Origin of the sequence: Lentzea terrae (assembly GCF_003265345.1) — a bacterium.
GTDB classification, from domain to species: Bacteria; Actinomycetota; Actinomycetes; order Mycobacteriales; family Pseudonocardiaceae; genus Lentzea; species Lentzea terrae.
In genome coordinates this window covers 56,806-111,907 of the sequence record NZ_QFWW01000002.1, presented here as the reverse complement: position 1 = coordinate 111,907, position 55,102 = coordinate 56,806, and the positions used below count along the sequence as shown (strand labels likewise).

Genomic DNA, 55,102 nt, shown 5'->3' with positions numbered 1-55,102 from the left:
TGCCAACGCAGATCCGACCAGCTGGTCCCAGCCGGGTCGAGTCACGACGTCCGACGGTCCTGACGGTGGAGCAGCAGCTCCTCGGCAGGTGCGGGCGGCGGCATCGGCACCAGGGCCCCGAGCCACCCGGCTCGGAGCGTCAACCGAACGACGCCCACCAAAGCGTCCTACAGATGAGGTGCGAACCGGCCATGGCCGTCGTAACCATGAAGCAGCTGCTCGACAGCGGCGTGCACTTCGGGCACCAGACCCGGCGCTGGAACCCGAAGATGAAGCGCTACATCTTCACCGAGCGCAACGGCATCTACATCATCGACCTGCAGCAGACGCTGACCTACATCGACCGGGCTTTCGAGTTCGTCAAGGAGACGGTCGCGCACGGCGGGTCGATCCTGTTCATCGGCACCAAGAAGCAGGCGCAGGAGGCCATCGCCAACGAGGCGCTCCGCGTCGGCATGCCCTACGTGAACCAGCGCTGGCTGGGCGGCATGCTCACCAACTTCTCGACGGTCCACAAGAGGCTTCAGCGGCTCAAGGAGCTGGAGTCGATGGAGCAGACCGGCGGCTTCCAGGGTTTCACCAAGAAGGAAATCCTGATGATGAACCGCGAGAAGGACAAGCTGGAGCGCACGCTCGGCGGTATCCGCGACATGTCCAAGGTGCCCAGCGCCGTGTGGATCGTGGACACCAAGAAGGAGCACATCGCGGTCGGTGAGGCTCGCAAGCTGAACATCCCGATCGTGGCGATCCTCGACACGAACTGCGACCCGGACGAGGTCGACTACCCGATTCCGGGCAACGACGACGCGATCCGTTCCGCCGCCCTGCTGACCAAGGTCGTGGCCGAGGCCGCCGCCGCCGGTCTCATGCAGCGCTCCGGTGCCCGCCGCGACGCCGCCGAGGGCCAGGACAAGCCCGAGGTCGCCGCTGACGAGCCGCTGGCGGAGTGGGAGCAGGAGCTCCTGACCAACACCACGGCCGAGGCCCCGGCCGAGCAGCCCGTCCAGTCCTGATTTCCCCCACGCGGCGCCCGCACACCAGCGGGCGCCGCGTGACTCAAGCGCGTACATCGCAGAAGGAAAACGATGGCGAACTACACCACCGCGGACGTCAAGAAGCTCCGCGAGCTGACCGCCGCCGGCATGATGGACTGCAAGAAGGCGCTGGACGAGGCTGACGGCGACTTCGACAAGGCCGTCGAGATCCTGCGCATCAAGGGCGCCAAGGACGTCGGCAAGCGCGCCGAGCGCACCACGTCCAACGGCCTGGTCGCCGTCAAGGACGGCGCGATGGTCGAGCTGCGCTGCGAGACGGACTTCGTGGCCAAGAACGCCGACTTCATCGCCCTCGCGGACGAGATCGTCGCGATCGCCAAGGCCAACAAGGTCGCCGACGTCGACGCCCTCAAGGCCGTCGAGGTCGACGGCAAGTCGGTCGACGCGCTGGTCCAGGAGTTCTCCGCCAAGATCGGCGAGAAGCTCGAGCTGGCCAAGGCCGTCGACTTCGACGGCACCGTCTCGGTCTACCTGCACAAGCGTGCCGCCGACCTGCCGCCGGCCGTCGGCGTGCTGGTCGAGTACACCGGTGACAACGCCGAGGTCGCCAAGGGTGCCGCGATGCAGATCGCCGCGATGCGCCCGAAGTTCGTCACCCGTGACGAGGTTCCCGAGGAGCTCGTCGCCAACGAGCGCCGCATCGCCGAGGAGACCGCTCGCGAGGAGGGCAAGCCGGAAGGCGCGCTGCCCAAGATCGTCGAGGGTCGCGTCAACGGCTTCTTCAAGGACGTCGTGCTCCTCGAGCAGGCTTCCGTGACGGACAGCAAGAAGACGGTCAAGGCTCTTCTGGACGAGGCCGGCGTGACGGTCACCCGTTTCGCTCGGTTCGAGGTCGGCCAGAGCTGATTCGCATGAGGGCGGGGTTGCAGGTACCAGCGACCCCGCCCTTGGTGTGTCCGCAGAATTCCTTAAAGGAGAGGACCTGTGAGCGAAGCAGGTAGCCATGGCTACAACCGGGTGATGCTCAAGCTCGGTGGCGAGATGTTCGGCGGCGGTGGCGTCGGTGTCGATCCCGATGTCGTCCAGACAGTCGCCCGGCAGATCGCGGCCGTCCACAAGTCCGGCGTGCAGGTGGCCGTCGTGATCGGTGGTGGCAACTTCTTCCGCGGGTCCGAGCTCCAGCAGCGCGGCATGGACCGTTCGCGCGCCGACTACATGGGCATGCTCGGCACGGTCATGAACTGCCTGGCGCTGCAGGACTTCCTCGAGCGCGAGCACGGCATCGACACGCGCGTGCAGACGTCGATCCAGATGACGCAGGTCGCCGAGCCGTACATCCCCCGCCGCGCGATGCGCCACCTCGAGAAGGAACGCGTCGTGATCTTCGGTGGCGGCGCCGGCCTGCCGTACTTCTCCACCGACACGACCGCCGCCCAGCGCGCGCTGGAGATCGGCTGCGAGATCGTCCTGATGGCCAAGGCCGTCGACGGCGTCTACACGGCCGACCCCAAGACCGACCCCGACGCGCTGATGTTCGACAACATCACCCACCGCGAAGTGCTGGAGCGCGGCCTCAACGTCGCCGATGCCACGGCCTTCAGCCTCTGCATGGACAACAACATGCCGATCCTCGTCTTCAACCTCCTCACCGAGGGGAACATCGCGCGCGCGGTGCGTGGTGAGAAGATCGGCACTCTGGTCAGCACCCCCGGTGGCCGCCCGGCCTTCTAGACCTGCTGGGATCTGATCAGGAACCGGGAAGAAGCACACGCAGAGCAAGGAGCAGTCGTGATCGACGAGACCCTCCTCGACGCCGAGGAGAAGATGGAAAAGGCGGTTTCGGTGGCGAAGGAGAACCTCGCCTCCGTTCGAACCGGTCGTGCGACTCCCTCGATGTTCAACCGCATCCACGTCGACTACTACGGATCGCCGACGCCGCTGAACCAGATGGCCAGCATCACGGTGCCCGAGGCGCGCATGGCGGTCGTGAAGCCGTACGACGCGAGCCAGCTGAACGCCATCGAGAAGGCCATCCGGGACTCCGACCTGGGCGTCAACCCGAGCAACGACGGCAACATCATCCGCATCGTGATCCCGCAGCTCTCCGAGGAGCGCCGCCGGGACATGGTGAAGGTCGCGAAGCAGAAGGGCGAGGACGCGCGCGTCTCCGTCCGCGGTGTGCGCCGCAAGGCGAAGGAAGAGATCGACAAGCTCGTCAAGGACGGCGAGGTCGGCGAGGACGACGGCGCGCGCGGTGAGAAGGAGCTCGACGCTCTCACCCACAGGTACACCGCGCAGGTCGACGAGCTCGTGAAGCACAAGGAAGCCGAGCTTCTCGAAGTCTGATGTTCCTGATGGTTTCGCCCGGCCGAGCGCCGCAGGCGTATTAGCTCTGGCCGGGCGGAGGTCGTGATGGGAGCACAGGTGGCAGGCAGTCCCGCGGACGTGCCCGCGTCGAAACCGTCGCGCGCAGGACGTGACCTGCGAGCGGCGATCCTGGTCGGCGTCGGGCTCGGCGCAATGATCATCTTGTCGCTGCTGACCGTGCGGCAGACCTTCATCGGCATCGTCGCGGCCGCCGCGGCGGTGTCGACGTGGGAGCTGGCGAGCGCCTTCCGCAAGGGCGGCATCAACGTCGCCCTGTGGCCCGCTCTCATCGGCGGCCAGGCGATGATCTGGCTGTCCTGGCCGCTGGAACGCTCCGGCATGATGACCGCGTTCGTGGTCACCGTGCTGGTGTGCATGATCTGGCGGTTCCGCGGCGGTTCGGACGGCTACCTGCGCGATCTCAGCGCGTCCGTCTTCACCGTCGCGTACGTGCCGTTGTTCGCCTCCTTCGCCGCCATGCTGGTCGTGCCGGAGGACGGCGCGGGCCGCGCGTTCGCGTTCCTCATCGGTGTCGTGCTCTCCGACGTCGGCGGCTACGCGGCCGGTGTCTTCCTCGGCAAGCACCCGATGGCGCCGACGATCAGCCCGAAGAAGTCCTGGGAGGGCTTCGCCGGTTCGCTGATCGCGGGCATGGTCGGTGGCGCGATCACGGTCACCACGCTGCTCGACGGCCAGTGGTGGCACGGCGTGCTGTTCGGCGCCGCGCTCGTCGTCACGGCCACGGCCGGCGACCTGGTCGAGTCGCTGATCAAGCGCGACCTCGGCATCAAGGACATGGGCACGCTGCTGCCCGGCCACGGCGGCCTCATGGACCGGATGGACTCGCTGCTCCCGTCCGCCGTCGCCTCCTGGTTGCTGCTGCACCTCTTCGTCCAGTGACGGTTTCCGCGCAACGCCGCAAGTAGTGGTTGTGAGAGACCACGAGGCACTGGCGGCGTTCGAGCGGATCTACCGCGACAACGTCGGCGCGATCACCCGATATTTCGCCAGGCGGTGCGTCGAACCGCAGCTTGTGGCTGACCTGACTGCGGAGACGTTCGTTCGCGCGATCTCGTCGTTCCCGAGGTTCGACCCTTCGAGGGGGACGGCGGTGGGTTGGCTGTACGGCATCGCGCGCAAGGCCTTCGCCGCGCACTGCGAACAGTCCGCTCGGAGCAGTGAACTCGTGCGCAGGGTCGGCGGCAGGCGCGAGCTCGAGCGCGACGAACTGGCCGAGTTGGAGGAGCGGATCGACGCCGAACAGAGTGGGCGCCTGCTGATCGAACGGCTGGCGACGCTGCCCGAGATCGAACGGGAAGCGATCGAGCTCGTGCACCTCGATGGTCTCGCACCCAAGGAAGCGGCCGAAGCGCTCGGCGTGCCGAAGGGGGCGATGCGGTCTCGGCTGTACCGCGCCACGGCACGCATGCGCGAGGTCGTCGGCGACGAGGTGGAGGTGCGGGCAGATGGGCAAGTTTGAGGACAGCCTGTGGACTGAGCTGCAGCGCGAGCACGGACAGGCGCTGCTGCAGAACATGGCGAAGCGGCAAAGCCGGCGCGCCAGGCGCTGGGTGGGCATTGCGGCTGCGGTAACCGTTCTCGGGACGGGCGCGTTGGTGGCGTCGACCTACTTCGGCGGCGCGCCACCCGCGTACGCCGTGGTCGACAACCCGGACGGCTCGGTGACGCTGACCGTGCGGGAGGTGCAGAGGTTCGAAGAGGCGACGGCGAAGCTGCGCGAGCGAGGCATCCCGGCGGCCGCGTTGCCGTTGCGGGAGAACTGCCCGGCCGGCGGGCGCAAGCTTGATTCTCCGAGGGCGCTCGGCGCGGTGGAGTTCCAGTCGGCCCCTGGGAAGATCGAGATCAAGATCCTGCGTGACCACATCCCGGCGGATGCCACGGTGGTGCTCGCCGCGGAGCACGACGAGCAGAACGGCACCTGGACCGTTGCCGGCGGAGTCTACGAGCGCGACCAGCTGCCGAGCTGCCTGCCCCTACACCAGCGCTAGTCGTCGTACGGGTCGTCCGCCTCGATGCGCGGCTCGGTCTCGATCACGCGGGACTGGTCGATCACCGAGAACGCCATGCCCGCGTGGTCCTCGACGACGGTGATGCGTCCGAACGGGGTGTCGTAGGGCTCGACGGTCACCCGGCCGCCGAGCTCCAGCACCCGGTACGCCACCGAGTCGGTGCCGATCTCGGGCGCGGCGTTGAAGTACACCATCCAGTGCGACCGCTCCCCGTACGGGAACTCGCGGCCCATCTTCTGCCTGCCGATGACCTCGGTGCCCTCGACGGACCACGACGCGTAGTCCAGCCGGTGCCCGTCGCCGATCTGCGTGATGTCGTAGTGGCACAGCTCGCCGAAGAACTCGTCGGCCGCCGCACCGTCACGGGTGTTCAGCTCGGCCCACGCGTAGGCGCCGTGCCCGCCGGTGCCGAACCGCCAGTCCGGAGGCACGTGCCGGAACCCGACGACGGCGCCGGTCGGGTCGGCGATCACGGTGCTCTGCGTGTTGTCGGCGGCGTCCTCCGGGTTGCGCAGCACGGATCCGCCGAGGTGGAAGGCCTTTTCCGCGGTGGCGCGCGCATGTGGCGTGACCAGGTACAACCGCCACGACTCCGGCTCGCCCTGCGGCAGTCCGGCGACGGGGACGCCGTCGACCATCGCGACGGTGTAGCCGGCATCGTCGGCGTAGTGCCAGCCGAACAGGCCGGTGTAGAACTCGATAGCGGCCTTGAGGTCGTCGACGGTTCGCTCCACCCAGCACGGGCTTCCGGCGAGCAACGGCGCGAGCTGGGGAGTGTTGGGCGCGATCGACACTGCCGCCTCCTGCTGGGAAGAGATGCGGTCACGCTACGCCGTAGTTGGACGAATTCGAACAGTGACCGGCAAATCGAGGCCCTACAGTGTCTTCGTGAGGGGATTCGTGCGGGCGGCGCTCAACGCGGTGCGTCCGGTAGATGTCGTGCCAAGTCCGAACATCTGGCATTGGCCGGACATCTACGAGGTCGAGAACCGCGCGCAGGACGTGCACGGCGCGATTTGGGCGGCGTTGCGCGAAGAATGTTCGTTTGATGGTTCGGACGTCGTGGACATCGGTTGTGGCGACGGTTTCCACCTGCCGATCTTCGCCTCCTCCGCGCGTTCGGTCGTCGGCGTCGAACCGCACCCGCCGCTCGTCGTGCGCGCTCGCAACCGCGTGGCGTCCTTGTCTCAGGTGCGCGTGGTTTCCGGTCCCGCGCAACGGCTACCGCTCGATGACGGGTGTGCTGATCTCGTGCACGCCCGCACGGCCTACTTCTTCGGACCTGGCTGCGAACCGGGCCTGCGCGAGGCTGATCGCGTGTTGCGTCCCGGCGGTGCTTTGGCGATCGTCGACCTCGACGGTGCGGCCTCGCCGTACGGGCCGTGGCTGCGTGCCGACGAACCGCGCTACGACCCGGCGGCGGTCGAGAAGTTCTTCGCGGACAACGGTTTCTCGCTCACGCGGGTCACGGCGGAATGGCGCTTCGAAAGTCGGGAAGACCTGGAGTCCGTGCTGCGCATCGAATTCTCCGAAAAGGTTGCCGAACGGGCGATCGCGTCCGTCGACGGGCTGAGCTTCCCGGTGGGCTACCGGCTGCACGTTCGCCGCAAGCCCAAGGGGTTGATCGTGTGATCCGCGAGATGCAGCGCCTCACCGAACGACTCTGGTCCCGGCGCAGCAACTGGCACGTCGGAGACCTTGCCTGGCAACGGTTCGAGCACGTCGGGCGCGAGCCGGAGTGGCAGTTCGAGCTGTGGCACCGCGACGGCGAGGTGGCGGCCTGGGCGTGGGAGCAGCGGGGCACCGACCTCTTCCTCCAGGTCGATCCTGCTTGTGCGGACCTCGCCGACGAGGTGCTGAAGCGCTTTCCCGGCCGCAAGGTGATGGTCCTCGACGCCGAAGACCACCTCATCGCAGCGCTGGAGCGGCAAGGGTACTCGGCCCAGGACGGCCAGTACCAGGTGTTCATGTCGCACGATTTGGCCGGCTTGCCCGAAGTCGAGCTGCCTGCCGGGTTCACGGTCCGATCGATCACGGAAGCTGATCTGGCGCAACGGGTCGAGATCCACCAGCGGGTCTGGCACCCGTCACGGGTGACCGAGGAGAGCTACCGGAACGTGATGGCGGCTTGGCCGTATCGCACGGATCTGGACTGGGTGGTCGAGGCGCCGGACGGGCGGTTTGCCGCTTACTGCCTGGTGTGGCTGGACGCGCGGAACCGGGTCGGGGAGCTGGAGCCGGTGGGCACACATCCGGACTTCCGGCGGCTGGGGTTGGGGCGGGCCGCCTGCTTCGGAGCGATGCGGGCGTTGCGCGATCTGGGCGCGGAGCAGGCGATCGTGTATCCGGTGCACGGGCTTCCCGCCGAGAAGTTCTACCTGCAACTGGGGTTCGGGCCCTACGCGCGCACGCTGACTTACGCGCGCGACTAGGCTCTGGTTCGTGGAGAAGCGAATCGCAGGCAGGTTGAACCGCCAGGTCGGCGTAGTGGGACTGGGCTGCTGGCAGCTCGGCGCCGACTGGGGCGAGGTGGACGAGAGCGAGGCGCTCGCGCTGCTGCACGCCGCCGCCGACACGGGTGTCGACTTCTTCGACACCGCGGACGTGTACGGCGACGGGCGCAGCGAGAGCCTCGTCGGACGGTTCCTCGAGGAGCGCAAGGACGACGGTGTCTTCGTCGCCACGAAGATGGGGCGGCGGCTGCCGGCGCAGACCACGGAGGGGTACAACCGGGAGAACTTCCTCGCGTGGAACGACCGGAGCCGCCGCAATCTGGGCGTCGACACGTTGGACCTGGTGCAGCTGCACTGTCCGCCCACGCCGGTCTACAACCGGGACGAGGTGTTCGACACCTTGGACGAAATGGTTGAGCAGCAACGGATTGCTGCCTACGGCGTGTCGGTGGAGAAGGTCGAGGAGGCCTTGGCGGCGATCAGGCGCCCGCACGTGGCCAGCGTGCAGATCATCCTGAACGCGTTCCGGCTCAAGCCGCTCGAAGAGGTGCTGCCCGCGGCGCAGGAGGCCGGCGTCGCGATCATCGCGCGGGTGCCGCTCGCGTCCGGGCTGTTGACCGGGAAGTACACGGCGGCAACGACTTTCGGCGCGGACGATCACCGCAACTACAACCGCAACGGTGAGGCGTTCGACGTCGGCGAGACCTTCTCCGGGGTTCCGTACGAGGTGGGCCTGGAGGCGGTGGAACGCCTGCGGCCGCTCGTTCCCGAGGGCGCCACGATGGCGCAGTTCGCGCTGCGGTGGATCGTCGACCAGCCCGGTGTCACGGTGGTGATCCCCGGTGCTCGCAACGTGGAGCAGGCGCGGGCGAACTCACTCGCCGCCGAGCTGCAGCCCGTTGACGAGAAGGCGGTCGCCGCGGTGTACGACGAGCTGATCCGGCCGCACGTGCACGACCGGTGGTAGGTCACTCCTCGGCGAGGATGGCGTAGAGCTTGCGCCGCAGGTCGTTGTAGAGCTCGACGGCGCGGGCCTTCTGCTCGGGCGTGCCCGCGTGGGAGATCTGCTCCATCGCGCTGCCGAGCAGCCTGATGGCGGTGCGCAGTTCGCCGTCGACCGGGTCGAGCTGGATGTTGATGTCGCGCCAGGGCGGGGCCGTGTGCTCCGTCCTGCCGTGGTCGGTGAGCGTGAACAGCTTCTTGCCTCCTTCTTCCGCTGCGGAGATGAGGCCTTCGTCGGCGAGCATCTGCAGCGTCGGGTAGACCGAGCCGGGGCTCGGGCTCCACACGCCGCCGGTGCGCCTGGCGATCTCCTGAATGATCTCGTAGCCGTGCATCGGCCGTTCTGCCAGCAAGGACAGCACGGCCGCCCGGACGTTGCCGCGCCGTTGGCGGCCGCCCCTGCCACCGCCCCCGAAGGGTCCGTGGCGATGCCTGTGGTGGTGATCTCTGTGGTGTGGCTTCATCATCATGTCGTTAACGATATATCGGAACCTATCGCGATGCAACGGTCTTGTGGATGCGAAGTTCGTGGGACACTAGATGTGCTATGACCTCGCTTCCCCTTGTCTTCGACGCGCCCAAGCGCGGCCTGCCGCCGCGCCACCTGGTCGACCTCTCACCTGCTCAGCGTGCGGAAGCCGTTGCGGCCCTTGGTGAGAAGCCGTTCCGTGCCAAGCAGCTGTCGAACCACTACTTCAGCCGCCTGACCGTCGACCCCGCCGAGATGACCGACATCCCGGCCGCCGCGCGGGACAAGCTCGTCGCCGACCTGATGCCGTCGTTGTTCACGGTCGTGCGCAAGGTCACGTGTGACGAGGGGACCACCTCGAAGACGTTGCTGCGGGCGCACGACGGCACGCTCATCGAGTCGGTGCTGATGCGCTACCCGGACCGCGCGACGCTGTGCATCTCGTCGCAGGCGGGCTGCGGCATGGCGTGCCCGTTCTGCGCGACCGGCCAGGGCGGGCTGCAGCGCAACCTGTCGACGGCGGAGATCGTGGACCAGGTGCGACTGGGTGCCGCGGCGATGCGCGACGGCGAGCTGCCCGGCGGGCCCGGCCGGCTGTCGAACATCGTCTTCATGGGCATGGGCGAGCCGCTCGCGAACTACAAGCGCGTGATCGAGGCCGTCCACCGCATCACGGCGCCCGCGCCGGACGGGCTGGGCATCTCGCAGCGCACGGTCACGGTGTCGACGGTCGGGCTGGTGCCGGCGATTCGCAAGCTGACCGAGGAGAAGCTGCAGGTGCGGCTCGCGGTGTCGCTGCACACGCCGGACGACGAGCTGCGCAACACGTTGGTGCCGGTGAACACGCGGTGGGACGTCGCGGAGGTGCTGGAGGCGGCGCGCGGGTACGCGGACCAGACCGGGCGGCGGGTGTCGATCGAGTACGCGCTGATCCGGGACATCAACGACCAGCCGTGGCGGGCGGACATGCTCGGCAAGAAGCTGCGCAAGTACCTGGGGCCGTTGGTGCACGTGAACCTGATCCCGTTGAACCCGACGCCGGGGTCGAAGTGGGACGCGTCGCCGAAGCCGGTGGAGCGGGAGTTCGTGCGGCGGGTTCGGGAGCAGGGTGTGGAGTGCACCGTGCGGGACACGCGGGGGCAGGAGATCGCGGCGGCTTGCGGTCAGCTGGCTGCGGAGGGCTGAGCGTCAGCATCGGAGGTGGATCCTGGCGATCCGCGACTTCGGCGAAAGGCCTGAAGGCGAAGCTGAGGATTCGTGCGGCTGAGCACGGTCGATCGATGGAAGCCGAGGTACGCGCGATTCTCGCCGCAGTGCTGCCCCGGCAGTAGCGGTCAACGAGATCGGCGAAACGTTCCATCAGGTGTGTCTGGCTCGCTCCAGCAGCTTCTGCCGCGGACGAAACCGTTCGCTGCAGTGGGCCACGACCTCTACCGTTTCCCGCCATGAAGCTCCAGGGGGAACGCTGGCGCGCGCTCGTCAGCACCGTGCGGCTGGGCCGGGACGAGTACCGCGTGGTGCAGCCGGCTCGGCCGTTGTCGCACGCGCCGTTGTACGAGGGGTACCTCGGCGTGGAGGCCAGTGTGGACAAGGCGTCCGCGCGGGCCATCGCCATGGCGTGGGAGTTCGCGATGCGGTCGCCGCGGACGTTGGTGTACCTGCCGTTGCGGCAGAGTGATCGGGAGTGCCGGTGGAGCGACGGGCCGCTGCTGGATCTGGTGTTGGTGCACCACAGTCTCGGGTTTCGGCTGTCGAAGTGGAAGCAGGTGCGGGCGAAGCTCAAGGGCCGGCCGCACACCGTTGTGTGCCAAGGGTTGCAGAAGGAGCCGGACTACGAGCGGTTGCACCACCGGGACAACCGGGATCTGCTGCGCGGCGAGATCGTGGCCGACACCGTGTTCGTCGTCGGGAGCAGGGCCGCGTTCGAGGTCGGGGGACAGGAGCTGCGGCGGCTGGTCGAGGACTGCCCGCGGCACATGCACGAGAGCCCTGGCACGCACTGCTGTGCTGAGATCACCGAGGATCGACGGCACTGGAAGTGGCTGCACGTGGTCTACTGCGACGAGCATCGGGTGCACGCTTGAGGGGGCAGTTGTGGGAGTGATGTACGACTACTTCGCCGCGCCGTCGGACGAGGTGGCTGCCTCGATGGTCGACGGTGGACCGGTCGCGGCCGGGCACCGGGCGGTGGAGACCAAGTGGCTCGATCCCGCGGTGGTGATGGGGAAGCTGGAGGAGCTGCTCACCGGGCGGCCGTACGACGAGGTGATCGACGATCCGCGCTGCGCCGCTGACCTGGCGGTCGAGGGTGACGGCGAGGTGCTGGTCCTCACGGTCACCGACGGGCTCAGGGACGGGCTTGCCGGAGCTGGTGAGCTGACCGAGGTGGCGGCGGCCTGGGCCGGGATCGAGGAGCTCGACCGGTTCGACCCGGCTGAGCTGGCGGTCGTCCTGCGTGAGCTCAAAGAGCTTGCGGTGGACGCGGTGAAGGCCGGCGAGCGGCTCTACTGCTGGGTTTGCGTCTGAGGTAGCCAACTGGGCACGCGCTGCCAGCGGATACCATGCCGCGCGTGGGGGACACGACGAGGCTGGTCGCGGGCAGATACGCGACGCTCAGGGAGCTCGGCCGGGGCGGCATGGGGGTCGTCTGGCTCGCCGAGGACCGGGTCATCGGACGCCAGGTCGCGCTCAAGGAGCTGCGGACCACCGAGACCGAACGCGTGCTGCGGGAGGCACGCACCGCCGGGCGCCTGAACAGCCCGAACGTCGTCGGCATCTACGACGTCATCGTCGAGCACGGCGTCACGTACCTGGTCATGGAGCTCGTCGAGGCGCCGACGCTGTCCGAGGTCATGACCCGCAAGAGGCTCACCGAGGACGAGGTCGCGGACATCGGCCTGCAGACGCTCAACGCGCTGGAGGCTGCCCACGCGGCGGGCATCGTGCATCGGGACGTCAAGCCCAGCAACATCATGGTGCTGGCTGACGGACGCGTGAAGCTCGCCGACTTCGGCATCGCCCGCGCCATGGACGATCCGGGGCTGACCGCGACCGGCGGCATCATGGGCTCGCCGGGGTACATGGCGCCGGAGCTGTTCGCGGGCAAGGCGCCCTCACCCGCGAGCGACCTGTGGGCGTTGGGCGCCACCATGTTCCACGCGGTCGAGGGCCGCGCACCGTTCCAACGGGACACGACCGCGGCCACCATGCACGCGATCATGTACGAGGAGCCGGTGCTGCAACGCACCCAGGGCCCGCTCGCCGCCACGATCATGGCTCTGCTCACCCACGACGACACGCACCGGCTCACCGCGCCCCAGCTGCGCGAGCGGCTCACCGACCGCACCAAGACGATCACGCCGCCGACCCCGTCGGAGCAGACCGTCGTCATCGAGCCCGTCACCACGTTCGTCGCACCGAACACGCCGACGCGGGACGACTGGGTCGACGAGAAACCCAAGTCCCGCAAGAAGGTCGGTGTGTTCGCGGGCGCGGCGGCCGCGGTCGTGGTGGTCGCCCTCGCCGCTGTGTTCCTGATCAAACCGGACACGACCGGCACGGCAGCGGCGCAGCAGGGGCCGAGCTCGACGAGTGCGCAGCCGACCACGCAGACCACCAGCTCGACCTCAAGCGCGGCGAGCAGCAGTGCGGCGCCGAGCAGCAGCAGCGCGGCACCCAGCAGCAGCCAGGCCGGCACCGGTCCGAAGCCGACTCAGGGACAGCAGTCCACGCAACCGAACCAGCCGCAACCGCCGACAGCGCAGCCGAAGCCACCGCGGGAGACGCTCGCGTTGTCCCGCTACCGCAACGGCAACGGCTGGCACTACAGCGGCACCTCGCGGATCCCCGTTCCGGCGGGCTTCACGGTCGAGAACACCGGCGGCCTCGGCAAGCTCCTCGCGAAGGAGGAGCCGAACACGCGGGTGCTCTACTCCTGCCGGATCAACAACTCCGAGGACCGCATGTCGTCGGTACTCTTCAACTGCGAGGGACACGGGTACTACGGCGAGCTCGGCCACGTCTTCAAGGAGAAGCCGGCGGACGCGAACTCGTTGGAGCTGTGGCGCTGCAACATGGGCGGCCACCACTTCGAGTCGGTCGCCGACTGCGAGGGCTACACGAAAGAAGGCCGGCTCGGTTGGGTCCTCGCATGATCGCCGGCCGCTACGCGAAGATCCGCGAGCTCGGCCGCGGCGGCATGGGCGTGGTCTGGCTCGCCGAGGACCAGGTCATCGGCCGCCGGGTCGCGTTGAAGGAGCTGCGCACGACCGAGGTCGAGCGCGTGCTCAGCGAGGCCCGCACCGCGGGGCGCCTCAACAGCCCGAACGTCGTCGCGATCCACGACGTGATCAGCGAAGACGGCGTCACGTACATCGTGATGGAGCTGGTCGAGGCGCCGACGCTGACCGACCTCATGGCGCGCAGGACGTTCACCGAGGACGAGGTCGCGAGCATCGCCCTGCAGACGCTCAGCGCACTCGAAGCGGCCCACGCGGCCGGCATCGTGCACCGGGACGTCAAGCCCAGCAACATCATGGTCGCGCCGGACGGCACGGTGAAGCTGACCGACTTCGGCATCGCCCGCGCGATGGACGATCCGGGGCTGACCGCGACCGGCGGCATCATGGGCTCGCCCGGTTACATGGCGCCGGAGCTGTTCGCGGGCCAGCGGCCGTCACCCGCGAGCGACCTGTGGGCGTTGGGCGCCACCATGTTCCACGCGGTCGAGGGCCACTCACCGTTCCAACGGGACACGACTGCGGCCACCATGCACGCGATCATGTACGACGAGCCGGTCATCCGGCGCGCCCGCGGCCCGCTCGCGAACGTGATCATGGGGCTGCTGCACCAAAATCCGGCCCAGCGCCTCACCGCGGCTCAGATGAGGGCGCAGCTCGGCTCACCGTCCGAACGCACCGTCGTCATCGAGCCCGTCACCACCTTCGTTACGCCGCAGCCGACCAGGGACGCGTTCGACGAGCCGAAGAAGCGCCGCGCCGGCCTGATCGCAAGCGCGGCGGTGGCGGCCGTCGCGGTGATCGCGCTGGTCACGTTCCTGGTCGTGCGCCCGAACAGTGAGCCCGGCAACGCCGCTGCTCAGCAGAACGTCGGGACCACGACGACGACCACCACCACGACGCCACCGAGTTCCACCACCAGTTCGGCCCCGAGCAGCTCCAGCACGGCGTCGCCGTCCAGCCAGAGTCAGAGCCAGGCTCATGCCAGCACGCCGAAGTCCGCCCCGCAGGCACAGCAGCCGCCGCCGAAGCCCAAGCGCAAGACGCTGGAACTGGCCAGATGGAACGACGGCAAGTGGTACTTCACGACCTCGCCGAACGTGAGCCGCCCACCGCAGTTCAGCTCGCTGGACGGCCCGGCGGGCTGGCTCGCCGCGGCGCAGGAGGACGGCACCCGTCCGCTGTTCGCCTGCAGGAACAAGAACAACACCGGCGACCACTTCACCTCGACCGACGAAAACTGCGAGGGCAACCCCAAGCACGGCCTGCTCGGCTACATCTTCACCCGCAAGCCCGCCGACGGTGAGGTCATCCCGCTCTACCGCTGCGCACGCGACCAGATGGGCCGCCACTTCGACGCGCTCGACAAGGGATGCGAGGGTGCGACCACGGAGTTCCCTCTCGGTTTGGTGCTCACCGGACCGTGACGGGCTGTAGCGGCTCGGCCGAGTCGAACGTCTCCCGGGCTTCGGCGACGGACTCGTAGTTCTGTTGTGCCCACAACCGCAACGCGGCCAGCGGCTCGGTGACGCTGCGACCGAGCGGCGTCAGCTCGTACTCGACGCGCAACGGTACCGAGGGGTAGACCGTGCGCGTGACGAGCCCGTCGCGCTCCAACGTGCGCAACGTCTGCGTGAGCATCTTCTGGCTGACACCCTCCAGACGGCGCTTCAGCTCACCGAACCGCTTCGGCCCGTCCTCCAGCGCGCCGATCGCCAGCGCCGTCCACTTCGACGCGACCATGTCCAGCAGGTCGCGACACGGGCACATCTTGAGGTAAACGTCCCTGATCACGGCATAGTTTCTATCAGGTACCTAGTGCACAAGATAGTGCCTAATTGCCAGTGGAGACCAGCTCTCCCAAGCTAGTGGCCATGCGAGCGATCATCCAGAACGAGTTCGGCGGCCCGATCACCCTCACCGACCTGCCCAAGCCCACGCCACTCCCCACGGAGGTGTTGGTCAGGGTGCACGCGGCGGGCGTGAACCCGGTCGACTGGAAGACCCGGGCCGGCAGCGGCATGGCGGGGATGCAGACGTTCCCGCTGGTCCTCGGCTGGGACGTCGCCGGTGTCGTCGAGGAGGTCGGCTTCGGCGTGACGACGCTCAAGCCGGGCGACGAGGTCTACGGCATGCCGCGCTTCCCGCACGCCGCCGGTGCCTACGCCGAGTACGTCACGGCGCCGTCCAGGCACTTCGCCAAGAAGCCGCAGAGCCTCACGCACGTCGAGGCGGGCGCGCTACCGCTGGCCGCGCTCACCGCGTGGCAGATCTTGGTCGACACGGCCGACGTGCAGCCAGAACAAAAGGTGCTGATCACGGCCGCGGCGGGCGGCGTCGGCCATCTCGCGGTGCAGATCGCGAAGGCCCGCGGCGCGCACGTGATCGGCACCGCGCGCGAGCCCAAGCACGCGTTCCTCAAAGACCTCGGCGCCGATGAAGTGATCGACTACACGCAGGGCGACTACGAGGGCAACGACATCGACGTGTTCGTCGACCTGGTGGGCGGCGCATCACCGGCCGCGGTGCGCAGCGGTGGCCTGTTCGTGGGCGTGCCGTCCGGAGTGGACAGCGTGCAACGCGAGGACATCAGGATCAGCCCGATCCTGGTCGAGCCCGACCGCGCCGGGCTGGAGGCGATCACCGAACTCGTGGAGAGCGGTGCGCTCAGGGTGCACGTCGACGCGACGTTCCCGCTGGCGGACGCCGGAAAAGCACATGCCCTGGGCGAGACGGGTCGCACCCAGGGCAAGATCGTGCTCGAGACGCTCTAGCGACGCCAGGACGTCTTGCGCCGGGCCGCGTCCCACACCAGCAGCGCGATGATGGTCACGCCGCTGGCGATCAGGTAGATGTTCTCGGTCTGACCGTGGTGGTTGCCGATCAGCATCAGGAAGCAGAAGATCGCGGAGAGCCAGCCGGCGATGCGGGTGGCCTTGGGCAGCGTGCCGTGCCAGCCCCACTCGTGCGACGGCTCCTCGTGAGGGTCGACGGCAGGACGCTTGTCCAGTTCCGAGGACGAAGCCACGGTTTCCTCCACTGCTCATCCGGATTACGAGGTCATCGTCGCACACGTTCATCCGCACGGAGGTGTGAGGTCGCGCGCGCACGACTTACGGGCGAGGTCGGGCGCCGATACGCTCGGCGTGGCCCCCGTCCGATCTTTGTGAAGGCGCCTCGACTTGACCGGCTTCTCTCCCGCTGAGGCCTCCACCCCGGACACGTTCGCACCCGTCGAGATCGGCCTGCACGGGGTGCGCAAACGCTTCTCCGACCAGGTGGCGGTCGACGGCATCTCGCTGAACGTTCACGAGGGCGAGTTCTTCTCGGTGCTCGGCCCGTCCGGGTGCGGCAAGACCACGGTCCTGCGCATGATCGCGGGCTTCGTCGACCCGGACGAGGGCCGCATCGAGCTCGACGGCAACGACATGGTGGGCGTCCCTCCGTACCGGCGGGACGTCAACACCGTCTTCCAGTCCTACGCGCTGTTTCCGCACATGTCGGTGTGGGACAACGTCGCCTACGGCCTCAAGCGCAAGAAGATCCGCGGCGAGGAGCTGAAGAAGCGCGTCGGCGAGCACCTCGAACTGGTCAGGCTGTCCCAGTTCGCCAAGCGCAGGCCCGCGCAGCTCTCCGGCGGTCAGCAGCAGCGCGTCGCCATCGCCCGTGCGCTCGCTGCCGGACCACAGCTGCTCCTGCTGGACGAGCCGCTGGGCGCCCTCGACGCCAAGCTCCGCAAGGAACTGCAGATCGAGCTGATGCGCATCCAGCGCGAGGTCGGCACGACGTTCCTCTACGTCACGCACGACCAGGAAGAGGCGTTGGTCCTCTCACACCGCATCGCCGTGATGAACGCGGGCAAGATCGAGCAGGTCGGCTACCCCGAGGACGTCTACGAACGGCCCGCCACCCGGTTCGTCGCCGGGTTCATCGGCACGTCCAACATCCTCGCCGCTGAAGTGTCCGGTGTGGACGGTGAGTTCGCCGCGCTGCAAGCGTCTGGAGCCACGAACCTGCGCGCCAAGTTCGCCGGCAGCGTCAGTCACGGCCAGAAGGTCGCCGCCACCGTTCGCCCGGAGAAGGTGCACCTGTTCAACGAGACCGCCGAGCCGCCGACCGGCTGGTGCGTGCTCGCAGGCGTGGTCAAGGATGTCGTCTACACCGGCGTCTCCACGCAGTTCGTGGTCGACACGCCCGGTGGCGAGCTGGTGGCGTTCGTGCAGAACGCTCAGCGCATCGACGACGCGGGCGCGCCAGGCCAGCCGGTGCGACTGGCGTGGGACCCCGAGTTCACCGTGCTGCTGGACTCCGCCGATGGCTGAGCTCCGGATCGCCCGGCTGTGGGACACCGGCAGCCCGCGGGTGACCCGGCGCGCGATGCTGGGCTCGATGGCGTACTTCGCGCTCGCCGCGTGCGCGGTCGGTCCGGCGCCGACCAGCAGTGGCGGCACCAGCGCAGCCAAGGCCGCGAACCTCGTCGACGAACCCAAGCTCAACTTCTACAACTGGACCGACTACATCGCGCCGGAGACGTTGCCGGGCTTCCAGGCCATCACCGGCATCGAGGTCACCTACGACAACTTCTCCACCAACGACGAAATGGAAGCCAAGATCGCGTCCGGCCAGGCGGGCTACGACCTGGTGGTGCCGAGCGACAACTTCCTGCGCCGGTTCCTGCGGTCCGGGTTGTTGCAGCCGCTCGACCACGACGCGATCCCGAACCTCGTGAACCTGGAGCCGCGGTTCGTCGAGGCCGACTACGACCCCGGCAACAAGTACTCCGTGCCGTGGGCGTGGGGCACCACCGGACTGGCGTACTCGAAGTCGCAGATCGGCGGCGACGTCACGGGTTTCGACGCCTACGACCTGCCGAACGCCGAGGGCCGCAGCACGATCCTCGACGAGGCACGCGACGGCCTGGCGCTCGGCCTGCTCAAGCTCGGCCACGACCCGAACACCACGGACCGGAAGCAGCTCGACGACGCGGTGAACTTCCTGCTGTCGTTGAAGAAGAAGCTCGGCCAGATCACCTCCGACGTGATCGAGCCGCTCACCTCCGGCCAGGTCCGGCTGGCGCAGGCGTACTCCGGTGACGCGTTCCAGGCGAAGGACACCAGCGAGGACGTCGGTTACGCCATTCCGACCGAGGGTGGACTGTCCTACGTGGACCTGCTGGTCATCCCGAAGGACGCGCCGCATGCCGGGAACGCGCACCGGTTCATCGACTACATCCTCGGTGCGGACACGGGTGCGGCGCTGTCCAACGTGGTGCGCTACGGCAGCCCCAACGCCGCCGCCAAGCCGTTGATCGACAAGGACCTGCTGAACGACCCGCTGGTCTACCCGTCGGAGGACCAACTGAAGAAACTGCCGTTCACCAAAGACCTCGGCGGCGACGTCGAGGCGCGTTACGCCGACGCCTGGACGAAGGTCAAGACCGGCTGACCGGAAACGACTTCATCCCGCGGATCACGACCGAGTCGCGGAACGTCACCGGGCCCGTCTGACGCAGGTCGGGCATTCGGCGGGCCAGTGCGCGGAACGCCACCTCGCCCTCCATGCGCGCGAGCGTCGCACCCAGGCAGTAGTGGATGCCGCTGGAGAACGCGAGGTGCTCCGGCTTGTGCACGCGCATGACGTCGAACTTGTGGGCCTCGGGGTAGACGTCCGGGTCGCGGTTCGCGGCGGCGAGGAGGAGCGTGACCACCCCGTCCTCGTCGATCCCGTCGACCTGCTCGTGCGCGATCCGGCTGGTCAAATGCACCGGCGGCGCCCACCGCAGCGTCTCCTCGACGACCGCGGGCGCGAGTTCGGGATTGGCCTTGAAGAGCCGCCACTGCGACGGGTGGTCGAGCAGCGCGCGGGTGCCGTTGCCGATCAGGTTCACCGTGGTCTCGAACCCCGCCACCAGCAGCAACACCAGCGTGCCGAGCATCTCCCGGGCGGTGAGCTTCTGCCCGGCTTCGGCGGCGACCAGCGAGCTGATCACGTCGTCGCCGGGAGTCCTGCGCCGCTCGGCGATCAGCCGGTCGAACAGCGCGAGCACCTGGTCGTTGGCGTTGGCCATCGCTGCGGTGACGCCGGTGTCGAACGACTGGGCGACGAGCGCGCCGTAGTCGGCGAACTCGGCGGTATCGGCGTCGGGAATGCCGAGCAGGTCGCTGATCACCGAGATCGGCAGCGGCGCCGCGAAGTCGGCGATCAGTTCGAACTCGTCGCGGTCCAGCAGCGACTCGGCCACCTTCTCGACGCGCGCCCGGTACTCGTCGATCTTCTTCGGGCTGAACGCCGGTGTGGCGAGCCGGCGCAGCCGGGTGTGGTCCGGGGGATCGAGTTCCAGGAACGACTCCGGCAGCAAACCGCCGTTGGCCGGATAACTGCCGTCGGAGTAGCGGACGCCGAACCGCCGGTCGCGCAGGATCTTGTTGGTCAGCCGGTGACTCGTCGTCACCCAGAGGCCGCCATCGCGCGTCAGCGGTCCGTGCGCGCGTAGCCGTTCGTAGATCGGATACGGGTCGTCATGTCCGGTCAGCTGCTCCAGCACTGCTTACCCCCTCGAACACCGTGGTCAGCACGAACCGGGGAGCGTCCAGCGGCGCGAGCCGGCCGTCGCTGATCGCCTCCCAGGCGTTGAAGAGCCCGGCGTAGAGGGTGTGCAGGATCCACCACGCGGGCAGGTCGCGGCGCAGTTTCGTGCCCTGCAGCCGGGTGATCAGGTCGAGCACCGGCCGGTCCATCTCGCGGATCCGGGCGGCCAGTTCCTCGTCGCGTTCGAGGCCGGGGAAGCGGAGCAGGAACTCCACTCGCGGGCCGAGCGCGACCAGGCGCGTCATGAGGTCCTCGATCGCGTCGTCGCGGCTGAAGTCCACGTGGCACGACACGGACTCGATCAGGTCCAGCGCGTCGCTCGCGACGGCGCGGACCAGTGCTGATCGGGTGGGAAAGCGCTTGTGGAGCGTGGTCCTGCCGACACCGGCCGCTCTCGCGACATCACCCAGGGACGCGGTCGGGTCCTTGAGCAGCACCGACGTCGCCGTCTGCAGCAGGTGAACACTCATGTTCACAACGGTACATGAATGTTCAGCCGACCCGTCTTCTAGGAGTGTCACTGGCATGATCTGCGTTGTGTCGCGACGCTGGCTGAAGGCCAACGCCCTGCTCACGCCCACCGGGCTGTGGCTGGGGATTTTCCTGATCGCGCCGTTGGTGGTCGTCGTCCAGTTCAGCTTCGCCACGCGGGACACCGGGGTCGCCCGCGCGGTGCTGCCGTGGACGACGCAGGCCTACCTGACGGCGCTCGATCCGGCGTTCCTGCCGATCTTCGGCCGGACCCTGGTCTACGCGGTGGCGACGACCGCCGCCTGTCTGCTGCTGGGTTTCCCGCTGGCGTGGTTCATCGCCCGCTACGGCGGCCGGTACCGGACTCTGCTGCTCGCGGCGGTGCTTATCCCGTTCTGGTCGAGCTACCTCGCGCGGATCTACGCGTGGAAGGCGCTGCTCGACGGCGAGGGCCTGGTCAACACCGTGCTCGGGTGGGTGGGGCTGGACCGCGACGGCGGCTTTCTGCTGACGCACGGCGCGGTGATCCTCGGCCTGACGTACGGCTTCCTGCCGTTCATGGTTCTGCCGCTGTACGTGGCGTGCGAGCGGTTCGACTTCCGGCTCGTGGAGGCGTCCTACGACCTCGGCCACGGGCGGGTCTCGACGTTCTTCCGGGTGGTGCTGCCCGGTGTGTTCACGGGTGTGCTGGCCGGGTCGTTGCTCGTGCTGGTGCCGGCGGCGGGTGACTTCGTGACGCCGAAGCTGCTCGGCGGTGTGGACCAGTCGACGTTCGGGTCGGTGATCGACGACCAGTTCCGTGGCGGCAACAACTGGCCGTTGGGCTCGGCGATGGCCGTGCTGCTGCTCGTGCTGGTGGTGCTCGTGCTGCTGCTGCGCGGCCGGCGTGGGGAGGACGTGCTGTGAACCGTCGTCCGTGGGTGCTCGGGCTCGTCGTCGCGCTCGTCTTCCTGTTCCTGTACGCGCCGATCGTGTGGCTGGCGCTCGCGTCGTTCAACTCGTCGCGGTCTCTGTCGAAGATCAGCGGGTTGTCGACGCAGTGGTACGCCGAGCTGTTCGACGACACGCGGGTGCTGGCGTCGTTGCAGCTGACCTTGCAGCTGGCGTTGGCGTCCGCGCTGATCTCGACCGTGATCGGCACGCTGGCGGCGTTCGGGCTGCGCCGGGCGTTCCCCGGTCGCGGGCTGTGGACCGTGTTGCTGTCGCTGCCGCTGGTGGTGCCCGAGGTCGTCATGGGCGTGGCGATGCTGGGGTTCTTCGTGAAGCTCGCCGGGATTCCGCTCGGGTTCGGGGCACTGCTGTTCGCGCACGTGGCGTTCTCGCTGAGCTTCGTGGTCGTCGTGGTGCGGTCGCGGGTGTCCGGAATGGACGTTCGGATGGAGGAGGCCGCCGCGGACCTCGGTGCGTCGCCGTTCGTGGCGTTCCGGACGGTGACGTTGCCGTTGGTGGCGCCCGCGGTGGTGGCCGGCGCGGCGTTCGCGTTCCTGCTGTCGTTCGACGACGTGGTGATCTCGTCGTACCTGACCGGTGTCGGGTCGACGACGCTGCCGGTGTTCGTCTACGCGCAGGCCTCGAAACGGGGCATCTCGCCGGAGATCGTGGCGCTGTCGACGTTGATGGTGGCGGCGACCGCGCTGCTGTTGATCATCGGTGTGGTGATCGCGTCGTGGCGCGCCCGGAAGGCCGGGGCGACCGCACAGCTGGTCTGACTCGTCAACTTTCGTCGCGGGAATTCGATACTCCAGCGTGCCGCGCGACCACAGGACCGCTCGTTAGCTTGAGAGCGTGATTACTGCTGTGCGGACCAGGGCCGAGGCGCTCGTCGCCGACACCCTGGCCCGGCTCAAGGCGCTGACGCCGGTGCGGGTCATCGGCGAAGTGATCGTCATGGTCGCCACGATCCTGCTGGACCTGTGGCCTGGGCCGTGGGCGGAGCAGAAGGTGACGGGCTGGGCGCTCGCCGGGTACGTCGCCGTCTACCTCGTGCTGCTGCCGCTGCGGCACGTGCTGCCCGCGACGGTCATGATCGGCGCCGCGGCGATCCCGTTCCTCGGGCCCGCGTTGATGGTCGTGCTGAGCTACACGGCCGGGCGGCGGATCGAGTCGTGGGTCAGGGCGGTGGTGTCGACCACGATCACGTTCGTCGTCGTGGTGCTGGTGTGGGACTGGGACGTCCGGCCGATCGACATCGAGCCCGTCTACGGGATGCTCATCCTGATCACGATCTTCGGCGTGGGCGTGGCGCTGCCGTTCCTCGTCGGCCGGTACCTGGCGCAACGCGAGGCGCTGGTGCAGGCGATGCAGGACCGCGAGGCGCGGTTGCAGGTCGAACACCGGATGCTGTCGCGCCAGGTACGTCTGCGCGAACGCAGCCGCATCGCCCAGGACATGCACGACAGCCTCGGACACCGGCTGTCGCTGATCTCCGTGCACGCCGGCGCGCTGGCGCTGGACCCGTCGCTGGGGGACAAGCAGCGCGAGGCGATCGGCGTGCTGCGCTCGGCCGCCTTGACCGGCATGGGTGAACTTCGGGCGATCATCGGCGTGCTGCGCGCCGAGGACGGGCCCGACGACGATCCCGCCACACGGACCGCGGAGTCCATCGACTCGTTGGTCGCCGACGCGCGCAAGGCCGGCGTCTTGGTGTCGTTGGTACGTGGTGGGCAAGCGCACCCGTTGCCGTCGCGTGTGTCGCACGCGGCCTATCGCGTGGCGCAAGAGGGCCTGACCAACGCCGCCAAGCACGCGCCGGGGGCGGCGGTGCAGGTGACGGTGAAGTACGAGCCGGACGCGCTGGTCGTGGAGGTGCGGAACAACCCGTCGCGCAGTGGTTCGCCTACGGGTGAGCCAGGCGTCGGGCTCATCGGTCTGAGCGAACGGGTGCGCGTGGCGGGCGGCATCCTGCACGTCGGCGCGCTGCCGTCGGGCGGCTTCCGGATCGCGGCCGTGCTGCCGTACGAGGAGACCGCGCTCCCCGGCGAGCCCGAGGACGAGCAGGAGGAGCTGGAGTCACCGCGAGGGATCCGCAAGTGGGCGGGCGTCGGGTCGATCGCGGGCGCGTCGATCGTGCTGGTGATCATCATCGGCGGCTTCACGTACCTCGGCGCGCAGCCGGTGACCGAGGTCGTGACGCAGCAGAACCTCGACCAGATCCACGAGGGACAGCCCGAGTCCGAAGTGGTGAAGCTGCTGCCCTCCGGTGACGAACCCCTGGTCGGCGACGGCGAACGCAGGACACACGCCTCGCCGGAACCCCCTGGCGCGCGCTGCGTCTACCACGTCACCGACGAGCAGTCCTACCGCGACGACGGCGTTCGGGTGGTGCGTTTCTGCTTCCGGGACGGCAAGCTGGTCGAGAAGAAGATCCACGTGCAGAGGACCAAGCAATGATCCGTGTGCTCATCGCCGACGACGAGCCGCTGATGCGGGCGGGCATCAAAGCCATTCTCGGCACCGCCGACGACATCGAGCTGGTGGCGGAGGCGGGTGACGGCCGCGAGGCGGTGCAGATCGTCCGCGAGCGCCGCGTCGACGTGGCGGTGCTCGACATCCGCATGCCGCGGATGGACGGCCTGGCGTGCGCCAAGGAGCTGAAGGTCGTCGCGCCGTCCGTGCGGGTCGTGATGCTGACGACGTTCGGCGAGGACGAGAACATCGTCCGGGCCCTGTCCGACGGTGCCGCCGGGTTCCTGCTGAAGGACTCCGCGCCCGAGGAACTGCTGCGGGCCGTGCGGGCGGTGCACAACGGTGAGGCGTACCTGTCGCCGATGGTCACGTCGCGCGTGGTCGGGATGGTGGCCACGTCCGGGCAGCCCAAGCGGCAGGAGGCGCAGAAGGCCGTCGCCGGGCTGACCGAGCGCGAGGTCGAGGTGCTCGCGTTGCTCGGGCAGGGGATGTCGAACGCGGACATCGGGGCGAAGCTGCACATGTCCGAGGCGACCGTGAAGACGTACGTGTCGCGGTTGCTCGCGAAGCTGGGGCTGACGAACCGGGTGCAGGCGGCGTTGCTCGCGAGGGACGCGGGCATAGCGAGCTAGGTGTCATAACGACGAGAGGCCGTTCGGGTGTCACCCGAACGGCCCCAAACGTCTCAAGCGCTAGACGTGACTTCGCCTGCCGGTCACCAGACGGTAGACGCCGAGCAGGATGAGCGATCCGACGATCGCCAGCAGCCAGGTCCTCAGGTCGAAGAAGGACCCGAGGTCGGTCCCGAAGAGCGCCGATCCGATGAAACCACCCAGAATCGCGCCCACGATGCCGAGCAGCATCGTGATGATGAAGCCGCCGGGGTCGTTACCAGGCATGATGGCCTTGGCGATGGCGCCGGCCAGCAGACCGAGCACAATCCATCCCAGGATGCCCACAGAGAGTCTCCTTCCATCCGCTTGTCGAAGATGGAATGCCCCCGAACTGGCGACTTCACGCCTCCAAAACCACTCCGTTATCAAAGTAACGGGCTGTGCCGGGCTCTCAGGCACTCTCCGGAACAATGAGGGGCGATGAGTACTCCACGCACTGTCCTGATCCTGGGATCGACCGGCTCCGTCGGCACCCAGGCGCTCGACGTCATCCGGCGCAACCGCGACCGCTTCCAGGTGGTCGGCCTCGGCGCGGGCGGGCGTCAGCTGGACCTGCTCGAGGAGCAGGCAGCCGAGTTCGGCGTCCAGACCGTCGCAGTCGCGAACGGTGCCGACGTGCCCGGCGTCAAGACGCTGACCAGCATGGTCGACCTGATCGAAGCCTGTCCCGCGGACGTCGTCCTCAACGGCATGGACGGCTCGCGCGGCCTCGAGCCGTCGCTGAAGGCGCTGGAGACCGGCGCCACGCTCGCGCTCGCCAACAAGGAGTCGCTCATCGCGGGCGGGCCGCTGGTGCTGAAGGCGGCCAAGCCAGACCAGATCGTGCCGGTCGACTCGGAGCACTCGGCGCTCGCGCAGTGCCTGCGCGGTGGCGCGGCGCACGAGGTCCACAAGCTGGTGCTGACGGCGTCCGGTGGGCCGTTCCGCGGCAAGACCCGCGCCGAGCTCGAGAACGTCACCGTGCAGCAGGCGATGGCGCACCCGACGTGGTCGATGGGCCAGGTCGTCACCATCAACTCGGCGAACCTGGTGAACAAGGGGCTCGAGCTGATCGAGGCGCACCTGCTGTTCGGGGTGCCGTACGACCGCGTCGACGTGGTGGTGCACCCGCAGTCCATCATTCACTCGATGGTGACCTTCACCGACGGCTCGACGCTGGCTCAGGCGTCGCCGCCGGACATGCGACTGCCCATCTCTCTCGGTCTCGGTTGGCCGGAGCGCGTCGCCGGTGCGGCCGCCGCCTGTACCTTTGACACCGCCACCTCGTGGACGTTCGAACCGCTGGACAGCGTCACGTTCCCGGCGGTCGAGCTCGCTCGGCAGGCGGGCAGCGGCGGTGGCTGTCTCCCCGCGATCTACAACGCCGCGAACGAGGAGGCACTCGCCGCCTTCGTAGCGGGCAAGACGTCGTTCCTGTCGATCGTGGACACCATCGGCCAGGTTCTCGGCGAGGCGAATGACTGGCAGAGGGATCCGGCGGACGTCGCCGAGGTCCTGGCCGCCGAGGACTGGGCACGCGCACGTGCCCGCGAGCTGGTTGGAAGGAACTGAGCTTTCGTGAACACATTCATCAACGCCCTCGGGGTGCTGCTGTTCGCGTTCGGCATCGCGGCGTCGATCGCGCTGCACGAGCTCGGGCACCTGGCCACCGCCAAGGCCTTCGGCATGAAGGTCACCCGCTACTTCATCGGCTTCGGGCCGAAGATCTTCTCGTTCCGCAAGGGTGAGACCGAGTACGGCCTGAAGGCGATCCCGGCCGGCGGTTTCTGCGAGATCACCGGCATGACGGCGCTCGAGGACGTGCACCCGGACGACCGCAAGCGGGCCTTCTACAACCAGAAGGTCTGGAAGCGCGTCGTCGTGCTCTCCGCCGGCTCGATCACGCACTTCATCCTCGGCTTCATCATCCTGCTGATCCTCGCGATGTCGCTCGGCCTGCCGAACAACAAGGACGTGCCGGTGCTCGCGCAGGTCTCCGACTGCGTGCAGGACTACACGGTCCCCTTCGACGCGCCGTGCCCCGCGGGCGCGCCGTCCCCGGCGAAGAGCGCGGGCCTGCAGCCGGGCGACCAGATCGTCTCGATCGCGGGCAAGCCGATCGCGACCTGGTCGGACATGCAGAAGGTCACCCGCGACCTCAGCGGCCCCAACGAGTTCAAGGTGCTGCGCGACGACAAGGAAATCGCCCTCACCGTCGACGTGCCGAAGGTCACCCGGCAGATCTCCGACGGCAAGGGCGGCGTCGAGGTCAAGCAGGTCGGCGCCATCGGCGTGATCGTCCAGCAGGCGTTCACCTACGGCCCGATCGATGCGATCCCGGCCACCGTGTCCTTCACCGGCGAGATGTTCGTGAACACCTGGAAGGGCCTCATGCGCTTCCCGGAGCGCATCCCGGCCGTGGTCAAGGCCATCGGCGGCGGCGAGCGCGACCTCGACACCCCGATCTCCGTCGTCGGTGCCTCCCGGCTCGGCGGCGACGCGGCGGAACGCGGCCTCTGGGCGTTCTTCATCCTGATGCTGGCGGGCCTGAACTTCTTCGTCGGTGTGTTCAACCTCCTGCCGCTGCTGCCGCTTGACGGTGGTCACATCGCCGTCAACCTCTACGAACGGGTGCGAGACTGGATTCGGAAGCTGCGCGGGAAGCCCGCCGGCGCCCCGGTCAACTACCTGCGCCTGTTGCCGCTCACCTACGTGGTCATCTTCATCGGCGGCGCCATCACGCTGCTGACCGTGACCGCCGACATCGTCAACCCGATCAGGTTGCAGTGATTTACGAAAGGTGCAAAACCCATGAGTGACGGCGTGATGCTCGGAATGCCGGCACTGCCGCCGCCGGTGCTGTCCGAACGTCGCAAGACCAGGCAGCTGATGGTGGGCAACGTCGGTGTCGGCAGCGAGTTCCCCGTCTCCGTTCAGTCGATGACGACGACCCTGACGTCGGACGTCAACGCGACGCTGCAGCAGATCGCGGAGCTCACCGCGTCCGGCTGCGACATCGTCCGGGTCGCCTGCCCGTCGCAGGACGACGCGGACGCGCTGCCCGCGATCGCCAAGAAGTCCCAGATCCCGGTGATCGCGGACATCCACTTCCAGCCGAAGTACGTGTTCGCGGCCATCGAGGCCGGCTGTGCGGCGGTCCGGGTGAACCCCGGCAACATCCGCAAGTTCGACGACCAGGTGAAGGAGATCGCGGCCGCCGCGCGCGACCACGGCACCCCGATCCGGATCGGCGTCAACGCGGGTTCGCTGGACCCCCGGCTGCTGCAGAAGTACGGCAAGGCCACCCCGGAGGCCCTGGCCGAGTCGGCGATGTGGGAGGCCTCGCTCTTCGCGGAGCACGACTTCCACGACATCAAGATCTCGGTGAAGCACAACGACCCGGTGGTCATGGTGCGGGCCTACGAGCTGCTGGCCGAGCAGTGCGACTACCCGCTCCACCTGGGCGTCACCGAGGCCGGACCCGCCTTCCAGGGCACCATCAAGTCCGCCGTGGCCTTCGGTGCGCTGCTGCGCCAGGGCATCGGCGACACGATCCGGGTGTCGCTCTCGGCTCCTCCGGTCGAGGAGATCAAGGTCGGCCACCAGATCCTCCAGTCGCTGAACCTGCGGCCGCGCAAGCTCGAGATCGTGTCCTGCCCGTCCTGCGGCCGCGCCCAGGTCGACGTGTACACGCTCGCCGAGCAGGTCACCGCCGGTCTGGAGGGCATGGAGGTGCCGCTGCGCGTCGCGGTCATGGGCTGCGTCGTGAACGGCCCCGGCGAGGCCCGCGAGGCCGACCTGGGCGTCGCGTCCGGCAACGGCAAGGGCCAGATCTTCGTGAAGGGCAAGGTCATCAAGACCGTCCCGGAACACGCCATCGTGGAGACCCTCATCGAAGAGGCCATGCGCCTCGCCGAGGAGATGGAACCGGTCGAGGGCGGCACCCCGGCGGTCACCGTCGGCTGACGCAGTTTGAAGTGCACGCGGGGCGCTTTCGTTCGGTCTGACCGAGCGAAAGCGCCCCGCGTGCGTTTGAGCAGGTGCGGATCGTCACGATCAGTGCGCTCTGTTGGCTGATGCCACACACACGTTTCATCTGGCACGCTGATGAGCGTGCTGAGGCTGGCCGGAGCGCGCGTCCTGGACGAACGCGACCTCATCGACGTGCGCGGGGTGTTCGACAACGACCCCGTAGCTGCGTGCATGGTCGCGGCAAGGGTGGAAGTGGCCGGCCTCGACCCGTGGCGGCTGGGCGGCGAGATGTGGGGCTCAGACTCGCGGCCGATCAGGGGCAGGGTGGACGGCCTGTGCTTCTCCGGGCCGAACCTGATCCCGCTCAAGGGCAGCGCGTCGGCGATGCGGATGTTCGCGGACCGGGCGCGCAGGAGGGGCCGCATGTGCTCCAGCCTGGTCGGCCCCGCCGAACAGGTCTTGACCCTGTGGGACGAGCTCCAGCCCGACTGGGGTCCCGCCCGCGAGGTGCGCGGCGACCAGCCGTTGATGGCGATCTCCACGACCCCGAAGGTCGCGCCGGACCCGCTGGTCCGCCAGGTCCGCCCGAGCGAGCTGAGCCGGTACCTCCCGGCGGCGATCTCGATGTTCGTCGAAGAGGTCGGCATCGACCCGTGCGCCGAGGACGGCGGGGCGGGCTACCGGGCGAGGGTGAGTGAGCTGATCGCCGCGGGCCGGGCGTTCGCCAGGTTCGAGAACGGCGAGGTCGTGTTCAAGGCGGAGATCGGCGCCATGTCGTCGCGCGTGGGGCAGATCCAGGGCGTCTGGGTGCGTCCCGACCGCCGCGGCGAGGGCATCGGTACTGCAGGAACGGCGGCAGTGGCCGACCGCCTCACCCGAGTCCTCAACCGCACGGCGAGCCTCTACGTGAACGGCTACAACCACGTCGCCCAGGCCGCCTACCGCCGAATCGGCTTCGAACAGGTGGGCCAGTACGCGACTGTCCTGTTCTGAACGGGCATACTCGCGCGGGTGCGCCTTCTCGCGACGATCACGGTACTGACGGTGACGCTGAGCGGCTGCGGCCTGTTCAAGTCGGAACCCGGGGCTCCGGAGATCACCAACGACTTCCTGGCGAAGCTCGCGTCCGGTGACGTGCAGGGTGCCGCCGGGCTCACCGACAACCCGAACGAGGCCAAGGACGCCCTGGAGAAGTTCCGGGGTGCGCTGAAGCCGAAGGGGCTCACCAGCAAGGTCGACCAGATCCGCAAGAACGGCGAGACGGCGTCCGAGGCGAGCGTCTCGCTCGACTGGGACCTCGACAAGAACCGCCACTGGACCTACTCGACCAAGTTCGACGTGCGCCAGGAGGGCGACTTCTGGAAGGTGCACTGGCAGTCGTCCGTGGTGCACCCGAAGCTCGCGCCGCAGCAGTCCATCAAGGTCACCGAGCTCAAGCCGGACCCGGCGCCGGTGCTCGACCGCGACGGCACGCCGTTGCTGGCCCCCGAACGCGTCGTGTCGGTCCTCCTCGTCGCCAAGGAGGCCGGTGACGTCGGTGCGGTCGCCAAGACCCTCGCGGACGCGCTGGGCCCGCTCGACAAGGCGATCACCCAGCAGTCGATCACCGACGGCGCCGGCAAGACCCCGGAAGGTCAGGCCTACCAGGTCGCCGCGCTCCGGGACGCCGACTACCAGACCGTGAAGCCGAAGATCTACGAGCTGCCCGGCGTGCGGTTCAGCTCGCAGACGTCGTTGCTGGCGCCCAGCCGCAACTTCGGCAACCAGGTGCTGCCCGCGGTCCGCAAGCTGGTCGAGAACGACATCGCGGGCCAGTCCGGCTTCCGGGTCGCCACGATCGACGCGCAGGGCACCGAGGTCGAGGAGCTGTACTCGAAGGCACCCGAGCCCGCCAAGGCCGTGAACATCGCGCTGTCCCGCGCGATCCAGGCCGCCGCGGAGGACGCCGTCGAACCGGTGCAGCAGCCGACCGTGCTGGTCGCGATCCAGCCGTCCACCGGCGACATCCTCGCCGTCGCGCAGAACGACCCCGCCGACGCCCAGGGCGCCCTCGCGCTGACCGGCCGCTTCCCGCCGGGCTCCACGCTGAAGGCCGTGTCCGCGCTGGCCGCGATCGAGTCCGGCAAGGTCAACGCCGAGACGCCGCTGCCGTGCCCCGGCAAGACCACCATCGCCGGGCGCCGGATCGTGCCGAACTCCAACGAGTTCGACAAGGGCACGATTCCGCTGCGCAGCGCCTTCGCGTTCTCCTGCAACACCACGTTCGCGCAGCTCGCCGTCGACATGGCGCCGGACCAGCTGACCAACGCCGGGTTGTCGCTCGGCCTCGGCGTCGACTTCGACGTGGCCGGCCTGACCACGATCACCGGTTCCCTGCCGCCCGCGACCGACGTCGTGGAACGGGCGGAGGACGCGTTCGGCCAGGGCAAGGTGGTGGCGTCGCCGTTCGGCATGGCGCTGGTCTCGGCGTCCATCGCGAAGGGCTCGATGCCGGTGCCGCAGCTGGTGCGCGGCAAGGAGACCAAAGCCGACAAGCAGCCGGCCGGGCCGCCTGCCGCGGCGCTCGACCCGGTGCGGCAGATGATGCGCGAGGTCGTCGACTACGGCACTGCACCGCAACTCAAGCCGTACGGAGACGTGCGCGGCAAGACTGGTACCGCGCAGTTCGGCGACGGCGTGCACTCACACGGGTGGTTCATGGGCTACCGGGGCGATCTGGCGTTCGCGACGCTGGTGCTCAGCGGGGAGACCTCGACACCAGCCGTGGACGTGGCGGCGAGGTTCCTGAAGGCGGTGCCGTGATGACTCAACCTGACCTGTTCACGTTGCGGGAGCGACTGCTCCGCGCCGGCGTGCTGCTTCCCGCACCTCGGGAGTCGCGCGAGTGGGACGTTCCCGCCGAGCCGCCGTGGATGCGCGGCCAGGACCAGGTCCGAGGCGGTTCGGTCGGCGCCAAGTAGGCTGGGCCGCATGGCTGTTCGTGCTCCACTGCAACCCGGTGTCCAGTCCCCGCGGCGTCAGGTGCCCTCGCGCATCGTGCGTCCCGAGTACGTGGACAAGCCCGCGCCGCAGCGCGGCACCGACCCGTGGGTGCAGACGCCGGAGATCATCGAGGCCATGCGGATCGCCGGCCGCCTCGCCGCCCAGGCGCTGCAGGAGGCCGGCAAGGTCGTCGTGCCCGGCGTCACCACCGACGAGATCGACGCGGTGGCGCACGAGTTCCTGTGCGACAACGGCGCGTACCCGTCGACGCTCGGCTACCGCGGCTTCCCGAAGTCGTGCTGCACCTCGCTGAACGAGGTCATCTGCCACGGCATCCCGGACTCCACGGTCGTCGAGGACGGCGACATCGTGAACATCGACGTGACGGCGTTCATCGGCGGCGTGCACGGCGACACGAACGCCACCTTCCTCGCCGGCAACGTGTCCGAGGAGAACCGGCTGCTGGTCGAGCGCACGCACGAGGCGACCATGCGCGCGATCAAGGCCGTGAAGCCCGGCCGCGAGATCAACGTCATCGGCCGCGTCATCGAGGCCTACGCCAAGCGCTTCGGCTACGGCGTCGTGCGCGACTTCACCGGCCACGGCATCGGCCGCTCGTTCCACAGCGGGCTCGTGGTGCTGCACTACGACGAGCCGTCGATGAAGACCGTGCTCGAGCCGGGCATGACGTTCACGATCGAGCCGATGATCACGCTCGGGGACTTCGAGCACGACATGTGGGACGACAACTGGACCGTCACCACGAAGGACAAGAGCTGGACCGCTCAGTTCGAGCACACGATCGTCGTCACCAACGACGGCGCGGAGATCCTCACAGTCTGCTGACGCAGTTGGGGGTGGCGCGGCGTCAGGTGGCTTGGCAAGGGTCGCGTGCCGCCAGCCCGGCTGCCTCCGTGATGCCGTTGCGGGTGGCGAGGCGGCGTAGCTCCCGCACCTGCGCTTCGGTGCGTGGCCGGCGAAGACCATCCGGCACATGCCGCCAGGTCAAGCCAGCGAACCCGCGCTCACAGCGCGTTTATCACCGACTTGAGCGCGGCCGCGACTGCCGAGGGCGACGTCGCGGCCGCCAGGTGGTGCGACTCGACGCGCTCAACGGGCCAGCCCAGCGCTTCCGCCTTGTCCGCCTGGTCGTCGTAGACCGCGGACAGCAGCACGTACCCGCACGCCCCGGCCCACTCGACGACCGGGCGCTGCTCCTTCAGGAACTCCCACGGCACCTCGGGTGCCTCGTCGCGCATCTCCTCGCGCAGCTCGGCGGGCACCAGCCGCAGCGGGTCCTCGGCGAACCACCGGTCCCAGCGCGGCAGCTTGCCGTCCCGGACCGAGGCCTTCACCTGGCGGACCAGCTCGGGGTCCACGGTCTCGCGCCACGCCCTGCCCGGCGTCGGCAGGTCGGAGTCGAGGAACACCAGGCCCGCCACGTCCAGTTCCAGGGCGTCCGCGAAGGCCGGCAGCAACGGGCCGGCGCCGCTGTGACCGACCAGGACCAGCGGGCCGGAGACGCCGGAGTCCTCCAGGGCGTCGGCGAACGCGCCGATCAGCCGCTGGTGCACCGGGGCCTCGTTGATGGTCATCTGCAGGTCGACCAGCAGCACGCCCACCCCGTCTGAGGCCAGTTCGTCGGCGAGCGGACGCATGCTCGACGGGCCGAGGAACGGGCTGTGCATGAGGACGACGGTGACCATGTGGGTGATGATGGCAGCATTGGCGTCCATGCGGGGCGCGATGTTGATCTGTGGGACGACTTCGGACGCGGGCAAGAGCGTCCTGGTCGCCGGTCTGTGCCGCTTTCTGGCACGCCAGGGCGTGGACGTCGTGCCGTTCAAGGCGCAGAACATGTCCAACAACTCGTTCGTCACACTCGACGGCGGGGAGATCGGGCGCGCGCAGGCGCTGCAGGCGCGGGCGGCGTTCAAGGAGCCCAGCGTGCGGTTCAACCCCGTGCTGCTGAAGCCGGGGAGTGACCGCACGTCGCAGGTCGTGGTGCTCGGTCAGGCGGTCGGCGAGGTCTCCGCGTTGAGCTACCGCGACCGCAAGCAGCAGCTGCTCGACACGGTCTTGTCCACTTTGGACGGACTGCGGTCCGAGCACGAGGTCGTCATCTGCGAGGGTGCGGGCTCGCCGGCTGAGATCAACTTGCGTGCCAACGACATCGCGAACATGGGACTGGCGACGCGGGCCAAGCTCCCCGTGCTGGTCATCGGCGACATCGACCGCGGGGGCGTGTTCGCGCACCTCTTCGGCACGGTGGCGGTGCTCGACGCGGCCGACCAGGCGTTGATCTCCGGCTTCGTGGTCAACAAGTTCCGCGGCGACCCCCGGCTGCTCGAACCGGGCCTGCACCAGATCAAGGCCCTGACCGGACGTCCGGTGCTCGGCGTGCTGCCGTGGCGTGAGGAACTCTGGCTCGACGCCGAGGATTCGTTGTCCTACAACGCCGATGGCGTCGTCGGCCGGCCGCAGCCCCCGAAGAAGGACTGGCTGCGGGTCGCCGTGATCCGGTTGCCGCGCATCTCGAACGCCACCGACGTGGAGGCGTTGGCTTGCGAGCCGGGCGTTTCCGTGCGGTTCGTGACGGAGCCGTCCAGGTTGGCGGACGCGGACCTGGTGGTGCTGCCCGGTTCCAAGGCCACCGTCTCCGACCTCGGTTGGCTGCGCGAAACCGGTCTGGCCCAGGCGATCCAGCGCTTCGACGGCCCGATCCTGGGCATCTGCGGCGGCTTCCAGATGCTGTCGCAGCGGATCGAGGACGACGTGGAGTCCAAGGACGGCGTCACCAACGGGCTGGGGCTGCTCGACGTCGACATCCGCTTCCAGCCGAAGAAAACCCTCGCCACACCCAGCGCCGTCGCGTGGGACGAACACGTCACCGGCTACGAGATCCACCACGGTCAGGTCGTGCGCAGCACCGAGAACCCGCTCGTCGACGACGAAGGCGCGCAGACCGAGCGGATCCTCGGCACGCACTGGCACGGGCTGCTGGAGAACGACGGGTTCCGCCGCAAGTTCCTCGGCTGGGCCGCCGAACGCGCGGGCAGGGACTTCGTGCCCGGCGAGGTGAGCTTCCAGGCCGCCCGTGAGGCCCAGCTGGACCTCCTGGGCGACCTGGTCGCGGAGAACCTCGACACCAAGGCGGTCATCGACCTGCTGGAACGAGGAGCTCCCGCCGGACTTCCGTTCGTGCCGCCCGGCGCCCCACCAGCTGCGGGATAGCGAGCCCGGCCAGCACCAGCCCGCCGGCCGCCGCCTGCAGCCCGCTCAGCTCCTCGTCGAGGAACGCCCACGCCGAGAACATCCCGAACACCGGCACCAGCAACGAGAACGGCGCGACGACCGACGACTCGTACTTGCGCAGCAGGAACCCCCAGATGGCGAACCCGAGCAGCGTCGAGATCCACGCGACATACCCGACGGCGCCCACGCCGGCCCAGTCGAGGCGGCCGAGCGCCGACATGTCCTCGGTCAGGAACGCCAGGGCGAAGAGCGGCAGCACCGCCACCGCGCTCACCCACACCATGAACCGCAACGCGTCCGCGGGCTTCGCGTACCGCATCAGCACGTTCGACACGCCCCAGCACGCCGCCGCCGCGACCAGCAGCACGAACCCCAACAGCGGCGACGAGAGCCCGTAGTCCCACGCGATCACCCCGATGCCCGCGACGGCCAGCGCGATTCCGGCGACCTGCACGGACTTCGGCCGTTCGCGCAGCACGACCGCCGCGAACAGCGTCGTGAAGATCACCTGGCTCTGCAGCACCAGCGAACCCAGGCCCGCCGGCATGCCTGCCTTGAGGCCGATGAACAGGAAGCTGAACTTCGCGACGCCCAGCACCAGCCCGACCGCGATGATCCAGCGCCACGCCACCCGCGGCCGGCCCACGAAGAAGATCGCCGGCACCGCCGCGGCGAGGAACCTCAGCGCCGAGAACAGGATCGGCGGGAACTCGTCGAGGCCGACCTTGAGCACGACGAAGTTGAAGCCCCAGATGGCGGCGACCAGGGTGGCGAGCAGGACGTGACGGGGACTCATGGGTCCAAGCTTGCAGGGGCTAACTATTTAGCACTAGTTCCGATTACTTAGGTTATGGGTTTAGCATCGCTACATGCTCGACCTGGGAAGACTGAAAGCGCTGCACGCCGTCGCGGTGCACGGCACGGTCGGCGCCGCGGCCGAGGTGCTCGGCTACACGCCGTCCGCGGTCTCGCAGCAGATCGCCAAGCTCGAACGCGAAACCCGCACCACGCTGCTGGAACGGGCGGGCCGGGGCGTCCGCCTCACCGACGCCGCCCGCCTGCTCGCCGACACCGCGAGCCACGTGCTGAAGCTCGTGGAAGAGGCCGAGGTGGCGCTGGAAGAACAACGCGGCACCGCGATCGGCCGCCTCTGCGTCGGTTCCTTCGCCACGGCGGCACGCGGTCTCCTGCCGGAGGTCCTGGCGCGGCTGACCGAGCAGCACCCGGCTCTCGACGTGCGGCTGACGGAGATCGACCCGCCCCACGCCACCGAGGCCGTTGCACGCGGTGAGCTCGACCTGGCCATCGTGCACGACTGGGCGAACACGCCACTGCCGGTGCCGGAGTCGCTGTCCCGCGCGTTCCTATTCGAAGACGTCGCCGAGGTGCTGGTGCCCGCCACGAACCCGTTGGCCCGCAGGGAGTTCCTCGAACCCGCCGACCTCGCCGGCGAGCGGTGGATCTGCCAGACGGAGGGGTCGATCTGCTTCGACTGGTTGGAGCGGACGTTCCACGGCGCGGGCATCGAACCGGTGGTGGCGTACCGCATCAGTGAGTACCGGACGCAGATCGCGTTGCTGGACAAGGGGATCGGCGTGGCATTGATCCCGCGGCTGGGCAGGGGAGAGGTGCCGGACACCGTTCGCATCGTGCCGCTGCGGCCCACGCCCACGCGGCGGCTGTACGCGGTGTGGCGGAAGCAGGCCTCGCGCCGGCCCGCGATCACGGCCACGCTCGACGTGATCAGGCAGGTCGTCGCACCCTGAGCGACGAGACGCCGCGGAACACCGGGAACGGCAGCCACTCGGGTTCCGCGACGAGCCGCAGGTCCGGGTAGCGGTCCAGCAGCGTGGTGATGGCCACCTCGCCCTCCAGCCGGGCCAGGGCCGCACCGACACAGCGGTGGACGCCGTGGCCGAACGCGAGATGCGGGTTGTCCACTCTGGACAGATCGAGCGCGTCGGGTGCGGTGAACCGGCGTGGGTCGCGGTTCGCCGCCGCGATGCCCACGATCACGACGCCGCCCTTGGGGACTTCGACGCCACCGATCTGCAGGTCTTCGGTCGCGTACCGCGGGGACGCCCGTGCCGTCGGACCGTCGTAGCGCATGAGCTCGTCGAGGTTCGGCGCACCGGCTCCCGGATTGCGCAGCAGCGCGACGACCGCGTTGCCGATCAGGTTCGTGGTGGGCTCGTGACCGGCGAAGAGCAGCTGCTGCGCCAGCGCGACCACCTGCTCGGTGCTCAGGCCGGCCGCGATCAGCTCGCTGAGCAGGTCGTCTCCCGGCCGGTGCGCGGCCACGAGCTCGGTCATGTGCGCGCGAAGCTGCCGGCCGCCTTCCGCACGGGTCGCCGGTGTCAGCGCGGCGATCGTCCACGCGCGGAAGGAGTCCTGGTCGTCGATCGGCACGCCCAGCAACTCGGCGATCACCGTCAACGACAGCGGGTAGGCGTAGTCGGCGATGACGTCGAACTCCTCGCCCGTCGCGTCGAGCAACTCGTCGGCGATCTCCTGCACGCGCGGTCGAAGCGCGGCGACCCGGCCTGAGGTGAACGCCTTGGCCACCAATGACCTCAGCCGGGTGTGCTCCGGCGGATCGGTGGTGTGCAGGTCGAACGTCGCGTCCTGCGGCTCTCCGCTCACCATGCCCGCCGCGCGCAACGCCTCCCACGCGTGCCGCGGATCCTTGGCCAGCCGGGGATCGGCGAGCGCGGCGCGAGCCTCGGCGTAGCGCAGCACGAAGAAGTGCTTGAGCCCGTTGGGTTCGGTGACGTGGTGGACGGCCGCCTCCTCCCGCATCCGCGCGTAGGTCGGATGCGGGTCGGCGAAGAACTCGGGTGTGTACATCAAGGGGCAACGATCACGTGCTGCTTCTTCGGCGCCATCACCTTCAGCACCGCCTTGGCCTCGCGGACCACACCGGCCAGGTCCTTCTTGAACGTCTTGAAGTACGGCTCGATCGTGAGCGTCGCGGTGTCCTTGGTCTCCACGACGTTCCAGGTGCCGCGCAGGAACCCGTCCACCAGGAACGTCGGTGGGAAGACCCCGTTGCGCACCGCGCCCCACCGCGACCGTGCTTCCTCGTTCATGATCCGCGCCCGGTCGGCGTGCCCCAGCAGCACGTTGTCGAACGCGGGCAGCAGCCGTGCGGGCGCGGGCGCGTCCTCGTCCACGATCACACCGTCCGGCACGTCCAGCAGCACCTTGCCGGCCTCGTTCTGGTACTCGACCAGTTCCAGGTCGGCCGCGTGCGCCTTGAGCCCGATCAGCCGCGACCACGCCTGCATGTCCGCGAGCGTCGCCGGCCCGAACGCCCGCAGGTAGCGCTTGATCAGCTCCGGCACCGCGGCCGACGACGGCAGCTCACGGCCGAGCCACGTGGCCATCGCGACGTTCTGCGGAATGCCGCCCACGCCCCAGATCCCGCGCGGCGGCACCTGGATCATCGGCACCAGCATCTGCGCCTGCGTCGACAGCTCGCGCGCCTTCGCCTCGGGGAAGTGCTCTTCCAGGAACGCGCCGATCTCCGCCACCGTGCGCGGTTCGGTGTCGATGTACTCGCGGGTGATCCGCGCCAGCTTGTCGAGGTCGATCTCGACCCTGCTCGCCGGCGGCATCACGATCTTCGCCCACTTGTTGAGCTCCGGTTGCAGCGCCGTCCGCATCAGGTACACGTCGTCGGCCGAAATGAGGTGCAACGTGCCGCGCCACAACGTCATCCGCACCAGCGACCGGTCGATGATCAGCTTGCTCAGCGCGTCGACCTTGAACGGCTTGAGGCGCGTCCACAGCGCGAGGTACGGCGGCACCGGCGCTTGGGCCTGGAGGCCGCCGAGGTGCTCGACGGCCGCCACGATCGGCGTGTTCGTCCGCTCCAGGAGCAGCTGCCGCTGGAGGAGCGTCCGGTTCAACGTGCGGTTCGAAAGAGTGGTGGTCACATGGGCCTCCGGCGGAATTCCCGGCGCTTTGGCAGGGGAGGCGTCTTACTCATTGTTTCGGTCCCAGTACGCTGTGTGTTGTGCGGACGGCGTACAGATGCCGGGCCTATCCGACGCCCGAACAAGCTGAAGTGCTGAATCGCACCTTCGGGTGTGTACGCCTCGTGTGGAACAAGACATTGAGCGAGCGGAATCATCGTTACCGCATCGCAGGCGCGCGCACGTCGTATCGTAAGACTGATGCAGCACTGACAGAGTGGAAGCGGTCCGAAGAGCTTGCCTTCCTGTCGGAGGTGTCCTGTGTGCCGCTTCAGCAAACGCTGCGGCACCAGCACGCCGCCTTCCAGAACTTCCTCTCCGGGCGATCCCATTATCGCAGGTTCAAGTCCCGCACTGGCCGCCAGAGCGCGCACTACACCCGGTCGGCATTTCGAATGCGCAACGGCACAGTGACGCTGGCGAAGACCGACGCGCCGCTGAGGTTCACGTGGTCCTTCGGTGACATCGCAGCCGCAACACTCGACCCGACGATGGTGATTGTCTCGCGAGAGCCGGACGGCCGCTGGTACGTGACGTTTGCTGTCGATGTCGACACACCCGCCCCGGTTGCGCCTGCCAGGCACGCAGTTGGTGTCGACCTCGGCCTGACGGACTTTTTGGTGACCAGCGACGAGGTGAGAGTTGCCAACCCACGTCACTTGACTCGCAAGGCGCGAAACCTGGCCCGTTACCAACGCAGGCTGGCGCGCTGCCGGCCTGGCAGCAACAATCGCAGGAAGGCGAAGGTCAAAGTCGCAGGTGCTCATCGCAAGGCTCGCAACGCCCGTCAGGACTTCCTGCACCGCACAAGTGCGACGTTGGTGCGTGCGGCCGATGTGATCGTGATCGACCGCTGGTACCCGTCCAGCAAGACCTGCTCGACGTGTGGACACCTGCTCGCCGAGCTGCAACTTTCCACCCGGCACTGGACGTGTCCGGGCTGCCGCACCCGGCACGACCGGGACCTCAACGCGGCGAAGAACATCCTTGCGGCTGGTCGAGCCGTAGCCCGAGGTGACTCGGGTGATGCCTGCGGAGCTGATGTCAGACGGCAAGGGCCCTCCCTTCCGCAATCGGCTGTGAAACAGGAAATCCGGGCCGCGAGGTCCAGCGCGTGAGCGCTACCCACTGCAAGGCGGGTGGGAAGTCCTGTCCATCGGGGCGGGAAGAAGTCAAAGCGACTCGAAGAACTTCCTGATGTCTTGGACCAGCAGGTCCGGTTCCTCCATCGCGGCGAAGTGGCCGCCGCGGTCGAACTCCGTCCAGTGCACGATCGACGGGATCATCTTCTCCGCCAGCGACCGGACCGGCGCGCTGATGTCGTGCGGGAAGATCGCCACGCCGGTCGGCACCGTCGACGGCTGCTGCTGGCCCCACGACGCCGACTGCTCCTTGTACAGCGCCGCCGACGAGCCCGCCGTGCCGGTGAACCAGTAGATGGACACGTTGGTCAGCATGTGGTCGCGGTCCACCGCGTCCTCTGGCAGGCCCTCGTTGTCCGTCCAGTCGTGGAACTTCTCCGCGATCCACGCCAGCTGCCCCACCGGCGAGTCGGTCAGCGCGTACCCCAGCGTGCGCGGCCGGGTGCGCTGCAGGTGCATGTAGCCGGAGAGCTCCTTCTGGTAGAGGTCCAGCGACTCCAGTGCCCGGAGCTCCTCCGGCGAGAGGTCGTTGACGCCGGACGGCCGGAACGTCTGCAGCATGTTCACGTGCACGCCGACGACCTGCTCGGGGAACACCCTGCCGATCTCCTGCGCGATGCCGGAACCCCAGTCGCCGCCCTGCGTGCCGTACCGCTCGTAGCCCAGGCCCTCCATGAGCTTCGCGAACGCCCACGCGACGCGCAGCACGTTCCACCCGGTCTTCTTCGTGGGCCCGGAGAAGCCGAAACCCGGGATCGACGGGATGACCAGGTGGAAGTCCTCGGACAGCGGCCCGATCACGTCCAGGAACTCGACGAACGAGCCGGGCCAGCCGTGGATCAGCAGCAACGGCAACGCGTCCGGCTTCTGCGAGCGCACGTGCAGGAAGTGGATGCGCTGACCGCTGATCTCGGTGGTGAACTGCGGGTAGGAGTTGAGCCGCGCCTCCTGCGCGCGCCAGTCGAACCCGTCGGCCCAGTACTCGGCGAGCGGGCGCAGGTACGTCAGCGGGATGCCGTAGGACCAGCCGACGCCCGGCAGGTCCTCTTCCGGCCACCGCGTGTTGGTCAGGCGGGAGCGGAGGTCGTCGACCTCGGCCTGCGGGATCTCGATGCGGAACGGCGTGATCTCCATGGCCCCCACGCTATGACCTAATGCGGACACTTTCGGTCCGCGATCTCTAACAGAACTTCTCGATCAGCTCCTCGAAGAACCCGCCAGCCTCGATCGCCGCCTTCTCCTGGTCTCCGTCCCGGACCGCGTGCAGCAGCCCGGTGTGCGACACCTGGTCCTGACCAGGCTGCGTGGTGTCGACAGAGGCCGCCACCGAAGCTTTGACCGCCTCGGTCAAGCCCTGGTAGAGCTCCGCTAGAAGCGTGTTGTGCGAGCACTGCACGAGCAGCACGTGGAACGCGGTGTCGTGCTCGATCACCTCGGCCCACTGCTCGGCCTCCATCGCCGCGTCGCGCTTGCGCAGCAGCTCGGTGAGGCGCGCCAGTTCGGCGTCGGTGCGGTGCTTGGCGGCCAGGCGCGCGCCCTCCATCTCGAGAGTGCGGCGCACCTGCAGCACCTCCTTGAGCTCCGTCCCGCACATGCGGCGGACGGCGCCGGAGATCTCGCTGGTCGCGCGGACGAACGTGCCGTCGCCCTGCCGCACCTCCAGCAGGCCGGCGTGCGAGAGCGCGCGCACGGCCTCGCGAACCGTGTTCCGACCCACCCCGAGCGCGGTGACCAGCTCGGGCTCGGGCGGGATGCGCTGCCCGACGGGCCATTCGCCGCTGGTGATCGCACTGCGCATCTGCTCGATCACCTGGTCGACGAGGCCTGCACGTCGGGTAGTGGCCAACGGCACAGCGTCATCCTTTCATCCGAACATCCCATGTCTGCGATAGTGCTACACGTGACGATTCAGCAGACGACTTATGCCGCACAGACTGCCACCGATCCAGGTCGCAGGGTGACGGTCGTCAAGAATCGTCACGTTCCGCTGGTCGGGTCCACGCTGCTCGCGATCGGGGTCGCCCTCGCGGCGGCGAATCTCCGCCCAGCGGTGACCAGTCTGGCCTCGGTGCTCGGCGATGTCCGCGCCGCCCTGGGGGTTTCGGCCGCTTGGACCAGCGCGTTGACGGCCGTTCCGGCGCTCTGCTTCGGCTTCGCGGCGTTCGCGGCCCCCTGGCTGGGTCGCCGCCTCGGCATGGCCCGTGCGATCGGACTGTCCTTGGGGGTGCTCACGCTCGGCCTGGTGCTGCGCGTGATCGACGGTCCGTGGGTCGTGCTGGGCGGCACCTTCATCGCGTGCGCGGGCATCGCGGTGTCCAACGTGCTGATCCCGGTCGTGGTGAAGGCGTCCTTCCCGGACAAGGTCGGCCTCATCACCGGTGTCTACACCGGAGCGCTCGCCGCGGGTGCCGCGCTGGCCGCGGCTCTCACTCCCCGGCTGGAGGACTACCTCGGCTCGTGGCGCCTCGCTGTCGGTGTGTGGGCGTTGCTCTCGGCCGGTGCGCTGATCGTGTGGTTCGCCGGTGCACGGCACGGTTCGGAAGCGGCTGTCGTGCGGTCGGCCGCGCCGGTCGAGAAGCGGTCGTTGCTGCGCAGCCCGCTGGCGTGGGTCATCACGGTGTTCTTCGGCCTGCAGTCGCTCTACGCCTACACCGTCATGGGCTGGCTGCCCGCGATGCTCGTCGACTCCGGCGTGGACCGGAACACCGCCGGCATGCTGCTCGCGGTCTCGATGCTGCTCGGCGTCCCGGTCAGCCTGTTCGTGCCGCCGCTCGCCGCGCGGTTCTCCAGCCAGGCCACGATGGTGCTGGCGCTGGGCGTGCTGTCGTTCGCGGGCATCTTCGGCATGCTGGTCGCTCCTGCCGCGGCGCCAGGCCTGTGGGTGGTGCTGATCGGGTTCGGCATGGGCATGTTCCCGTTGGCACTGCTGATCATGTCGCTGCGCACGAAGTCCACTTCGGACACCGCGCGCCTCTCCGCGATGGCGCAGAGCCTCGGCTACCTGATCGCGGCCACCGGGCCGTTCGCGTTCGGCCTGCTGCGTGACGCCACGGGCTCGTGGACGACCTCGCTCGTGCTGCAACTGGTGCTCCTCGCCGCGCTCACCGGGCTGGGCATGATCGCGGGTCGCCCCCGCTACATCTAGTCAGGAATCGAGAAGCGCGGACATCTGCGCTGGTCCTAGCGTTATCGGCATGGACATCAACATTCACGCCACGTTCCTCCCGCACACCGACCCCGACGCCTCGCTGGCGTTCTACCGCGACCTGCTCGGCTGGGAGGTCCGCGGCGACGTCGGCAAGGGCACGATGCGCTGGATCACCGTCGCACCCGTGGGGTCCAGCTCGAGTGTCGTGCTGGAGCCGCCCGCGATGGCCGAGGGCCTCACGGACACGCAGAAGACCGCCATCGCCGAGATGATCGAGGGCGGCTCGTACGGGTACATCCAGCTGTCCACGCCTGATCTCGACGGCGTGTTCGACAAGCTGCAGGCGGGCGGCGGCGACGTCGTGCAGGAACCGACCGATCAGCCGTGGGGTGCGCGTGACTGCGTGTTCCGCGACCCGTCCGGCAACAACGTCCGCTTCATCCAGAGCTAGTTGGACGCAAAACCGCGGTGCAGCACCGTGAGCTGATCGGCGAGGTAGCGGGCCCATGCCTTCGCCCGGTCCCAGTCCGGTGCCGCACCGCCGAAGCTCACCGGCCCGATGGCGCCCAGCTTCCGCACCATGCGGGTGACGTCGTTCGGCACGGGTGGTATGCCGCGGTGGTACAGCCACATGGGCGTGTGTTTGAGGGAAACCTTGTGCCGTCGGACGAACCGGTGCGCGTCACGCGCTGCGGCGTCGCCCATGATCACGGCACCGAACCCGTGCAGGGTGTCGGCGGCGGCTACCGAGAGCACGGTGACTCTCAGCCCGCAGCCGGCCAGCTCGGTGCCGATGATCTGGGCGATCTCGTCGGTGGCGGCGATTTTCGAGGTGTACGCGACGAGGACTCTGTCAGCCATCGCTGCATCGTGGTCGTAACACGCGGGCGGCGGCAGCGGCAGAAGTCCCTGTCACGCAAGGCATTCAGTCCAATGGCAGGTTGAGAAGGGCGTTTTCGACCAGTTCCGGCATCGCGGGATGGATCCAGTACTGCCCATGCGCCATGGACTTCGCGTCCAGCCCGAAGCTCATCGCCTGGATGAGCGGCTGGATCACCGTCGACGCCTGCGGCCCGATGATGTGCGCGCCGAGCAGCTGGCCGGTGGCGGGGTCGGCGATCAGCTTCGCGAAGCCGGTCGTGTCCTCCATCGCCCAGCCGTAGGCGATGGAGGCGTAGGCCTGGCTCGCGGTGACGTACCGGATTCCCTTCGCCTTGGCCTGTTCCTCGGTGAGGCCGACGCTCGCGATCTGCGGGCTGGAGAACACCGCGGCCGGCACGAACCGGTGGTCGCTCGCCATCGGCGAGTCCGGGTTCAGCAGGTTGTGCTGCACCACGCGCGCCTCGTGGTTCGCGACGTGCTTGAGCTGGTAGTCGGAGCTGATGTCGCCCAACGCCAGGATGTGCGGCTCGCTGGTGCGCTGGAACTCGTCGACCTTGACGCGACCGTCGTCGTGCAGCTCGACGCCGGCCTTGCCCAGGTCGAGCAGGTCGGTGTTCGGCTGCCGGCCGACCGCGACGAGAAGCTGTTCCGCTTCAACGGTTTCCGCGCCGTCCGGGCCCTCCATGTGCAGGCGGACACCGGCAGAGGTCTTCTCCGCGCGGATCGTCTTGCGCTGCAGGCGCACGTCCCACTTCTGCTTCGCGACCTCGGTGAACCGCTCGGCGATCTCCAGGTCCTCGTGCCGCAGCAGGAGGTTCGAGCGCGCGATCATCGTGACCTTGACGCCGAAACTGCTGAACACGTGCGCGAACTCGGACGCGATGAAGCCGCTGCCGATGATGATCAGGCTCTCCGGCAGCTCGTCGAGGCGCATGATCGAGTCGCTGGTGTGGAAGCCGGTGGTCTCGATGTCGGCGATCTCGGGGACCGTCGGCCTGCTGCCCGCCGCCACCACGATCCGGTCGGCGGTGATGGTCTCGCCGGTCCCGGTGTCGATGGTGTGCGCGTCGAGGAACTTCGCGGTGCCCTCGTAGACGGTGACGTTCGCGTTCTCGTTGGCGCGCCAGTTGCGGCCGCCCGCGGAGATCGGGTCGATCCGGCCGAAGATGCGGTCGCGGATCTCAGGCCAGTGCACCGCGTCCAGGTGGGCGTCCACGCCGAGCTTCTTGGCGTTCGCAGGCGCCGCGGCCTGGTCGGCGGTGTGGACGAACATCTTGGTGGGGATGCAGCCCACGTTCAGGCAGGTGCCGCCGAAGGTCCCCTTCTCGAGGATCGCGATGTCCCAGCCCGCCATCGCCTCGTTCGGGATGGAGTTGCCGGAGCCGGTACCGATGATGACCAGGTCGAAGTGCCTCACGTGTCGATCCAACCACCTTGCGCGTGCGGGTGTTCCCGGATCAGGTGTTACGCAGGCCTTACCGCGGGCGTGCCGGTGGCGAACGTGCGGTGTTCCCGGACGAGGTGTTCCGCAGGCCTTGCGGCGGGCGTGCCGGTGGCGAACGCGGCGGTGTTCCCGGACGAGGTTGTCACGCGGGCCTCATGGCGGGCGCTGCGGTGGCGAACGTGCGGCGGTAGGCGTTGGGGGAGACCCCGACGTCCTTGTAGAAGTGGTGGCGCAGCAGGGCGGCCGTGCTGAATCCGACCTGCCGCGCGATCTCCTCGACGCCGAGCGAGGTCTCCTCCAGCAGCTTGCGGGCGTGCAGCACGCGTTGGGCGGTCAGCCAGCGGACCGGCGTGGTGCCGGTCTCGGCGACGAACCGCCTGGCGAAGGTGCGTTCGGAGAGCTGGGCGCGCCGGGCGAGGGCGGCGATCGTGTGCTCGGTGCCGATCGTCTCCAGCATCCAGTCGAGGACCGGCTGCAGGCTCATCGCCGCGTTCGTCGGCACCGGCATGTCGATGAACTGCCGTTGCCCGCCTTCGCGTTGGGGTGGCACGACCATCCGCCGGGCGATCGCGGTCGCCGGGCCGGTGCCGAGCTCGCGGCGCACCAGGTGCAGGCAGGCGTCGATGCCGGCGGCCGTGCCCGCGCTCGTCACGATGTTGCCGTCGTCGACGTACAGCACGTTGGGATCCACCTGCGCGTGCGGGAACCGTTCGGTGAACGCGGCGGCGTGGTGCCAGTGCACGGCGCACGGCCGCTCGTCGAGCAGTCCGGCCTCGCCGAGCAGGAACACGCCGCTGCACACCGAAAGCAGCGTCGAGCCGTTCGCGACCGCTTCCCTCAACGCCTGCAAAACCGCTGGTGGGTAGTGTTCGCGCAACCTCGCCGCCGGTACCGCGATGAGGTCGGCGCCGACCAGCGCGTCCAGCCCGAACTCGGGGATCAGCTGCACGCCGACGCTCGCGGCGACGGGTTCGCCCGGCCGTTCGCCGCACACCCGGAACTCGAACCGCGGCACGCCGTCCTCGGTGCGGTCGATGCCGAACACCTCGCACACGACGCCGAACTCGAACGGCGCCACCCCGTCGATCAGCACGACGGCCACGCTACGCAGCATGGCAGGATCTTAGCGAAGTGCGTCACTGCTGCCACTGTTGGCGGTATCTCGCCCATCGCTAACTTCGTGCCATGACAGCTGACCTGCAGAAAAAGGGCATCATCGAGCTGACGATCGCGATGGTGCTGTCCGGCACGATCGGCGTGTTCGTCTTCGAATCGGGCGCGCAGCCGTTCACCGTGGCGTTCTGGCGCTGCGTGTTCGGTGCGATCGCGCTCGGTCTGTACTGCTGGATCCGCGGCTTCTTCGGCCACACCGGCTTCACCCGCAAGACGTTCCTGCTCGCGCTCGCCGGCGGCGTCTTCCTCGTCTACAACTGGGCGTTCCTGTTCTCCGCCTACTCGAAGACGTCGATCTCTCTCGCGACCGTCGTCTACCACACGCAACCGTTCTACGTCGTGCTGCTGGGTGCGTTGGTGTTCAAGGAAAAGCTGTCCGCGGTCAAGCTCGGCTGGATCGCCGTCGCGTTCGTCGGCGTCGTGCTGGTCACCGACATCACCAGCGTGACCGTCAGCGGGAACTACCTGCTCGGCATCGGCGAAGCACTGCTGGCGGCGTTGCTCTACGCGTTCGCCACGATCATCGCCAAGCAGCTCAAGGGCATCCGCCCGCACCTGATCGCGCTGGTCCAGGTGGCTGCCGGCATCGTTCTGCTGCTGCCGTTCGTCGACTTCTCCGGCACCGCGTCGATCGGCACGGGCTGGGCGTGGCTGGTCGGTATCGGCGTGATCCACACCTGCGTCATGTACATCCTGCTGTACTCGAGCTACCAGCAGCTGCCGACGTCGCTGATCGCGGTGCTGTCGTTCATCTACCCGGCGGTCGCGATCGTCGTCGACATGACGGTGTACGGCACCAGGATCCACCCGCTGCAGATCGTGGGCATCGTGCTGATCTGCGGCGCCAGCCTGGCCAACTCGCTGGGCACGGCCCAGCGAGCCGGCCGGGCGGTCAGTGCTGGTAGGTCGGCGTGATGATCGCCCGCGCCAGCGTGTGGAACGCGAGGTTGAAGCTCACGTACGCAGGAGAGGCATCGCTGTCCACGTCGAGCTTGTCGACGTCGACCGCGTGCACCACGAAGTAGTAGCGGTGCGGGTGGTCGCCCTTGGGCGGAGCCGCCCCACCGAAGTTCTTGGTGCTGAGGTCGGACCGGACGTGGAAGGCGTCACCCGGAAGTGTGGCGTCGGAGGCACCCGCGCCGGTGTCCAATGAAGTGGTGGTGACGGGGATGTTCACGGCCACCCAGTGCCAGAAACCGGAGGGGGTGGGGGCGTCGGGGTCGAAGCAGGTGACCACGAAACTGCGGGTCTCGGCGGGGAAACCGGACCACGAGAGCTGGGGCGAGGTGTTGCCGCCCTCCAAGAGCTGGGCTTCGGCGAGCTGCTCGCCGTCGCGCACGTCCGACGAGGTGACGTCGAACGTGCCGACCTGCGGGAGCAACTCGTAGGGGTCGGGAGCGACTGGGCGCTCGAGGCTCATCAGATCTCCTCCTCGTTGTGATCAGTTCGAGCCTATCCCCGTGCAACCATGAGGCTCTGCGCGGCGTCTTCCGCGTGGAGGGGGAAATTCGATGTCCAGGTTGCGGCTTTTCGCTGCGTTTGTGCTGGTTGCAGCGCTGGTCTCCTGCGGGGAGACGCCAGAGACGCAGCCCAGTGGTCCCGTTCTCACGACGTCGTCGCCGGCGCCGACGACCACGTCTGAGAAGCCGAAGCGGATGTTCGAACCGCCGTACACCTACGGCACGGTGCAGGCCCACGCGCCTGCGATCGTCGACGGTATGGTGCCGGTCGTCACTCGCATCCCGACGGACAAGCCGTACGTGTTCATCACGATCGACGACGGCGCGGTGCAGCATCCCAAGGCCCGCGAGCTGATGATCAACGCCGGCGTGTGGCCGTCGCTGTTCCTCAACACGAAGTACGCCCAGGGGCACAAGGACTACTTCAAGGAACTGCCGGCCACGATCCACAGCCACACGTCCAACCACCCGAACCTGCAGGGCAAGTCGTTCGAGTTCCAGCGGGAGGAGATCTGCGGCAACGCGGACTTCCTCGCCACCGAGTACGGCAAGCGCCCGACGCTGTTCCGGCCGCCGTTCGGCAACTACGACGCGAACACCCGCAAGGCCGCGGCGAGCTGCGGGTTCAAGGCGCTGGTCAACTGGAAGGCCGCGGTCAACGACGGGCGCGTCCAGTTCCAGCAGGGCGACAAGCTCAACCCGGGTGACATCGTGCTGATGCACTTCCGGACAACTTTCGTCGAGGACTTCACCGCGTTCTTGAACCGTGCCAAGCAAGATGGACTCACTCCAGTGCCACTGGAGGACTTCCTGGGGTAAGTCAGATCGTGAAGAGGGGGATCTTCATGAAGCGCATTTTTGCTGTGCTCATCGCCGTGGTCATGGCGGTGATGGTCGTGCCGAGCGCATCGGCGGCCGACTACGCGCAGCTGACCAACGTCCGGACGGGGCACCACTCGACGTTCGACCGCGTGGTGTTCGACCTGACCGGCGGCCAGCCGCAGGACAGCGTCAGCTCCATCCCGGAGCCGGTGGGCTGCGGGTCCGGAAAGCCGATCTCGGCGAAGGGCGTCGAGTTCCTCGAGGTGCGGCTGCAGCCGGCCGACGGGCACTCGTACACCGGGTCGCGCAACATCACGACGGGCTACGCCACCGCGCAGAGCGTCGTGTTCACCTGCGACTTCGAGGCCGACCTGTCGATCGCGATCGGTGTCGGCCACCGGAACCCGACCTACCGGGCCTACTTCCTGACCAACCCGCTGCGGTACGTGATCGACATCGACCACGCGGGCTCCGGCGCGGTGGGGACCAACAACTTCCACGACTACAACTAACGCAACTGTGACGCGGGTCACGCGTCTGTACTTTCATCGAGCAGCCCTGAGAGGGGGCCAATGATGAAGTACAGACGCCTGGCCGCGGTGTTGGTGGCAGTGCTCACGGTCTTCACGTTCATGCCGATGGCGTCGGCGCAGAGCACGCCGACGCTGTCGAACATCCGCACCGGCCAGCACGCCGGGTTCAGCCGGGTCGTGCTGGACATGTCCGGTCTGCCCACCGAGCACCGGGTCCGCGAGGTCACCAGTGTGGCCGACTGCGGGTCCGGCAACCCGATCTCGATGCCGGGCAGCACGGAGATCCTGCACGTCGTCCTGATCGGCGCCGCCGCACACGACGACAACGGGAACCCGACCTACACCGGGTCGCGCAACTTCGCGACGCCCGGCCTCACCAACGTCAACAGGGTCGCTCTCACCTGCGACTTCGAAGCCACGCTGGGCATCGCCGTCGGCTACGGCAACCCGAACTCGTGGCACCGTGTCTTCACGCTGACGAACCCGAACCGGGTTGTCATCGACGTCGGTCTGTAGCAACAGAAAAAGCCTTGTGGGGACAGCAGTCGCCGCTGCTGCCCCCACAAGGGGTCCGTTACGCCGCAACCGTTGCGACGTTCTCCTTCGACAGCGCGTGCTCCAGCACCTCGGCCACGTCCGAGACGAAGTGCACGGTCAGCTGGTCTCGCACCGACTCCGGCACGTCGTCCAGGTCCGGCTCGTTGCGCTGCGGCAGCAGCACCGTCGTGATGCCCGCGCGGTGGGCGGCGAGCAGCTTCTGCTTCACGCCACCGATCGGCAACACCCGGCCGGTCAACGAAATCTCACCGGTCATCGCCACGTCCGACCGCACCGGGCGGCCCGACAGCAGCGACGCCAGCGCCGTCGTCATCGTGACGCCCGCGGACGGACCGTCCTTCGGCACCGCACCCGCCGGGACGTGGATGTGCACTCCCCGGCCGTCCAGCGCCGCGGCCTTGTCGTCGTGCGAACGCAGGTACGACAACGCGATCTGCGCCGATTCCTTCATCACGTCGCCCAGCTGGCCCGTCAACGTGACCCCGGAGGCACCGGTGTCCTTGGGAGCCAACGAAGCCTCGATGAACAGCACGTCGCCACCGACACCCGTGACGGCCAGACCCGTTGCCACGCCGGGAACCGAGGTGCGCTCCGCCGACTCGGGCGTGTTCTTCGGGCTGCCCAGGTACGACTTCAGCGACGGCTGGTCGACCACGACAGGCAGTTCCGAGTCACCCAGGGCGACCTTCGCGGTCACCTTGCGCAAGATGCGTGAGATGGCCCGTTCCAGTTGCCGCACACCGGCTTCGCGCGTGTACTCGCTCGCCAGCTGGTGCAGCGCGGGCTTCTCGAACGTGACGTCCTCAGGAGTGAGGCCTGCGCGGTCGAGCTGGCGCGGCAGCAGGTGGTCGCTGGCGATCGTGACCTTCTCGTCCTCGGTGTAGCCGTCGAGCTGCACCAGTTCCATGCGGTCGAGCAACGGCGCCGGGATCGACTCCAGCACGTTCGCGGTCGCGAGGAACACCACGTCCGACAGGTCGAGCTCGACCTCCAGGTAGTGGTCGCGGAACGTGTGGTTCTGCGCCGGGTCCAGCACCTCCAGCAACGCCGCCGTGGGGTCGCCGCGGTAGTCGGAGCCGACCTTGTCGATCTCGTCGAGCAGCACGACCGGGTTCATCGAACCGGCCTCGCTGATCGCGCGGACGATCCGGCCCGGCAGCGCACCGACGTACGTGCGGCGGTGACCGCGGATCTCGGCCTCGTCGCGCACACCACCCAGAGCGACACGCACGAACTTGCGGCCCATCGCGCGCGCCACGGACTCACCGAGCGAGGTCTTGCCAACGCCGGGAGGGCCCGTCAGTGCGAGCACGGCGCCGGAACGACGTCCGCCGACGACGCCCATGCCGCGGTCGGCACGGCGCTTGCGCACGGCCAGGTACTCGGTGATGCGCTGCTTCACGTCGTCCAGGCCGGCGTGGTCAGCGTCGAGGATCTCGCGGGCGGCCTTGATGTCGTAGGAGTCCTCGGTCCGCTCGTTCCACGGCATCTCGAGAACGGTGTCGAGCCACGTCCGGATCCAGCCCACCTCTGGTGACTGCTCGGAGGTGCGCTCCAGCTTGTCGACCTCGGTCAGCGCGGCCTTGAGGACCTTCTCCGGCAGATCAGCCGCCTCGACGCGCGCCCGGTAGTCCTCCTGCTCGGTGGCGGGCTTGCCGTCGAGCTCGGCCAGTTCCTTGCGGATCGCGGCCATCTGCTGGCGCAGCAGGAACTCCCGCTGCTGCTTCTCGACGCCTTCCTTGACGTCCTTGGCGATCGTCTCGTTGACGTCGAGCTCGGTCAGGTGCGCCTGGCCCCACTCGACCAGCTTCTCCAGCCGCGTGGTGACGTCAGAGGTCTCCAGCAGCCAGATCTTCTGCTGGTCGTCGAGGTACGACGCGTAGCCCGCGAGGTCGGCCAGCGCCGACGGGTCGCTGATCTGCTGCACCGAGTCGACCATCTGCCACGCACCGCGCGTCTGCAGGATGTTCGTGACGAGCGCGCGGTACTGCTTCGCGAGCTCACGCGTCCGGTCGGTGATCGGGGACTCGTCCGCGATCGTCGCGTTCACCCACAGGGCCGCGCCCGGTCCCGTGGTGCCCGTGCCTATGCGCACGCGCTTGGTGCCACGTACGACGGCAGCGCGCTCGCCGCCCGGCAGGCGACCTACCTGCTCGATTTCGGCCAGTGTGCCCACCGCCGCGTACTTGCCGTCCAGACGTGGGACTAGCAGCACTTGATGATTCGCTGCGGTCGTGGCTGCGTCGACGGCCGCGCGGGCCTCGGCGCTGGCGTCCGCACCGGAGATGCGGATCGGCACCACCATGCCGGGGAGCACCACAACGTCGTCCAGCGGCAGCACCGGCAGGGCCAACGTCTCGCCCATCACATCACCCTCCAAAGTTGAGTCTGTACCGCTCAACCAACTTCAGCGTGGTGGTGTTCCCCCGTGGTGTTCGCTGTCAGCGAGCAGCAGCGCAACGGGTGATGCCGGTGGACACCCGTGCGGCGACGGGCGAGGATGCGCGCGTGATGGAAGAGCTGAAGTGGGTCCCGTCCACGGTCGACGTCACACGCCCGAGCGTGGCGCGGATGTACGACTACTACCTCGGCGGTTCGCACAACTTCGAAGCCGACCGCGCCGCCGCCAAGCAGGTGGAGCAGATCTACCCCAGCGTCGCGCAGGGTGCGCAGGCGAACCGCTCGTTCCTGCGCAGGGCCGTCCGCCACCTCGTCGCGGAGGGCGTCGACCAGTTCCTCGACCTGGGGTCCGGCATTCCCACCGTGGGCAACGTCCACGAGATCGCCCAGCACGACAACCCGAACGCCCGCGTGGTCTACGTCGACTTCGAACCGGTCGCGGTGTCGCACAGCAACGCGCTGCTGGCCGACAACCCCAACGCCACGGCGGTCCTCGCCGACCTGCGCAGCCCCGCCGCGGTCCTGGCCGGTGCCCGCGAGGTGCTCGACTTCGACCGCCCGGTCGCCGTCCTGATCGTCGCCGCACTGCACTTCGTGCCCGACTCCGACGACCCGTACGGTTCGGTCGCCGAGTACCTGGCGGCCTTCCCGTCCGGCTCGTACCTGGTGATCACGCACGGCACCCAGGACGGCATCACGGCCGAGGAGAAGGCCATGGCGGACCGGATCATGCAGGTCTACCGGAACGCCGACAACCAGCTCACCATGCGCTCCCACGCCGAGGTGACCAGGTTCTTCGACGGGATGGAGATCCTGGAGCCGGGCGTGGTCCTGGTGAACGACTGGCGGCCCGACGCCTACGAGGACCCCACGGGCGTCTACGGCGCCGTGGCCCGCAAGCCCTGAAGCAGCCGGTCCCTGATCTCGTTCGTCTCGCGGTCGGTGAGGGTGCGTTCCGGCGCCCTCATCGTCACGCGGATGAGCACGTTCTTCTGACCAGGCTTGGCTTCCAGTCGTTGCTGGACGTGCGGCGGTAGTTGCTCGGCCGGTGTCTCGCTGAGGATCGTGATCTCCTCGATCACGTCTTCCGGTGTGAGCGCGCGGATCTGGTCGCCCAGCGTCTCGATGTCCTCGTGGGCGGCAGCCATGATCGAGATGTCCCTGATCGCGGCCGGGTGCCTGGAGATCGCGCGATATTCGTCGAGATCCAGCATCTGCGTCGCGATCCGCGGGTCGCCGTTGCGCAACAGCCTGATGTCCGGGATTCCCTTGCGCAGCATCAGGATCCGGTCCAGACCCAGTCCCATCGCGAGGCCGTGCGGGTGGTCTTTCAGGACGTGGCGGGCGGCCAGTCCGCACTCGCCGATCTCCACCCACTCGCCGTCGTGCTCAACGTCGATCTGCTTGCCGTGCGTGGTGTACGGGTGCTGCGCGTCGATCGTGCGGTATCGCTTGCCGGGCAACAACGTCGTGACGACGGTGTCGATGAGACCGGTCAGTTCCTCCGGCTCGTTGGAGATCCGCCAGATGTCGAGCTGGTGCGGTGTGCCGGTGTGCAGCCGGTCGACCGTGTCGCGGCGGTACACGAGGCCGGGGCAGATCAGCGTCACGTCCGGGGTCGCCCGGCGCAGCGCCGGCGGGATCATCGCCGTGGTGTGGCTGCGCAACATGCACGTCTCGCTGACGTACCTGGTGTAGCGGGCATCGCGGGTGATCGCGTCCGGCGGATAGCCGAGGTGCTCGTAGTTGTGCTCCACCGGCACGAGCGGGTGGTGACGGACTTCCTGCGGGTGGTCGAGCGCCGCCTCGAGGTCGGCGATCAGCAGTTGCATCGCGTGCGGGCCCTGCGCGGGGTCGGTGAGGTCGCGGATGTTCAGGGCGTGCACGAGTTCATCGGTGCGGTACATGGGGTTTCCCGTCTCTGGTCTGGGTGTCTGCGGAGTCCCCCGACCGACGGGAAGGTTTCAGGCGCGCGCCACCCACGCAGGTCGGGGGTGGCTAAATCGACGCGTCACGAACTCAGGCTAGCTCGCCTACTCGGGCGGTGTCAGCCGCAAATCCGGGTCCACCGGTGGCACGCCGTCGAACGGCCCGTCGTCCTTGAGCTGACCGACGTGGTCCAGCGCGACCTCGATCTCCGCCCGGTACGGGTCGCCGTCGGCCGGGGGAGTGCGGAACCACTCGTGCAGCGCCTCGGGGATCTGGAACCGTTCGAGCAGCTCGGCGTACATCGCGTCGCGGTCTTCGGCCTGCACGCCGAGCTCCTGGTACTCGCGCACCGCCATCCGCAGCCGGATCCACCGGTACCGGTCGGTGTTCTGCTGCTGCTCGAACCGTTCGCGCAGCAGATCGCCGGCTTTCTGGCCGCGCAACGCGAGTTTCTTGATCGTGGCCGGCGGCATGAACAGGTTCGTGCCGCCCTCGTCGTCGGCCTGCCGCACGTGCGCGATCCGGCCGCGATAGCCGGGCAGCGCGGACTGCATGGTGTCCCGCCAGTCCAGGAAGGTGTCCAGGATGGACACCAGGAACTTCGGCATCGACGTCAGCGGCGCGTAGTGCGTGCCGTCGGTGGACGCGTCCTGCTCCGGCAGCCACACCTCGGTCGTGTCGCCGTTCGGGTACGGCTGCAGGCTCAGGCCGAACGTGGGCCAGCGCGGCAGCAGCGAGTCGAAGAAGTGGATCG

Annotated in this window: 60 protein-coding genes (1 of these 60 cut by a window edge); 40 read left to right on the top strand and 20 right to left on the bottom strand. The window is 68.4% G+C overall.

What is annotated here, in order from left to right:
• The first annotated feature begins 191 nt into the window (after window positions 1–191).
• The 7 genes from rpsB (at window position 192) to DI276_RS03700 (ending at window position 5,371) form a co-directional block, all read left to right on the top strand.
• Window positions 192–1,013: a 30S ribosomal protein S2 gene (gene rpsB / locus DI276_RS03730; RefSeq protein ID WP_112261862.1), complete on the top strand. Its 822-nt coding sequence runs from the start codon at window positions 192–194 to the stop codon at window positions 1,011–1,013.
• A gap of 72 nt (window positions 1,014–1,085) precedes the next feature.
• Complete coding sequence (gene tsf, locus DI276_RS03725) at window positions 1,086–1,901, top strand: translation elongation factor Ts (protein WP_112261861.1); 816 nt, start codon at window positions 1,086–1,088, stop codon at window positions 1,899–1,901.
• 114 nt (window positions 1,902–2,015) lie between these two features.
• On the top strand, window positions 2,016–2,726 hold the full coding sequence (gene pyrH / locus DI276_RS03720; RefSeq protein WP_112262192.1) for a UMP kinase: 711 nt from the start codon (window positions 2,016–2,018) through the stop codon (window positions 2,724–2,726).
• Between the two features lie 57 nt (window positions 2,727–2,783).
• The gene (gene frr / locus DI276_RS03715) at window positions 2,784–3,341 is read left to right on the top strand and encodes a ribosome recycling factor (protein WP_112261860.1); all 558 of its coding nucleotides are present in this window, start codon (window positions 2,784–2,786) and stop codon (window positions 3,339–3,341) included.
• 66 nt (window positions 3,342–3,407) lie between these two features.
• Complete coding sequence (locus tag DI276_RS03710) at window positions 3,408–4,262, top strand: phosphatidate cytidylyltransferase (protein ID WP_112261859.1); 855 nt, start codon at window positions 3,408–3,410, stop codon at window positions 4,260–4,262.
• Window positions 4,263–4,293: 31 nt separating this feature from the next.
• Window positions 4,294–4,842 carry an RNA polymerase sigma factor gene (locus DI276_RS03705; protein WP_157984502.1) on the top strand — a complete coding sequence of 183 codons (549 nt, stop codon included), beginning with the start codon at window positions 4,294–4,296 and terminating at the stop codon, window positions 4,840–4,842.
• On the top strand, window positions 4,829–5,371 hold the full coding sequence (locus DI276_RS03700; protein WP_112261857.1) for a hypothetical protein: 543 nt from the start codon (window positions 4,829–4,831) through the stop codon (window positions 5,369–5,371). The genes DI276_RS03705 and DI276_RS03700 overlap by 14 nt, the downstream gene beginning before the upstream one ends.
• Here DI276_RS03700 and DI276_RS03695 read toward each other — a convergent pair.
• The gene (locus tag DI276_RS03695; RefSeq protein ID WP_112261856.1) at window positions 5,368–6,186 is read right to left on the bottom strand and encodes a VOC family protein; all 819 of its coding nucleotides are present in this window, start codon (window positions 6,184–6,186) and stop codon (window positions 5,368–5,370) included. The two genes, DI276_RS03700 and DI276_RS03695, sit on opposite strands and share 4 nt — an antisense overlap.
• 94 nt (window positions 6,187–6,280) lie before the next feature.
• Here DI276_RS03695 and DI276_RS03690 point away from each other — a divergent pair, with 94 nt between their 5' ends.
• Genes DI276_RS03690 through DI276_RS03680 form a run of 3 tightly spaced genes read left to right on the top strand, consistent with a single transcriptional unit; the run spans window position 6,281 to window position 8,812 of the window.
• Window positions 6,281–7,024, top strand: coding sequence for a class I SAM-dependent methyltransferase (locus tag DI276_RS03690; RefSeq protein WP_232836431.1), 744 nt, complete (start codon window positions 6,281–6,283; stop codon window positions 7,022–7,024).
• The gene (locus DI276_RS03685; RefSeq protein WP_112261855.1) at window positions 7,021–7,824 is read left to right on the top strand and encodes a GNAT family N-acetyltransferase; all 804 of its coding nucleotides are present in this window, start codon (window positions 7,021–7,023) and stop codon (window positions 7,822–7,824) included. Before DI276_RS03690 ends, DI276_RS03685 begins: the two co-directional genes overlap by 4 nt.
• A gap of 10 nt (window positions 7,825–7,834) precedes the next feature.
• A complete protein-coding gene (locus DI276_RS03680) occupies window positions 7,835–8,812 on the top strand; it encodes an aldo/keto reductase (protein ID WP_112261854.1) in 978 nt (325 codons plus the stop codon).
• A gap of 1 nt (window position 8,813) precedes the next feature.
• On the opposite strand, the gene DI276_RS03675 is transcribed toward DI276_RS03680, so the two are convergent.
• A complete protein-coding gene (locus tag DI276_RS03675) occupies window positions 8,814–9,317 on the bottom strand; it encodes a PadR family transcriptional regulator (RefSeq protein WP_112261853.1) in 504 nt (167 codons plus the stop codon).
• A 77-nt stretch (window positions 9,318–9,394) separates the two neighbouring features.
• Here DI276_RS03675 and rlmN point away from each other — a divergent pair, with 77 nt between their 5' ends.
• The 6 genes from rlmN to DI276_RS50740 all read left to right on the top strand — a co-directional run bounded on the left by rlmN (window position 9,395) and on the right by DI276_RS50740 (window position 14,981).
• Entirely contained in the window at window positions 9,395–10,501 is a 1,107-nt protein-coding gene (rlmN, locus tag DI276_RS03670; RefSeq protein ID WP_112261852.1) for a 23S rRNA (adenine(2503)-C(2))-methyltransferase RlmN, read from the top strand.
• On the top strand, window positions 10,432–10,647 hold the full coding sequence (locus DI276_RS53350) for a FitA-like ribbon-helix-helix domain-containing protein (protein WP_408610492.1): 216 nt from the start codon (window positions 10,432–10,434) through the stop codon (window positions 10,645–10,647). Before rlmN ends, DI276_RS53350 begins: the two co-directional genes overlap by 70 nt.
• Window positions 10,648–10,761: 114 nt before the next feature.
• On the top strand, window positions 10,762–11,400 hold the full coding sequence (locus DI276_RS03665; RefSeq protein WP_112261851.1) for a hypothetical protein: 639 nt from the start codon (window positions 10,762–10,764) through the stop codon (window positions 11,398–11,400).
• A gap of 10 nt (window positions 11,401–11,410) precedes the next feature.
• Complete coding sequence (locus DI276_RS03660; protein ID WP_157984501.1) at window positions 11,411–11,842, top strand: hypothetical protein; 432 nt, start codon at window positions 11,411–11,413, stop codon at window positions 11,840–11,842.
• A gap of 44 nt (window positions 11,843–11,886) precedes the next feature.
• On the top strand, window positions 11,887–13,470 hold the full coding sequence (locus DI276_RS03655; RefSeq protein ID WP_269814221.1) for a serine/threonine-protein kinase: 1,584 nt from the start codon (window positions 11,887–11,889) through the stop codon (window positions 13,468–13,470).
• A complete protein-coding gene (locus DI276_RS50740) occupies window positions 13,467–14,981 on the top strand; it encodes a serine/threonine-protein kinase (RefSeq protein WP_198680445.1) in 1,515 nt (504 codons plus the stop codon). Before DI276_RS03655 ends, DI276_RS50740 begins: the two co-directional genes overlap by 4 nt.
• Here the strand turns inward: DI276_RS50740 and DI276_RS03645 are convergent.
• Window positions 14,968–15,324 carry a winged helix-turn-helix transcriptional regulator gene (locus DI276_RS03645; RefSeq protein ID WP_112262190.1) on the bottom strand — a complete coding sequence of 119 codons (357 nt, stop codon included), beginning with the start codon at window positions 15,322–15,324 and terminating at the stop codon, window positions 14,968–14,970. The genes DI276_RS50740 and DI276_RS03645 overlap by 14 nt on opposite strands.
• A 104-nt stretch (window positions 15,325–15,428) precedes the next feature.
• Between DI276_RS03645 and DI276_RS03640 the strand changes: the two genes are divergently transcribed.
• The gene (locus DI276_RS03640; RefSeq protein ID WP_112262189.1) at window positions 15,429–16,328 is read left to right on the top strand and encodes an NADP-dependent oxidoreductase; all 900 of its coding nucleotides are present in this window, start codon (window positions 15,429–15,431) and stop codon (window positions 16,326–16,328) included.
• On the opposite strand, the gene DI276_RS03635 is transcribed toward DI276_RS03640, so the two are convergent.
• The gene (locus tag DI276_RS03635; protein ID WP_112262188.1) at window positions 16,325–16,582 is read right to left on the bottom strand and encodes a DUF2631 domain-containing protein; all 258 of its coding nucleotides are present in this window, start codon (window positions 16,580–16,582) and stop codon (window positions 16,325–16,327) included. The two genes, DI276_RS03640 and DI276_RS03635, sit on opposite strands and share 4 nt — an antisense overlap.
• Before the next feature lie 154 nt (window positions 16,583–16,736).
• Here DI276_RS03635 and DI276_RS03630 point away from each other — a divergent pair, with 154 nt between their 5' ends.
• Window positions 16,737–17,876 carry an ABC transporter ATP-binding protein gene (locus tag DI276_RS03630; RefSeq protein ID WP_112261848.1) on the top strand — a complete coding sequence of 380 codons (1,140 nt, stop codon included), beginning with the start codon at window positions 16,737–16,739 and terminating at the stop codon, window positions 17,874–17,876.
• Window positions 17,869–18,999: an ABC transporter substrate-binding protein gene (locus tag DI276_RS03625; RefSeq protein WP_112261847.1), complete on the top strand. Its 1,131-nt coding sequence runs from the start codon at window positions 17,869–17,871 to the stop codon at window positions 18,997–18,999. Before DI276_RS03630 ends, DI276_RS03625 begins: the two co-directional genes overlap by 8 nt.
• On the opposite strand, the gene DI276_RS03620 is transcribed toward DI276_RS03625, so the two are convergent.
• Window positions 18,986–20,098: a cytochrome P450 gene (locus tag DI276_RS03620; protein ID WP_157984500.1), complete on the bottom strand. Its 1,113-nt coding sequence runs from the start codon at window positions 20,096–20,098 to the stop codon at window positions 18,986–18,988. The two genes, DI276_RS03625 and DI276_RS03620, sit on opposite strands and share 14 nt — an antisense overlap.
• Window positions 20,073–20,612 carry a TetR/AcrR family transcriptional regulator gene (locus DI276_RS03615; protein WP_112262187.1) on the bottom strand — a complete coding sequence of 180 codons (540 nt, stop codon included), beginning with the start codon at window positions 20,610–20,612 and terminating at the stop codon, window positions 20,073–20,075. Before DI276_RS03615 ends, DI276_RS03620 begins: the two co-directional genes overlap by 26 nt.
• A gap of 67 nt (window positions 20,613–20,679) precedes the next feature.
• Between DI276_RS03615 and DI276_RS03610 the strand changes: the two genes are divergently transcribed.
• From DI276_RS03610 to DI276_RS03595, 4 genes are all read left to right on the top strand, one after another.
• The gene (locus DI276_RS03610; protein WP_232836430.1) at window positions 20,680–21,519 is read left to right on the top strand and encodes an ABC transporter permease; all 840 of its coding nucleotides are present in this window, start codon (window positions 20,680–20,682) and stop codon (window positions 21,517–21,519) included.
• Window positions 21,516–22,322: an ABC transporter permease gene (locus DI276_RS03605; RefSeq protein WP_112261844.1), complete on the top strand. Its 807-nt coding sequence runs from the start codon at window positions 21,516–21,518 to the stop codon at window positions 22,320–22,322. Before DI276_RS03610 ends, DI276_RS03605 begins: the two co-directional genes overlap by 4 nt.
• Window positions 22,323–22,398: 76 nt before the next feature.
• Complete coding sequence (locus tag DI276_RS03600; protein ID WP_157984499.1) at window positions 22,399–24,003, top strand: sensor histidine kinase; 1,605 nt, start codon at window positions 22,399–22,401, stop codon at window positions 24,001–24,003.
• A complete protein-coding gene (locus tag DI276_RS03595; protein WP_112261842.1) occupies window positions 24,000–24,650 on the top strand; it encodes a response regulator in 651 nt (216 codons plus the stop codon). Before DI276_RS03600 ends, DI276_RS03595 begins: the two co-directional genes overlap by 4 nt.
• A 60-nt stretch (window positions 24,651–24,710) precedes the next feature.
• Here the strand turns inward: DI276_RS03595 and DI276_RS03590 are convergent, their stop codons facing one another.
• Window positions 24,711–24,977 (bottom strand): GlsB/YeaQ/YmgE family stress response membrane protein, encoded by a 267-nt coding sequence (locus DI276_RS03590; RefSeq protein ID WP_030468056.1) that lies wholly within the window; start codon window positions 24,975–24,977, stop codon window positions 24,711–24,713.
• A gap of 135 nt (window positions 24,978–25,112) precedes the next feature.
• Between DI276_RS03590 and dxr the strand changes: the two genes are divergently transcribed.
• The 7 genes from dxr to map all read left to right on the top strand — a co-directional run bounded on the left by dxr (window position 25,113) and on the right by map (window position 32,471).
• Window positions 25,113–26,243 carry a 1-deoxy-D-xylulose-5-phosphate reductoisomerase gene (gene dxr, locus DI276_RS03585; protein ID WP_112261841.1) on the top strand — a complete coding sequence of 377 codons (1,131 nt, stop codon included), beginning with the start codon at window positions 25,113–25,115 and terminating at the stop codon, window positions 26,241–26,243.
• Window positions 26,244–26,249: 6 nt separating this feature from the next.
• Entirely contained in the window at window positions 26,250–27,461 is a 1,212-nt protein-coding gene (locus tag DI276_RS03580) for a M50 family metallopeptidase (RefSeq protein ID WP_112261840.1), read from the top strand.
• 45 nt (window positions 27,462–27,506) lie between these two features.
• On the top strand, window positions 27,507–28,637 hold the full coding sequence (gene ispG, locus DI276_RS03575) for a flavodoxin-dependent (E)-4-hydroxy-3-methylbut-2-enyl-diphosphate synthase (RefSeq protein ID WP_112262186.1): 1,131 nt from the start codon (window positions 27,507–27,509) through the stop codon (window positions 28,635–28,637).
• Window positions 28,638–28,784: 147 nt separating this feature from the next.
• On the top strand, window positions 28,785–29,636 hold the full coding sequence (locus tag DI276_RS03570; RefSeq protein WP_198680444.1) for a GNAT family N-acetyltransferase: 852 nt from the start codon (window positions 28,785–28,787) through the stop codon (window positions 29,634–29,636).
• A gap of 18 nt (window positions 29,637–29,654) precedes the next feature.
• A complete protein-coding gene (locus DI276_RS03565) occupies window positions 29,655–31,445 on the top strand; it encodes a penicillin-binding transpeptidase domain-containing protein (RefSeq protein ID WP_232836429.1) in 1,791 nt (596 codons plus the stop codon).
• The gene (locus DI276_RS49720; protein ID WP_157984498.1) at window positions 31,445–31,603 is read left to right on the top strand and encodes a hypothetical protein; all 159 of its coding nucleotides are present in this window, start codon (window positions 31,445–31,447) and stop codon (window positions 31,601–31,603) included. Before DI276_RS03565 ends, DI276_RS49720 begins: the two co-directional genes overlap by 1 nt.
• Window positions 31,604–31,613: 10 nt before the next feature.
• Entirely contained in the window at window positions 31,614–32,471 is an 858-nt protein-coding gene (map, locus tag DI276_RS03560; RefSeq protein ID WP_112261838.1) for a type I methionyl aminopeptidase, read from the top strand.
• A gap of 179 nt (window positions 32,472–32,650) precedes the next feature.
• Here map and DI276_RS03555 read toward each other — a convergent pair whose 3' ends face one another.
• Window positions 32,651–33,331, bottom strand: coding sequence for an alpha/beta fold hydrolase (locus DI276_RS03555; RefSeq protein ID WP_112262184.1), 681 nt, complete (start codon window positions 33,329–33,331; stop codon window positions 32,651–32,653).
• Between the two features lie 28 nt (window positions 33,332–33,359).
• Between DI276_RS03555 and DI276_RS03550 the strand changes: the two genes are divergently transcribed.
• Complete coding sequence (locus tag DI276_RS03550) at window positions 33,360–34,859, top strand: cobyric acid synthase (RefSeq protein ID WP_112261837.1); 1,500 nt, start codon at window positions 33,360–33,362, stop codon at window positions 34,857–34,859.
• Here DI276_RS03550 and DI276_RS03545 read toward each other — a convergent pair.
• The gene (locus DI276_RS03545) at window positions 34,783–35,676 is read right to left on the bottom strand and encodes an EamA family transporter (protein ID WP_112261836.1); all 894 of its coding nucleotides are present in this window, start codon (window positions 35,674–35,676) and stop codon (window positions 34,783–34,785) included. The genes DI276_RS03550 and DI276_RS03545 overlap by 77 nt on opposite strands.
• 73 nt (window positions 35,677–35,749) lie before the next feature.
• Between DI276_RS03545 and DI276_RS03540 the strand changes: the two genes are divergently transcribed.
• Complete coding sequence (locus tag DI276_RS03540) at window positions 35,750–36,646, top strand: LysR family transcriptional regulator (RefSeq protein ID WP_112261835.1); 897 nt, start codon at window positions 35,750–35,752, stop codon at window positions 36,644–36,646.
• On the opposite strand, the gene DI276_RS03535 is transcribed toward DI276_RS03540, so the two are convergent.
• Together DI276_RS03535 and DI276_RS03530 are read right to left on the bottom strand one after the other, a co-directional pair.
• A complete protein-coding gene (locus DI276_RS03535; RefSeq protein ID WP_112261834.1) occupies window positions 36,624–37,727 on the bottom strand; it encodes a cytochrome P450 family protein in 1,104 nt (367 codons plus the stop codon). The genes DI276_RS03540 and DI276_RS03535 overlap by 23 nt on opposite strands.
• Entirely contained in the window at window positions 37,727–38,818 is a 1,092-nt protein-coding gene (locus tag DI276_RS03530) for a winged helix DNA-binding domain-containing protein (protein ID WP_157984496.1), read from the bottom strand. Before DI276_RS03530 ends, DI276_RS03535 begins: the two co-directional genes overlap by 1 nt.
• Before the next feature lie 80 nt (window positions 38,819–38,898).
• Between DI276_RS03530 and DI276_RS03525 the strand changes: the two genes are divergently transcribed.
• Window positions 38,899–39,975, top strand: coding sequence for an RNA-guided endonuclease InsQ/TnpB family protein (locus DI276_RS03525; protein ID WP_112261832.1), 1,077 nt, complete (start codon window positions 38,899–38,901; stop codon window positions 39,973–39,975).
• Between the two features lie 54 nt (window positions 39,976–40,029).
• Here DI276_RS03525 and DI276_RS03520 read toward each other — a convergent pair whose 3' ends face one another.
• Both DI276_RS03520 and DI276_RS03515 read right to left on the bottom strand, forming a co-directional pair.
• A complete protein-coding gene (locus DI276_RS03520; RefSeq protein ID WP_198680443.1) occupies window positions 40,030–41,133 on the bottom strand; it encodes an epoxide hydrolase family protein in 1,104 nt (367 codons plus the stop codon).
• 46 nt (window positions 41,134–41,179) lie between these two features.
• A complete protein-coding gene (locus DI276_RS03515) occupies window positions 41,180–41,851 on the bottom strand; it encodes a FadR/GntR family transcriptional regulator (protein WP_112261831.1) in 672 nt (223 codons plus the stop codon).
• A gap of 105 nt (window positions 41,852–41,956) precedes the next feature.
• On the opposite strand from DI276_RS03515, the gene DI276_RS03510 reads away from it, so the two are divergent.
• Together DI276_RS03510 and DI276_RS03505 are read left to right on the top strand one after the other, a co-directional pair.
• Window positions 41,957–43,144: an MFS transporter gene (locus DI276_RS03510; RefSeq protein ID WP_232836428.1), complete on the top strand. Its 1,188-nt coding sequence runs from the start codon at window positions 41,957–41,959 to the stop codon at window positions 43,142–43,144.
• Between the two features lie 49 nt (window positions 43,145–43,193).
• The gene (locus tag DI276_RS03505) at window positions 43,194–43,598 is read left to right on the top strand and encodes a VOC family protein (protein ID WP_112261829.1); all 405 of its coding nucleotides are present in this window, start codon (window positions 43,194–43,196) and stop codon (window positions 43,596–43,598) included.
• On the opposite strand, the gene DI276_RS03500 is transcribed toward DI276_RS03505, so the two are convergent.
• The 3 genes from DI276_RS03500 to DI276_RS03490 all read right to left on the bottom strand — a co-directional run bounded on the left by DI276_RS03500 (window position 43,595) and on the right by DI276_RS03490 (window position 46,587).
• On the bottom strand, window positions 43,595–44,008 hold the full coding sequence (locus DI276_RS03500) for a hypothetical protein (RefSeq protein ID WP_112261828.1): 414 nt from the start codon (window positions 44,006–44,008) through the stop codon (window positions 43,595–43,597). The genes DI276_RS03505 and DI276_RS03500 overlap by 4 nt on opposite strands.
• A gap of 64 nt (window positions 44,009–44,072) precedes the next feature.
• The gene (locus DI276_RS03495; RefSeq protein ID WP_112261827.1) at window positions 44,073–45,446 is read right to left on the bottom strand and encodes a mycothione reductase; all 1,374 of its coding nucleotides are present in this window, start codon (window positions 45,444–45,446) and stop codon (window positions 44,073–44,075) included.
• 169 nt (window positions 45,447–45,615) lie between these two features.
• Entirely contained in the window at window positions 45,616–46,587 is a 972-nt protein-coding gene (locus tag DI276_RS03490) for a GlxA family transcriptional regulator (protein WP_112261826.1), read from the bottom strand.
• Between the two features lie 71 nt (window positions 46,588–46,658).
• Here DI276_RS03490 and DI276_RS03485 point away from each other — a divergent pair, with 71 nt between their 5' ends.
• A complete protein-coding gene (locus DI276_RS03485) occupies window positions 46,659–47,561 on the top strand; it encodes a DMT family transporter (RefSeq protein ID WP_112261825.1) in 903 nt (300 codons plus the stop codon).
• On the opposite strand, the gene DI276_RS03480 is transcribed toward DI276_RS03485, so the two are convergent.
• Window positions 47,539–48,066, bottom strand: coding sequence for a YbhB/YbcL family Raf kinase inhibitor-like protein (locus DI276_RS03480; protein WP_112261824.1), 528 nt, complete (start codon window positions 48,064–48,066; stop codon window positions 47,539–47,541). The genes DI276_RS03485 and DI276_RS03480 overlap by 23 nt on opposite strands.
• Window positions 48,067–48,301: 235 nt before the next feature.
• Between DI276_RS03480 and DI276_RS03475 the strand changes: the two genes are divergently transcribed.
• The 3 genes from DI276_RS03475 (at window position 48,302) to DI276_RS03465 (ending at window position 49,977) form a co-directional block, all read left to right on the top strand.
• Window positions 48,302–48,925 carry a polysaccharide deacetylase family protein gene (locus DI276_RS03475; protein WP_232836427.1) on the top strand — a complete coding sequence of 208 codons (624 nt, stop codon included), beginning with the start codon at window positions 48,302–48,304 and terminating at the stop codon, window positions 48,923–48,925.
• A 26-nt stretch (window positions 48,926–48,951) separates the two neighbouring features.
• Complete coding sequence (locus DI276_RS03470) at window positions 48,952–49,440, top strand: AMIN-like domain-containing (lipo)protein (RefSeq protein ID WP_157984495.1); 489 nt, start codon at window positions 48,952–48,954, stop codon at window positions 49,438–49,440.
• 63 nt (window positions 49,441–49,503) lie between these two features.
• Window positions 49,504–49,977, top strand: a complete 474-nt coding sequence (locus tag DI276_RS03465) for an AMIN-like domain-containing (lipo)protein (RefSeq protein WP_157984494.1) — start codon at window positions 49,504–49,506, stop codon at window positions 49,975–49,977.
• Between the two features lie 58 nt (window positions 49,978–50,035).
• Here DI276_RS03465 and lon read toward each other — a convergent pair whose 3' ends face one another.
• Window positions 50,036–52,384, bottom strand: a complete 2,349-nt coding sequence (gene lon / locus DI276_RS03460) for an endopeptidase La (RefSeq protein ID WP_112261820.1) — start codon at window positions 52,382–52,384, stop codon at window positions 50,036–50,038.
• Between the two features lie 107 nt (window positions 52,385–52,491).
• Between lon and DI276_RS03455 the strand changes: the two genes are divergently transcribed.
• Window positions 52,492–53,325, top strand: coding sequence for an SAM-dependent methyltransferase (locus DI276_RS03455; protein WP_232836426.1), 834 nt, complete (start codon window positions 52,492–52,494; stop codon window positions 53,323–53,325).
• Here the strand turns inward: DI276_RS03455 and srmL are convergent.
• Entirely contained in the window at window positions 53,298–54,326 is a 1,029-nt protein-coding gene (gene srmL / locus DI276_RS03450) for a PheS-related mystery ligase SrmL (RefSeq protein ID WP_112261819.1), read from the bottom strand. The genes DI276_RS03455 and srmL overlap by 28 nt on opposite strands.
• A 126-nt stretch (window positions 54,327–54,452) precedes the next feature.
• Window positions 54,453–55,102: the end of a patatin-like phospholipase family protein gene (locus tag DI276_RS52920; protein ID WP_112261818.1), read on the bottom strand. The gene runs 1,231 nt beyond the window's last position; 650 of the gene's 1,881 nt are visible here — the last part of the coding sequence; the start codon falls outside the window, past its right edge; the stop codon is at window positions 54,453–54,455.

What these genes read in the sequence shown, in the direction of transcription:
- rpsB (WP_112261862.1), top strand. Translation starts at nt 192, where the DNA reads ATGGCCGTCGTAACCATGAAGCAGCTGCTCGACAGCGGCGTGCACTTC.
- tsf (WP_112261861.1), top strand. Translation starts at nt 1,086, where the DNA reads ATGGCGAACTACACCACCGCGGACGTCAAGAAGCTCCGCGAGCTGACC.
- pyrH (WP_112262192.1), top strand. Translation starts at nt 2,016, where the DNA reads ATGCTCAAGCTCGGTGGCGAGATGTTCGGCGGCGGTGGCGTCGGTGTC.
- DI276_RS03710 (WP_112261859.1), top strand. Translation starts at nt 3,408, where the DNA reads ATGGGAGCACAGGTGGCAGGCAGTCCCGCGGACGTGCCCGCGTCGAAA.
- DI276_RS03700 (WP_112261857.1), top strand. Translation starts at nt 4,829, where the DNA reads ATGGGCAAGTTTGAGGACAGCCTGTGGACTGAGCTGCAGCGCGAGCAC.
- DI276_RS03675 (WP_112261853.1), bottom strand. Translation starts at nt 9,317, where the DNA reads ATGATGATGAAGCCACACCACAGAGATCACCACCACAGGCATCGCCAC.
- rlmN (WP_112261852.1), top strand. Translation starts at nt 9,395, where the DNA reads ATGACCTCGCTTCCCCTTGTCTTCGACGCGCCCAAGCGCGGCCTGCCG.
- DI276_RS03665 (WP_112261851.1), top strand. Translation starts at nt 10,762, where the DNA reads ATGAAGCTCCAGGGGGAACGCTGGCGCGCGCTCGTCAGCACCGTGCGG.
- DI276_RS50740 (WP_198680445.1), top strand. Translation starts at nt 13,467, where the DNA reads ATGATCGCCGGCCGCTACGCGAAGATCCGCGAGCTCGGCCGCGGCGGC.
- DI276_RS03645 (WP_112262190.1), bottom strand. Translation starts at nt 15,324, where the DNA reads ATGTGCCCGTGTCGCGACCTGCTGGACATGGTCGCGTCGAAGTGGACG.
- DI276_RS03640 (WP_112262189.1), top strand. Translation starts at nt 15,429, where the DNA reads ATGCGAGCGATCATCCAGAACGAGTTCGGCGGCCCGATCACCCTCACC.
- DI276_RS03625 (WP_112261847.1), top strand. Translation starts at nt 17,869, where the DNA reads ATGGCTGAGCTCCGGATCGCCCGGCTGTGGGACACCGGCAGCCCGCGG.
- DI276_RS03615 (WP_112262187.1), bottom strand. Translation starts at nt 20,612, where the DNA reads ATGAGTGTTCACCTGCTGCAGACGGCGACGTCGGTGCTGCTCAAGGAC.
- DI276_RS03595 (WP_112261842.1), top strand. Translation starts at nt 24,000, where the DNA reads ATGATCCGTGTGCTCATCGCCGACGACGAGCCGCTGATGCGGGCGGGC.
- dxr (WP_112261841.1), top strand. Translation starts at nt 25,113, where the DNA reads ATGAGTACTCCACGCACTGTCCTGATCCTGGGATCGACCGGCTCCGTC.
- ispG (WP_112262186.1), top strand. Translation starts at nt 27,507, where the DNA reads ATGCCGGCACTGCCGCCGCCGGTGCTGTCCGAACGTCGCAAGACCAGG.
- DI276_RS49720 (WP_157984498.1), top strand. Translation starts at nt 31,445, where the DNA reads ATGACTCAACCTGACCTGTTCACGTTGCGGGAGCGACTGCTCCGCGCC.
- map (WP_112261838.1), top strand. Translation starts at nt 31,614, where the DNA reads ATGGCTGTTCGTGCTCCACTGCAACCCGGTGTCCAGTCCCCGCGGCGT.
- DI276_RS03555 (WP_112262184.1), bottom strand. Translation starts at nt 33,331, where the DNA reads ATGGTCACCGTCGTCCTCATGCACAGCCCGTTCCTCGGCCCGTCGAGC.
- DI276_RS03550 (WP_112261837.1), top strand. Translation starts at nt 33,360, where the DNA reads ATGCGGGGCGCGATGTTGATCTGTGGGACGACTTCGGACGCGGGCAAG.
- DI276_RS03545 (WP_112261836.1), bottom strand. Translation starts at nt 35,676, where the DNA reads ATGAGTCCCCGTCACGTCCTGCTCGCCACCCTGGTCGCCGCCATCTGG.
- DI276_RS03540 (WP_112261835.1), top strand. Translation starts at nt 35,750, where the DNA reads ATGCTCGACCTGGGAAGACTGAAAGCGCTGCACGCCGTCGCGGTGCAC.
- DI276_RS03535 (WP_112261834.1), bottom strand. Translation starts at nt 37,727, where the DNA reads ATGTACACACCCGAGTTCTTCGCCGACCCGCATCCGACCTACGCGCGG.
- DI276_RS03520 (WP_198680443.1), bottom strand. Translation starts at nt 41,133, where the DNA reads ATGGAGATCACGCCGTTCCGCATCGAGATCCCGCAGGCCGAGGTCGAC.
- DI276_RS03505 (WP_112261829.1), top strand. Translation starts at nt 43,194, where the DNA reads ATGGACATCAACATTCACGCCACGTTCCTCCCGCACACCGACCCCGAC.
- DI276_RS03500 (WP_112261828.1), bottom strand. Translation starts at nt 44,008, where the DNA reads ATGGCTGACAGAGTCCTCGTCGCGTACACCTCGAAAATCGCCGCCACC.
- DI276_RS03490 (WP_112261826.1), bottom strand. Translation starts at nt 46,587, where the DNA reads ATGCTGCGTAGCGTGGCCGTCGTGCTGATCGACGGGGTGGCGCCGTTC.
- DI276_RS03485 (WP_112261825.1), top strand. Translation starts at nt 46,659, where the DNA reads ATGACAGCTGACCTGCAGAAAAAGGGCATCATCGAGCTGACGATCGCG.
- DI276_RS03480 (WP_112261824.1), bottom strand. Translation starts at nt 48,066, where the DNA reads ATGAGCCTCGAGCGCCCAGTCGCTCCCGACCCCTACGAGTTGCTCCCG.
- DI276_RS03475 (WP_232836427.1), top strand. Translation starts at nt 48,302, where the DNA reads ATGTTCGAACCGCCGTACACCTACGGCACGGTGCAGGCCCACGCGCCT.
- DI276_RS03470 (WP_157984495.1), top strand. Translation starts at nt 48,952, where the DNA reads ATGAAGCGCATTTTTGCTGTGCTCATCGCCGTGGTCATGGCGGTGATG.
- DI276_RS03465 (WP_157984494.1), top strand. Translation starts at nt 49,504, where the DNA reads ATGAAGTACAGACGCCTGGCCGCGGTGTTGGTGGCAGTGCTCACGGTC.
- lon (WP_112261820.1), bottom strand. Translation starts at nt 52,384, where the DNA reads ATGGGCGAGACGTTGGCCCTGCCGGTGCTGCCGCTGGACGACGTTGTG.
- srmL (WP_112261819.1), bottom strand. Translation starts at nt 54,326, where the DNA reads ATGTACCGCACCGATGAACTCGTGCACGCCCTGAACATCCGCGACCTC.